The sequence below is a fragment of the Roseateles oligotrophus genome, from assembly GCF_025717515.1.
GTDB lineage: Bacteria > Pseudomonadota > Gammaproteobacteria > Burkholderiales > Burkholderiaceae_C > Paucibacter_A > Paucibacter_A oligotrophus.
Genome location: NZ_JAJIRN010000009.1, coordinates 346029 through 399627, shown reverse-complemented (window position 1 = coordinate 399627; position 53599 = coordinate 346029). Strand labels below are relative to the sequence as shown.

Sequence of the window (53599 nt, the reverse complement as noted above, 5' to 3'; positions counted from 1 at the left end):
TAGAAGTTAGGGGTAGCACCCCACAACTCGGTCGCGAAAGCGGAGAATCGCGGCTCTTCCTGAGAATCTACAGCCAAACAAACCGGGAACTCGACATGTCAAAGTCAAAAATCGCTCTTGCCCTTGCCCTCTCGATTGCTTGCGCCAGCGCCAGCGCCGGGCCGATGAACGCCACCGAACTAACCCTGTTTCGAGACGGCGACCGGGCAAGTTGGCTGGCCGGGCAAAATATCTTGCTAAACGACCGGTTTGACAATGGCGACGCGTTCCATGGGCCGGCCTTCCCGAATGGGGACATCTCCACCTATTCACTGCGCGACTTGGCCGATGGCGCCAACCCCGCTTTGGCGGCCCGCGAGGAAGGCGGCTCGCTGCTTTTGGACGCCAACTATGCGGTGGCCTCGGTCAATGCCTCGGGCGGTGGGCTGGCCAAATCATTGAAGCTGCGGCTCAGCACCAACACCACCGATGTCGGTAGCGGCCTAGATAAATCACGCAGCTTTGCGGCCGCACTTGATCTTTCCCTACAGAGCCTGCCGGAACTGGGCCAAACCTGGGGTCTGCGATTGAGCGATTCGTTCAGCAATACCAACGATGTGATCGAACTCTTTGTGCACACCAACACCCAGGGCACCTGGATACAGTTCCGCAAACAGGACTTCCTTGCCCAATCCATCACCGTCCTGGGTGCCACCGCGTTAAATATGCCCACCGGTGCGAATGGTTTGATTCTGGCCCTCAGCCACGACGAAGCAAACAGCGACAAGATCTTCGGCAACTACGGCTATTCCGATGACAACGGTTTGATGGCCAACACGCTGACGACCTTTGCCACCAGCACCACCGCCTTTCACGGCGAGAACCACACCCGCATCGAACTGAAAGCTACCCAGGCCGTGCCGGAGCCAAGCAGCTGGGCCTTGTGGGCGGCCGGAGCGGGCGTACTCTTGGCCCGCCGCCGGCGTAGCCGCCAGGACTGATCAACGGTTTTGCAGCAACTGCGCCACCACGGCGATCGCGATCACCTCGGGCTGCTTGCCGGCAATGCCGGGCAGGCCGATCGGGCAAGTGACATGGGCCAACTCGGCCGCGCTGAAGCCTCGCTCACGCAGGCGCGCGCTGAAGCTGGCCCATTTGCTCTTGCTGCCGATCAGCCCGATGAAAGGCAGGTCGCCCGCCAAGCGCTGACGCAACAGGCAAGCGGCGAGCACATCCAGATCTTCGGCGTGGCTGAAGCTCATGATCAAGACCCGGCTACCCGGGCTCAGGTCTTGCACGGCCGCCTGCACCGGCTCACTATGCTCGGCGCACACATGCGCGGGCAAGCCCGGCGGGAAGACCTCATCCCGGCTATCGAACCATTGCACCCTGCTCGGCAGGCGACTCAGCAAGTCGATGATGGCGCGGCCGACATGGCCACCGCCGAACAAGCCGACCGGCAATAGTTGCGCCTCGGGCAGGCTCAAGTCTCGGCGGAGTTCGGCCTGCCGCTCGGCGCCGGGCCGGGCCGGCAATAGCTCGAAACTCAAGTCAACCACGCCGCCGCAGCATTGCCCCAAGCTCGGTCCCAGCGCAAACCGTCTCTCCAAGGCCGAAGGCTCGGGCAAGACCTGCCCCCCCAGCAAGGCGCGCGCATGGGCCGTCGCCTCGAACTCCAAATGCCCGCCGCCTATGGTGGCGAGCAAGGCGCGGGGCGAGACCGCCATCCAGGCGCCGACCTCACGCGGACCGCTACCCTGCACCCGCATCACTTGCACCAGCACCGCCGGCCCGTCGAGCAGCGCCGTTAGCAAGTCGTCCAAAGCAGCCAAGCTGGGTCAGCTCCCGCGATAGGTGGAGTAGCTCCAAGGGCTGGCGAGCAGGGGCACGTGGTAATGCAGGCTCGCATCGGCGATGCCGAAGTCCAGCGGCACCTGATCCAAGAAGGCTGGGTCCGGCAGTTGCACGCCGAGCGACTTGAAATAGTCGGCAACCCCGAACAGCAGCCGGTAGCGCCCGGGCAGCAGCTGCGCACCCTCCAGCAGCGGGCCGTCGGCGCGGCCATCCTGGTTCAAGCTGCAACTCTTCAGCAACTGGGCCGACTCGCCGTCCAGCCGATACAGGCGCAGCGCCATGCCGGCGGCCGGCGCTCCGTGCATGGTGTCTAAAACATGGGTGCTGAGTTTGCCCACTGAACTTGCTCCGGCAACTTGGAATGAAGCCGCAAAGTGTATACACTTCGGCACACAATGCCAAGCAATCCAGACGCCGCGAGCACCGCCACAGCAAAAATTGCGGCCTCCATCACGCAGGCCATCGTCGAGCGTCGCCTGATGCCGGGCACCAAGCTGGCCGAACAGAAACTGGCCGACATCTACAAGGTCTCGCGCACGCTGGTGCGGCAAGCGCTCAACCAGCTCAGCCGCGACCGCCTGGTCACCTTGACGCCGGCGCGCGGCGCCTATGTGGCCGAGCCCAGCGTCGCCGAGGCGCGCGATGTGTTTGAAGTGCGGCAGTTGCTGGAGGCTAGGCTGCTCATGCAATTGGCCGCCGGCATCACGCCCGCACAGATCAAGCAGCTGCGTGCGCATCTGAAGGCCGAGCGCGCCGCCATCGTGTCTCCTGACATCGCCGGCCGCACCCGTTTGCTGGCCGACTTCCATTTGCTGCTGGCCGATATGTATGGCAACGCGGTGCTCAAACAATTGCTGGCGGACCTGCTCTCGCGCAGCTCGCTGATTGCGCTGATGTACCAAAGCACCCATTCGGCCGTCGAGTCGCAGGCCGAGCACAGCGCCATCGTGGAGGCGCTGGCCCGGCGCGATGCCGCGGGCGCCTTGCGGTTGATGACACAGCACCTCGGCAACGTCGAAGCCAATCTGCGCCTGAACCCACGCGCGGCCGACCTGGCCAGCGCCCTCCAGCCCTGAAGGTTGAATATGCCAAACCCTTATCCCCGCGACCTGATCGGCTATGGCGAGCATCCGCCACAGGCACAGTGGCCCGGCCAAGCCCGCATCGCCCTGCAGTTCGTGTTGAACTTCGAAGAAGGCGGCGAGAACTCGGTGCTGCATGGCGACGCCGGCTCCGAGCAGTTTCTGTCCGAGATGGCCAACCCACCCGCCTACCCGGCGCGCCATCTGTCGATGGATAGCATTTACGAATATGGTTCGCGCGTCGGCGTCTGGCGCCTGCTGCGCGAGTTCGAATCGCGCGGCCTGCCGCTGACGGTGTTCGGCGTCGCGATGGCGCTGGAGCGCCACCCCGATCTGTGTCAGGCCTTGGTCGGCATGAACCATGAAATCGCCTGCCATGGTTGGCGCTGGATCAACTACCAGGGCGTCGACGAGGCGACCGAGCGCGAACATATGGAACGCGGCATGGACATCTTGCAGCGCCTCACCGGCGAGCGCGCCTCCGGTTGGTACACCGGCCGCGACAGCCCCAACACCCGCCGCCTGGTGGCCGACTACGGCGGCTTCGAATACGACAGCGACTACTACGGCGACGACCTGCCGCTGTGGCTGCAGGTGCGCAAGAGCGACGGCACGCTAGCGCCGCATTTGGTCGTGCCCTACACGCTGGACTGCAACGATATGCGCTTCGCGCTGCCACAAGGTTTCTCGCATGGCGATGAGTTCTTCGAGTACCTGCGCGACAGCTTTGATGTCTTGTACGCCGAAGGCGCCGAGACAGCCAAGATGATGAGCGTGGGCATGCATTGCCGCCTGCTCGGGCGCCCGGGGCGCATGCGCGCGTTGCAGCGTTTTCTCGACCATGTGGAAAAACATGAGCGGGTCTGGATCTGCCGTCGCGTCGACATTGCGCGGCATTGGCGCAGCGTCCACCCCTTTGATGCCGGCAGCGCCTTTGTCTGGGAGCGTTAAGCGATGTTGTTGACAATGGAATTATTGAACGCCGCCGAGCCGGCCGAGTTTGTGCAATTGCTGGCCGGCACTTACGAGCATTCGCCTTGGGTGGCCGAAGCCGCCGCAGCCGCCCGCCCTTTTGCCAGCCTGGCCGGCTTGAAGCTGGCGCTGGCCCGAGCGGTGCGCAACGCCGGCCGCGAGCAGCAACTGGCCTTGATACGCGCTCACCCCGAGCTGGCCGGCAAGGCCATGGTCAGCCAGGCACTGACGGCCGAGTCCAGCGACGAGCAAGGCCGCGCCGGCCTGACCCATTGCTCGGCGGAAGAATTTGCGCAGATTCAAAAGCTGAACGCCGATTACGGCGCCAAGTTCGGCTGGCCCTTCATCCTGGCGGTGCGCGGCCCGAGAGGTTTGGGTCTGAGCCGGGCGGAGATCATCGCCACTTTTGAGCGCCGCTTGAACAGCCACCCCGAGCCTGAGCGGATGGAATGCCTGCGCAATATCCACCGCATCGCCGAGATCCGCTTGAATGACAAGTTTGGCCATCAGCCGAGCTTGGGCAATCAAGTTTGGGACTGGGCCGAGGCGCTGTCCGAACATTCCGACCCCGGCTTCAAGGAGACCGGTGAGCTGACCGTCACCTACCTGACCCCCGCGCACCAGGCCTGCGCGGCGCAGCTGCGGCAATGGATGCTTGAGGACTGCGGCTTTGACGAAGTCGGCATCGACGCCGTCGGCAATGTGGTCGGCGTCTATCTTGGGATGACGCCTAACAAGCCGCGCCTGCTGACCGGCTCGCATTACGACACCGTGCGCCGCGCCGGCAAATATGACGGCCGCCTCGGCGTCTTGGTGCCGATGCTGTGTGTGCGCGAACTGCATGCCAGCGGCCGCCGCCTGCCCTTTGACCTGGAAGTGATCGCCTTTGCCGAAGAAGAAGGCCAGCGCTACAAGGCGACCTTTCTCGGCTCCAGCGCCTTGGTCGGTGACTTCGACCCGAATTGGCTGGATGAGGTCGATGCCGACGGCCTATCGATGCGGGCCGCGATGCACGCGGCCGGCCTGCCCGCTGAAATGAGCAGCATTCAAGCGCTGCAGCGCGATCCGGCCAAGTATCTCGGCTTTGTCGAGCTGCATATCGAGCAGGGCCCGCTGCTGACCGAGCTGGACCTGCCGCTGGGCGTGGTCACATCGATCAACGGCAGCCGGCGCTATTTGGGCGAAGTGATGGGCGTGGCCGCACATGCCGGCACCACGCCGATGGACCGGCGCCGCGACGCTGCGGCCGCCGTGGCCGAGCTGATCCTCTATGTCGAGCAGCGCGCCTGCACGGATGAGCAGCAAGTCGTTGGCACCGTCGGCATGCTGGAGGTGCCGGCCGGCTCCATCAATGTGATCCCCGGTTGTTGCCGCTTCAGCCTCGACCTGCGCGCCAGCAGCGACGCCGCCCGCGACGCGCTCGACGCCGATGTGCGGGACGCGCTGGCCTTCATCTGCGAGCGCCGCGGCCTGCAATCGCGGTTGACGCCAACCATGGCCGCCGACGCCGCGCCCAGCGATGCCGGCTGGCAAGCGCGCTGGGAGGCCGCCGTCACCGCCTTGGGCTTGCCGCTGCTGCGCCTGACTTCGGGCGCCGGCCATGACGCGATGATGTTGCACCGCCTGCTGCCGCAGGCCATGCTATTTGTGCGCGGGGGCAACGGCGGCATCAGTCATAACCCGCTGGAACAAGTCAGCAATGACGATGCCGACTTGGCCGTGCGGGCCTTTCAACAATTACTGGACCAGCTCGCCAAGGAATGCCCATGAGCCCTAGCTTTTTTGACCAAATCGACCAATGGGTCGATGCGCATTTCGAAGAGGAAGTGCGCTTCTTGCAGGCCCTGGTACAGGTGCCGACCGACACCCCGCCGGGCAATAACGCGCCGCATGCCGAGCGCAGCGCCGAGCTATTGGCCGCGATGGGCCTGAACGTCGAGCGGCATATTGTGCCGGCCGAACTGGTGCGGGCACAGGGGATGGAGAGCATCACCAATCTGATTGTGCGCCGCCATTACGACCAAGATTACGGCCAAGACAAGGCCGACTGCGGCCCGGTCATCGCGCTGAATGCGCATGGCGACGTGGTGCCGCCGGGCGAGGGCTGGAGCCATGACCCCTATAGCGGCGACTTGGTCGGCGACCTGCTAACTGGCAAGATCTACGGCCGCGCGGCGGCGGTCAGCAAGAGCGATTTCGCCACCTATACCTTCGCCTTGCGGGCGCTGGAGTCACTGGGCCTGAAGTTGCAGGGCGGTGTCGAGCTGCACTTCACCTATGACGAAGAGTTTGGCGGCGAACTCGGCCCCGGCTGGTTGCTGAAAAAAGGTCTGAGCAAACCCGACCTGCTGCTGGCCGCCGGCTTCAGCCACCAGGTCGTGACCGCCCACAACGGCTGCCTGCAGATGGAGGTGACGGTGCATGGCAGGGCAGCCCATGCCGCCTACCCGAGCACCGGCGTCGACGCCTTGCAGGCCACTGTGGCGATCTTGAACGCGCTGTATGCGCAGAACGAGCAGTACAAAAAGCTCAGCTCCGCAGTCGAGGGCATCTCGCACCCTTACCTGAACGTCGGCCGCATCGAGGGTGGTAGCAATACCAATGTCGTGCCCGGCAAGATCACGTTCAAGCTCGACCGCCGCATGATCCCCGAGGAAGACCCGGTCGCGGTGGAGGCCAATATCCGCGCGGTGATTCGCCAGGCGGCGGAAAATTTCGAGTCCGACCCGCCCGTCACCGTCGACATCAAACGCCTGCTTCTGGCCCACTCGCTGAAACCGAACCCCGGCAACAAGGCCTTGGTGGCGGCGCTGCAAAAGCATGGCGAAGCGGTCTTCGGCGAGCCGATCCCGACCTCCGGCACGCCGCTTTATACCGACGTTAGGCTTTATGGAGAGCACGGCATCCCGGCGGCGATCTACGGCGCAGGCCCGCGCACCGTGCTGGAGAGCAATGCCAAACGCGCCGATGAACACCTGAATCTGGCCGATCTTCGCGGCGCGACCAAGGTGGTGGCGAGGACGCTGCTGGACTTGCTGCATAGAATCGAGCCATGAACAAAGCAATCAAGCATGCTGCGGCGGCCCTGCTGACCGCAATCCTCGCGACTCAGGCCTCGGCGCAAGTCCAAGTCAGCCAGCCCTGGGTGCGCGCCACCGTCGCGCAGCAAAAGGCGACCGGCGCGTTTTTTCAGCTGACCTCCAAAACCGACGCACGCCTGATCGAGGTGCGCTCCAGCGTGGCCGGCGTGGCCGAGGTGCATGAGATGGCGATGGACGGTTCGGTGATGAAGATGCGCGCCGTGCCCAGCCTAGCGCTGCCGGCCGGCAAGACCATTGAGCTCAAGCCGGGCGGCTATCACGTGATGCTGATGGACCTGAAGGCGCCGATCAAGGCCGGCGACAGCGTGCCGCTGACGCTGGTGTTCGAGGGCGCCGACAAGAAGCGCGAAAGCGTCGAGATCAAGGCCGAGGCGCGCCAGTTGGGCAGCCCCGCCGCCCCGACGATGGCTCACTGAGCAGCAGCGCCCTCGACCGGCAACTTTTCGGCCCGCCAGCGCAACATGCCGCCGGCCAGGTTGGCGACCTGGTTCAGGCCAGATTTCTGCAGCAGCACGGTCGCCTGCGCCGAGCGCGTGCCCGAGCGGCAGACCGCCACCACCGGGCGGCCGGCGGCGATCAGCTCGCCGGCATGGGCGGGCAATTCCGACAAGGGCAAGAGGCGGGCGCCGGCAATATGGCCGAGCGCGTCGCCGAACTCCTGCGGTTCGCGCACATCGAGCAACTGGATGTCCTTGCCCCGCCCACCGGCCAGACTTTCAAGCAAGGCGGCCGGCTGAATCTCCCAGATGCCGCTGAAGGTAAAGGTCAGCGGCGCCCAGGCTTGCTCGCCTGCGGCCTGCGCATCTGCTGCATCCGCATTCGGCCGCCCGCAGCGCAGATTGGCCGGCACGGCGATGTCCATCAGTTTCGGGTGCGGCAGGCCGAGGTTATTCATATAGCCGGTGAAATCGGCCTCGTTTGACAAACCGCCCAGGCGTGGGTTGAAGCGCCGCTCTTCCGCCACGCTGGTGACGGTCAGGCCGCGGTAATCATGGCCGGGGTAGAGCAGGCAGCTGTCGGGCAGCGACAGGATTTGGCTCTGCACCGATTGGTAGAGCAGATGCGGGCTGCCCTGCTGAAAGTCGGTGCGGCCGCAGCCACGGATCAACAAGCAATCGCCGGTGAAGGCCATGCTTTGGTCGTCCAGCACATAACTCAGACAACCATTGGTGTGGCCGGGCGTGGCGCGCACCTCCAGAAAGCGCCCGCCAAAGCCAACCCGCTCACCTTGGGTCAACAGCCGGTCAGCATAGTCTGCGCCGGCATTCGCCGCCAGCAGGATCTGGCTGCCGCAGCGCTGCTTCAAGGCCCAGGCGCCGGTGACATGGTCGGCGTGAACATGGGTGTCCAGCGTGGCCAGCAGGCGCAGGCCCAGTTCGCGCAACAAGGCCGCATCGCGCTGTTGATGCTCGAACACCGAGTCGATGATCAGCGCCTCGCCGGAGGCCGAGTCGCCGAGCAGATAGGTGTAGGTGGATGAGGCCGGGTCGAAAAGCTGGCGAAAAACAAGCGGCGAGTTGGACATGAGAATCGACTCCATGGGTGGCACGCTGAGTTTAGCGGCGCCATTACTACGATCAAGGTCGAGATCTTCCAAACTGGGCGTTTCTTGATCCGCTTCAAGGGCGGCTGAGCCTCGCTCGCTAGAATCCCACCCGTGCAAGCCCGTATTTTCTCCGTCCCTTCAAACGCAAGCCGCTGGCTGGTCGCGCTGAGCTTCTTGCTGGCCGCGCTGATGCCGGCGCTGTCGCAGGCCTTGGCCCATGCGCGCGGGGATGTGGTGGCCTGGAGCCAGGTTTGCCGCAGCAGCGTGGTGTCGCCGCGCGCCACTGCTTCGCTGTTGGCAGGGCAAGCCGATCAACAAAGCTCGCAGGACTCGCTGCACGGCTTGTTCGCCAACTGCCCTTATTGCGCGCTGCATACGCAAGACCTGGCCCCGCCGCCCGCCGCATTGACAGGCGCTTTGACCTTGCTGCCTTTGCGTTTCGCAATGCCCGAGCGCTTCTACAGCGCTCCGCACAGCGCCCATGCCTGGGCGCCGGCGCAGTCGCGTGCGCCGCCTCTCACGCTGGTCTGATTCACCAGCCCTGAATGAACGGCCGGCCTAGCCCGCGCCCGCTCCATTCTTCTCTACTGCCCGCGCCCACCCAATCGGTCAATCCGCTTGGGGCGGCGCTTGGCTAACGATCGAATCGATTACCAGACATGAACCGCTTGTTCAAACCAGCCCTGCTGAGGATGGCTTTGGCCGCCGTCTTGCTGCAGCATTCTGTTGCTTTCGCTTGCGAGGATTGCGAAGACTCAGCGCCCGAGCTGCCGCCCCCCGCGGCGGCCATCCCAGCGGCCCAGGTCAGCGCCTCCAACGCCGCGGCCGCGCCGGTCAAGCAACTCGGCATCGTGGTCATCGCGGGCTTGGCCTTGCGCTCCTTGCCGACCCATATCCCGACCACCACCGAGAGCGTCAGCGCCGAGGAGATCGCCCGCACCATCAACGCGACCGACGCACAGGATGCGCTGAAGTACCTGCCCAGCTTGCTGGTGCGCAAGCGCTATATCGGCGACTACAACCACGCGGTGCTGTCCACCCGCGCCTCGGGCACGGGCAATAGCGCGCGCTCGCTGGTGTTTGCCGACGGCATCCAGATTTCCAACCTGCTCGGCAACGGCGCCGGCTTCACGCCGCGCTGGGGCATGGTCACGCCCGAAGAGATCGAGCGCGTCGATGTGCTTTACGGCCCCTTCTCGGCCGCTTACTCGGGCAACTCGGTCGGCGCGGTGGTGGACTACCAGACCCGCATGCCCAAAGCTTTTGAGGCGCATGCCAAGGTCGGCATCTTTCACCAGCCCTTTGCGCTCTACAACAGCCGCGCCAATTACGACGGCCATCAAGCCAGCGCCTCGATCGGCGACCGCGCCGGCGCGCTGGCCTGGTGGGTCAATCTCAACCATCTGGACAGCGAGGGCCAGCCGCTGAGCTTTGTCACCAAGCCCACGTCGACCGGCAAGCCCGTCAACGCGCTGACCCTGCCGGTGACGGGCAATGTCCTGGACGCCGACAAGAGCAACACGCCCTGGCAGATTCTGGGCGCCGGCACCCGTTATCACAGCAAGCAGGACCATGCCAAGCTCAAGCTTGCGCTTGACTTCGGCCCCCAACTGCGCGCCAGCTACAGCCTGGGGTGGTGGAAGAACAAGGCGGTCGGCAGCAGCGAAAGCTACCTCCGCGACGCGGGCGGCAACACCGTCTACAGCGGCGCTAACGTCGGCATCGAGGGCAAGCAATACGCGATTGCCAACACCGACTTCGGCCAGAACCGCGACCGCCTCGAACATCTGATGCATGGTCTGGCCTTGAAGAGCCAGACGCGCGGCGAGTTCGACTTCGAGCTGAGCGCCAGCCGCTATGACTACCGTCGCGACGAGGCGCGCGCCCCGAACGCCCCCAAGAGCCTGAGCAAACCTGCGGCCGACGCCGGCGGCCCCGGCCGCATCACCGACCTCGGCGGCACCGGCTGGAGCAACTTGGCAGCCAAGGGCGTCTGGCGCCCCAGCGGCAGCACCCATGTGCTGGATTTTGGCCTGCAGCATGAGCGTTATGCCTGGCGGCAGAAAGTCTCCGACACGCCCGACTGGCTGAACGGCGCCGCAGGAGCGCTGTTCACCGACTTCGGCGGCAAGACCCAACTCGACAGCGCCTTTATCCAAGACGCCTGGGCGATCAATCCGCAGCTCAAAAGCGTGATCGGCCTGCGCGCCGAGCAATGGCAGGCGCTTGAGGGCCGCAAGACGGCCGCCAATGGCACGCCGGTCACTTTCGAGGCACGCAAGGAGAACTATCTGTCGCCCAAGGCGGCGTTGGGCTATGAGCTGAGCGAGGACTGGACCCTCAAGCTGTCTACCGGCCGCGCGGTGCGCATGCCCACCGCCGGTGAGCTGTATCAGGGCGGCGTCAACGCCAACGGCGCCTATGTGCCGAGCGACCCGAGCACCAACCCGAACCTCAAACCCGAGAAAGGCTGGACCAGCGAGCTGGGGGCCACCTGGAGCCGTGGCAAGCAACAGTTACGCAGCACTTTGTTCCATGAGGACACCCGCGACGCGCTGTACTCGCAGCTCAGCGCCAATCCGGCCGACCCCGCCAAGACCATCAGCAGCGTGCAGAACATCGGCCGCATCCGCACGGTCGGCGTCGAGCTGGCCTATAGCGCCGACGATTTCTTCATTCGCGGCCTCGAGCTGCAAAGCAGCCTGACCTATGCCGATTCCGAAATCCTGGAGAACGCCGGTTTCGTCAGCGTGCCCGGCGACACCCTCGGCAAGCAGCAGCCGCGCGTGCCCAAATGGCGCGCCACGCTGGTGGCCAGTTATGCCATCACGCCGGCCTTGAGCGCCAGCTACGGCCTGCGCTACTCGAGCCCGCAATATGGCACGCTCAATAACAGCGACCCCAACGGTTTTACCTATCAGGGCTTTTCCAAGTTCTTCACCACCGACTTGCGGATGCAATGGCGCGTGGCCAAGCAATGGACGCTGGCCGCCGGCATCGACAACCTGAACAACTACCAATACTGGGCCTTTCACCCCTACCCGCAGCGCAGCTACCACGCTGAACTGAAGTTTGACCTTTGATCGGAGCTGAAAACCATGTTGAAGAAGACCGCTATTCTCCTTGCCGCCACACTGGGCCTGAGTGCCCAGGCCCATGTCACGCTGGAGCAAGCCGAGGCCGTTGCCGGCAGCGCGTACAAAGCCGTACTGCGTGTCGGCCATGGCTGCGAGGGCTCGCCCACCACCCGCATCACGGTGACATTGCCGGCCGGCTTTCGCGGCGCCAAGCCGATGCCAAAGGCCGGCTGGGCCTTGGAGCTCAAACGCGAAAAATTGTCCAAGCCTTACGACAGCCATGGCCGCCAGATCGTTGAAGATGTTGTCGAAGTGAGCTGGACGGCCAAGAGCGAAGATGCCTATCTGCAAGACGCCTGGTATGACGAGTTCGTCCTGCGCGGCAGCCTGCCGGAGGCCACCGGACCGATCTGGTTCAAGCTGCGCCAGAGCTGTGTCAAGGGCGAGTGGAATTGGGCCGAACTGCCTGCCGAGGGCGAATCGACCAAAGGCCTGAAAGCCCCGGCGGTGCGGCTGATGTTGAGCAAACCGGCGGCCGAGGCCGGCACGCATCAACATTGATGCGGGCCGCTAAGTCAGGAAAAGCCGGCAAAAAGCAGCCAACAAGATAGCAAGGTTTGGACCCGGTTCTTGGCGGTTTTGCATGCGGCGGGCCGGTCAAAATACAGCCCATGACGACGCAACACCCACTCAGCCCATGCCGCCGCCGACTCGTTTGCGGCTCCATCCATCTGCCGGTGCTGCGGAGCAGGCCGCCCACCTGAGCCCTGCCAGACTGAGCTCTAACAGCGCCCAGGCTGCAAGCCCTCACCGGCCTGCCCGGCCCAGCGCTGCCAGCGCAACAACACACAACGCTGCGGCCCCACGGGCTAGCCCAGATCAAGCATCGAGCTAGCCACGTACTTGGGCAGCGTCACGCGCTCTTGACAGACCCCGACCGACTCAGCTTGGTCGGGGTCTTTTTTTGCCTGCCGATCGCGGCGACTTGGGGCCCCTTGGCGATCAGGCCTCTAGGGCAGACCTCAAGCCGCCAACAGACACTGCAGCTCCTGCTCGCGGATGCCATAAAAGCGCTTGATCTCGGCGATCTGCGCTTGCAGCTCGGCGCGCCGAGCCGCACTCAGCGCTTGCGCGCGCTTGACGGCCAGAATCATCTTGTTCTTGCTGGTGTGCTCCAGCGCCACGAACTCGAAGACCTGGGTGTCATAGCCTTCGGCCTCCAGCAAGAGCGCGCGCAGGCCGTCGGTCACCATCTCGGCCTCCTGGCCCAGATGAATGCCATGCTGCAAGAGCGGGCGCAGCAAAGTCGGCGTCTGCATCTGCGGGCGCACCTGCTTGTGGCAGCAGGGCGAGCACATGATGACCTTGGCGCCGGCGCGCAGGCCGAAATGAATCGCATAGTCGGTCGCGATGTCGCAGGCATGCAGCGCGATCATGACGTCCAGCCTCAGCGGCGTGTAGCTGCGCACATCACCCTGATCAAAACGCAGGCCAGCCATGCCATGCTTGGCCGCCGCGGCGCCGCAGAGCTTGACCATATCGTCGCGTAGCTCGACGCCGGTGACGCAGGCAGCCTTGCCTTGCGCACGCAGCCAGTCATGCATGGCGAAGGTCAGATAGCCCTTGCCGGAGCCGAAGTCGGCGACATGCACATCGGGGCTGTCGTTCAGGCCGGAGGACTTCAAGGCGGCCGAAAAAATCTCGATGAATTTGTTGATCTGCTTCCATTTGCGCGACATCGCCGGCACTAACGCTGCCTCGCCACGCACCAGATGCGTGACGCCCAGATCGAGCCAGAAGGGCCGACTCAGCTCCAGGTAACGCAGCTTTTCCTTGTCATGCCCTGCCTCGGCCGCCAGCGGCATGGTCGCCGCTGGCGCCTTGCCCAGGCGCAGGCTGGGCCGGCCCTTGCGGCTGAACACCAGCTGCACCTCCTCGCTCTGCGTTTGCAAATGCGCGCTGTGAAACTGCGCGCCGAGCAAATCAGCCAAGCGCAACAGAGCCTCGGGGATGGCGTAGTTCTTGGTGATGTCGCGGGTCTGGTAGCGCCACAAGAATGACAGCTGCCGCTCGCCGCGCAACTGCACCTCGCGCAGCATCAGCCGGTCCAGCTGAGCCTCGTCGCCGACATATTTGCTCAGCAGCAACTTGGCAAATGTGCCGTTGGCCAATGCTGTTTCCAGCAGGCGCAAGAAACGATCTTTGGCATCGGCCTTGGCTGCTGGTGGCTCGGGCGGAGCGCTGTCGGGAATCAGATCGGTGAACATCGGCAAGGGCCAAGTGGGTGAGCGAGCGGGTGATTTTCGCTCATCAGTTCAGAGGGTGAGAACTTTTGTAGCGAGCGGCAGTCAGGCTAGGCGGACGAAGCGCAGGAACCGGAACGTACTCAAGGTACGTGAGGATTCCGAGCATTCGGCCAACGACGTATGGCGGCCGCGCAGTAAAAAGTTTTCTCCCTCTCAATCTGGGCCCGAACGCCACACCGCCGCAAAGGCCCGCCATTTGTTCCAGGCCGACATGCGCTCATCCGACAACACATCCAAAAAGTCCGACAAGCGCTTGGACTTGACCATGGTGTAGACGGTCAGCGCGATCGTCACACCCAAGACCAGCGCAAAGTAGAGCAGGCGCTCGCTCAGCGGTGCCTCGGCCTCGGCGAGCAAATTCATGCCCAAAAATCCGGTCGTGATGGTGCCGACCAGCCCAACGATCGTCACCACCGTCAGGCGCACAACGGTGTTGGCCTGGCGGCGGATGCTGTCGGTTTCAAGGTAGGCGCTCATATCGGTGATGCGCTCCTTGACCTCGGCATACAAGACCGGCAGTTCCAGGTGATTGGCACACATGCGAAACAGCGCGCGCGACTGCGCCTGCTCGGCCACCTCGTGAAACCAGTAGCGGTGCGAGAAGCGCAAGAAACCCTCGAAGCTGGAACGGATCGCACGCTTGAAGCGGCGCACATTTTCGGCGTCCTGCACATTCAGCCGCCGCAGCGCCTCGACCAAGCGGTCGGAGAACATCAAGAGCGATGCTTTCTGAAAATGCGCAATCAAGAAAATCATGAAATGCTGATGGCGGAAATGCGCCAGGACGCCACGATCACGGCAACTGAAGAAGACCGAGTCGGCGCGCCCAATCACGACCAACGAATGCCCGCTGCACAAGTAACGCGTATTCGGCGCGGCACCGGCATCGCCCCAGAACCTGTCATAGCAATATTTGCTCTCGAAGTCATGCAGATGCTGTTCGGCAAAGGGCAGCTGCTGCGAGCCCGGCTTGCCCTGCGGTCCGGTCACCAGCCCCAGGCTGACCATATCGCTGCGCGACAGCGCGAGCGGTTCGTCCAGCGCCAGATAAGCCATCATCGGCATGCGGTAATACTCGATCTGCCGAAAGCGCAGCGCACCGGGCTCGTTTGAATGGTCAACCACCAGCGGGCGCAGCACAAAGGCCCAATGCTCGGCAATGCAGGGCGCACGGTGCTCCTGCACATGGGCGATGTAATGCTCGCGCTCGAGCGCATCCGAGGCCGACAAGACCCGACCCTGGGCGTCCAGCCATTCGGCGCTGGCGAGGCTGTGCAGGGGCAGGCCTTGCGCGTCCCAGCCGGATGGGTAGGCGCGACCCAAGCGGTACAGCAACTCCTGCGCCTGGCGCAACTCCAGGTCGGTGGCGCTGACCTCGACATTCAGCAGCACCACATCCACGTCGAAGAAGAAGTAGAGATCGACATGCACGACGTCCAGCGTCAGCGGCGCGGCGCCGGGCCTGGGGCAGACGCGCAACCGGGCCAGATCACGGCGCCGGAAGACCTTCATTCCGGCCTCGCTGCGGCCGTCAAGCGGCCGGCCGGGCGAACGCCCGTCGCCATAAAGAAAGCGCTGCACATAGGGCAAAAAGGTCACGAACTCCTGGTAATGGCGTTCGTGAAAGCTGGCGGGGTCGCCGGTGTATTCGTCGATCAACTCTCGCCAGGGCCCTGCCTCGGCGCCCTTTGGCAGCAACTCCCAGGGTCGCCGTGGCGCGCCCGGCGCATCGCCCAGAGGCATCAGCCGCAAGGGCCAGAGCAGAATCTGGTGCATGCGCTGCACATGGGGCGGCGACAACTGCGGTGAAGGCTCAATCGGCTGACTCGGCATGGCGAGAATCCGGCAAATTCGGTGCCGTCATCATGCCGCCGATTGCGCTGGAGTCAAACGCTTTGCAAGCATTGCTAAGTGGGCCTTTTGCTGCATCCTAGGGAGTGATGGCGCGGACCCATGGCGACACAATCCAGCCGGTCCAGTCCACCCCAGGAGTCCGCCATGTCATTTGCAAATTCATTGCCCTTTGTTTTGCGCTGGGAAGGTGGCTTCGTCGACCACCCGGCCGATCCCGGCGGCGCCACCAATCGTGGCGTGACGCAAAAGGTCTACGACACCTGGTGCGCCAAGAATGGGCGGCCGCAGCATTCGGTGCGCGAGTTGACAGAGGCCGAGATGAGCAGTATTTACGAGCACAACTACTGGCACGCGGCCCGTTGCTCGGAGGTGCAGGACAAGCTCGATCTGGCGCTCTTCGACACCGCCGTCAATATGGGCGTCGGGCGGGCGGTTGGATTTCTGCAGGAGTCGGTCGGCTGCCAGGTTGACGGCGGTTTTGGCGGCGCCACCTTGGCGGCCGTGCAATGCTGCGACCCGGCCCAAGCGCTGCAGAAATTCTGCACCGTGCGCGAGAGCTATTACCGGCGTTTGGTCGAAGTCAAGCCGGATATGAATGTGTTCCTGCGCGGCTGGTTGAACCGCCTGAACGCGCTACGCGGCACGGTCGGATTGGCCGGCTATAGCTCGAGCGTGACGCGCGGCGGGCCGTCCGGCGAAATCATTCAGCGCCTACCGGACCTCGGCGAGGATCCGGCCTTCGACGTTTGAGAGGCAGAGGCAGGCCCGCGCAGACTGCCCAGCGGTTGAATCTGAAGGCGATCAGCGCGCTTGACGGCGGCGCAGCGCCGCCAGTCCGGCCAGGCCGGCACCGAACAACAGATAGGTAGACGGCTCGGGCACCGCCACCGCCTGCAGCGTCAGCGGCTCCAACTTGAGCGTCAAATCGCCGAGGCTGGAATTCAGGAAGACGACATCGGAGAAGTTCATCACGCTAACGCCGACGTTGGCCACATTGAAGCTGATGTGCGCGAGGCTGCCGCTGCCGCTCACGCCGGGCACGGCACCCTGCAAGGTGTTGTAGACCAAGGAGATCGATCCCAGCGTGTTGTCTATCGTGCCGGTATCGCCAAAGGTCGCTCCGCCGCCGGACAGGAAACTGCCTTCCGTCACAGCGGTCGCTTGCAACACAGCCGCATTGAAGGACAGCGTGAATTGATAGGCGTACAAATCGCTGACGTCCGAAATCAACACATTCAGATCGATCACCGAACCCTGCTGGGCAGGATTGGCCGAGACCACGAATGACAGCGTGGGGTCGGCCGCCAGGGCTTGGGCCGACAAGGCGCCCAAGACCAGCGCGGTAAAGAAACTCTTTTTCCAAACTTGTTGCCGACTTGCCATGATTGTTTTCTCCTCTGCCCTGTAGGCGTCGATGTGGGCGTCGATGTGGGCATCGAGTCCGTGGCGGGAAATCCGCGCCGAACAGGGCCGCTCATATTGCTGCCCAAGCCTAACGCCGAATTACATGAATTAAATTCTGATTTTTTCAAAGACACGGGCGGCCGGCGTGATGCACTTGGCCCAGGTTTTGCAAGTCGCGAGTGTTCCACCCGGCAGCGCCGATCGGCAAGAGGGGAATCCCGCCCCTCGCGCGCAGCGATGCGTTTCGCCTACGGGTGCTTTCGCTCAAAGACGATCCGGCCTCGCAACTCTGCCATCGCCGACTCGATAACGTTCAGCGCCGTCGGCCCCTCGCGCTCCCTGCGAAACACCTGCTTGCTTGTGCCACCGCTGCACTCCACTTTGATCAGAGTCCAGGCGCCGTCACGAATCTGCGGGTCCTCATAACTGTCCTGCATGGCAAAGAAGCCCTGTGCCAAAGTGAGACGCGCCAAGGCTTCGAAATCGTCGCTGCCGATGGCGCCAAGGCTGGTTTCGTCCTGCGTGCGGTGGCGCGCCTTGCCGGTCAGCGCGAGGCTGGCGAGGCCGTCGCGGCGCAAGTGCAAACGCTCGCCGGTGCTGCAGCCAAAGCAATCTTTCTCCATGGAGATGGCAATGATTTCGCCGCCGGGCAAGGGCTCGACCGGCGCACTCAAGGCAAGCCCGCCGGCCAGCGATGCGGCACAAAAAGCAAGCGACAAAGCCACCCGTTGCCAGCGCCCGGCAAGCGGCAAAGCCATCGACTCGATTGATCGCTTCATCGGGATTGCCCCTCTATTGCTGATGTGAACTTGTCCACTATTCTTGCACCCTTGCTCAAACGGACGACGCGCAAGTGGTCTATAGAAATAGCAGGTTAGTGGTTTTGACTTGACCGCATGCGCCGCTCTTTCCATCCCTTGAGCCACAGTCAAAAAGCCCCATAAAGGAATAGCCATGAAATTGCACCAATCCCGCAGCCCGTCGTCGACGGGGGCAAACAAGCCTAGCCATGCACGCAGCCAAAGCGCTGGCGCCGTCATGGCCTTGTGCTTGGTCATGGCCGGCGCCGTAGCCGCGCCGCATGCCTATGCAGCGGTCGACAGGCAAGAAAGTAACGCCACTTCGCAAGTGCAGCAAGTGCAAACGGGCGGCGCCTTCTGGCAAGACAGCGTGGCGACTTCGGGCAAGGTTTCCGCCAAGGGTGCCGTGGCCTCGGTGCAACCGCGCCGCTTCCGGGCGCTAACACTGGACCGCAGCGGCTTGATGGCGCTGGCCAAGAACGCGCCGATGGAGCGCAGCGATGCCGCTGCCTTGAGCCCGCTGGTGGTCTCCTTGCCGCATCCGAATGGTGGATATCAGCGTTTTGCGATCAGCGAATCGCCGGTGATGGAATCCAAACTGGCCGAGAAGCACCCCGAAATCAAGACTTTTTCGGGCCGCGGCATAGACGACCCGCGCGCGACTCTGCGCATGGACATCACGCCAATCGGCTTCCATGCATCGATCCGCTCGCCCAAGGGTGCTTGGTATATCGACCCTAAATTCCATCTGGACGACAGCGTCTACGCCAGCTACTACGGCCGCGATCTGCCCAACACGCATGGCCGGCTGGCCGAGGCGATGCAGACCGAGGCTCATATCGCGCTGACCCGCGGTTTCTATCACGCGGCCGATGCCGTCGAGGTACGGGGTTTCGGCTTTACGCCCGGCGCTCAGGTGACCATCACCGTGCAAGACCCTGCCAATGATGTGGCCCCGCGCCAGACCGTCAATGCCGTGGCCGATCAAGACGGTACCGTTTCGGCCAGCGTCACCGCCGACCCATCGCGCAACCTCGGCGCTTACGAGATCACCGTGACCGACGGCCGCAGCAGCGCCAGTTCAGCCTACCATGTGGTTGGCGATGAAATGAGCCCGGCAGCAGCAACAGGTAACCAGTTACGCAACTACCGTCTGGCGCTGGTGACCGACCCCAACTATGCGACCTTCTTTGGCGGCGGCGCCAATGTGACGGCGGCCAAGGTCACCTTGGTCAACCGCATCACCCATGTCTATGAAGACGAGACCTCGATCCGCTTGACGCTGGTGAATGACAACGACAAGCTCAATTTCGACACCGTCGCGCAAACGACCGGTGCCAACGGCGCTTGCGGTGCCACCGCTTGTTACACCGCGGCCCAGGTATCGACCTGCGGCGGTGGCACGCTGACCCGCAACAAGACCGTCATCGGCCTGCTGATCGGTGCCAGCAATTACGACATTGGCCACATCGGCATGGGCAATTCCGGCGGCGGTCTGGCCAGCCTCGGCGTGGTCGGCGGCAGCAGCAAGGCGCAAGGCTGCACCGGCGTGACCACCCCGGTCGGCGATTTGTTTGCGGTGGACTATGTGGCGCATGAGATGGGCCACCAGTTCGCCGGCAACCACAGCTTCAACGGCATCAGCGGCAGCTGCACCGGCGGCAACCGCAATGCCGGCACCTCGGTGGAGCCGGGCAGCGGCTCGTCCATCATGGCCTATGCCGGCATCTGCGGCACCGACGACAGCCAACCACACAGCGATGCCTATTGGTCGCAGCGCAGCTTTGACGAGATCGTGGCTTACACCTCCGGCGCCGAAACCAATCTGAACGAGGTGCAGATGGCAGCGCTGACCGGCTATGCCGGCACGGCCAAGTTCACATTGAAGTTCAATGGCAACGCCTCGGCCGACATCGTGCGCGGCGCCAACTTCACCGTCGCCGGCATCAAGGCCGCGATCGAGGGCATCAGCGGCTGGCCGGCGGGCGGCACCGTGACCGCCAGCGCCTTGACCGACGCGGGCTTCACCGTCACCTTCGGCGGCACGCTGGCGGGCATCAATGTCAGCAAGCTCGAACTGGTCAACGACGGTAGCTTCCAAGGCTATGTCGGCGAAATCACCGCCGGTGGCCCGACCGCTCGCGGCGGCTCGAGCAACGCCACCGGCAATAGCGCCCCGGTCGTGACCGTGCCGGCCGGCTACACCATCCCCTTGCGCACACCGTTCGCCCTGACCGGCGCGGCCACCGATGTGGACGGCGATACCCTCACCTATATGTGGGAACAGAACGACCGTGGCGGCTCCAACGGCACCAGCCTGCCCAGCAACGCCAAGCGGGAAGGACCCTTGTTCCGCCAATTCGGTACCGCCGCCAATGTCAGCGAGGCCAATTCCCAGCTCTATAACTCTCCGGGCGAGAACCTCGTCACCAGCAACCCGACCCGCGTTTTCCCAGACATGGCGCAGATTCTGGTCAACAACACCAACGCGGTGACCGGCACCTGCCCGGCCGCCAATGTGGATTGCTTCTCGGAGTTCTTGCCGACCAAGGACTATGTCGGTGTTGCCGGTGTCAACGCCAGCCCGGCCGCACTGAACTTCAAGTTGACGGCACGTGACGGCCGCGGCGGCGTCGGCAGCGCCAGCACCAAGCTGATCTTGGCGCCTGGCGCAGGCCCCTTCCTGGTCACCTCGCATAACAGCGCCATGTCGGTCGGCAGCGGCACGACGCAAACCGTCACCTGGGACGTGGCCAACACCAGCGCTGCGCCGGTCAGCACGGCCAATGTGAAGATCAGCCTGTCGGTCGACGGCGGCAACACCTTCCCGCATGTCTTGGCCGCCAGCGTGCCGAACAACGGCAGCAGCTCGGTGATCCTGCCTGCGGTGGCCAGCTCCAAGGCCAGGTTCAAGGTCGAGGCCGTGGACAATGTGTTCTTTGATGTCTCGAACGTCGACTTTGCCATCGTGATGGTCGGTGACTTGAATGGTGACGGCAAGGTCAATTGCGATGACCTCGCCATCGTCAAGGCCTCCATGGGCAAGCGCGTCGGCGACCCGGGCTTCGATCCACGCGCCGATGTCAACGGCGACGGCGTCGTCAACGTCCGCGACCTGAGCATCGTGGCGCAACGCCTGGTGACCGGTTCCAAGTGCAAGTAAGGATGGACTGAACCGCCGCTTCACGCCGGCAGAAAAACCCCTTCGCTTCTGGCGAGGGGGTTTTTTTATGCCCGGCGGTTAAACTCGGACGGGTCGAAAAAGTCAGAGATTCCCAGCGAGCCAATGGCGAACCAAGTAACGAATTACCTGTACTTATTCTTTCAGCAATTCGGCCTGATCAGCCTGGTGGCTTTGCCGTTTCTGGCCAGCTTGATCGCGGCGCTGATGCCGGCCAACGCGCGCAATGCCGAGTCGAGCTTGGCCGGCGCGGTGGCGCTGTTCTGCTTTGTGCAGGCGGCGTCCTATTGCCCTGAGATGGCCGCCGGCGGCGTGATCCGGCAGGAGTTTGCCTGGCTGCCCTCTCTCGGCCTGAACTTCGTCCTGCGCATGGACGGCTTCGCCTGGATGTTCTCGCTGCTGGTCTTGGGCATAGGCGCGCTGGTGGTACTGTACGCGCGCTACTACATGTCGCCCAGCGACCCAGTGCCGCGTTTCTTCTCTTTCTTGCTGGCCTTTATGGGCGCGATGAGCGGCGTGGTCTTGTCCGGCAATCTGGTGCAACTGGTGCTGTTCTGGGAGCTGACCAGCCTGTTCTCCTTTCTGCTGATCGGCTACTGGCACCACCGCCGCGATGCCAGGCGCGGCGCGCGCATGGCGCTGACCGTCACCGGCGCCGGCGGCTTGTGCCTGCTGGCCGGCGTCCTGGTCTTGGGCCATATCGTCGGCAGCTACGACCTGGATGTGGTGCTGGCCTCCGGCACCTTGGTGCGCGCGCATCCGCTTTACCTGACAACCCTGGTCCTGGTGCTGCTGGGGGCGCTGACCAAGAGCGCGCAGTTTCCGTTTCACTTCTGGCTGCCCAATGCGATGGCCGCGCCCACGCCGGTGTCGGCCTATCTGCACTCGGCCACCATGGTCAAGGCGGGGGTGTTTTTGCTGGCGCGGCTGTGGCCGGTGCTGGCCGGCAGCGATCAGTGGTTCTGGATCGTCAGCGGTGCGGGGCTGATCACGCTGCTGCTGGGCGGCTTCGCGGCGATCTTTCAACAAGATTTAAAGGGCGTGTTGGCCTATTCGACGATTTCGCATCTGGGTCTGATCACCACACTCTTGGGCCTGAACAGCCCGCTGGCCGCCGTCGCCGCTGTCTTTCACATCATGAACCACGCCACCTTCAAGGCCTCGCTCTTCATGGCCGTGGGCATCATCGACCATGAAACCGGCACACGCGATATCCGCCGCCTCAGCGGCCTGCGGCGCAGCATGCCGATCACCGCGACCTTGGCCATGGTGGCAAGCGCGGCGATGGCGGGCGTGCCGCTGCTGAACGGCTTTATCTCCAAAGAGATGTTCTTCACCGAGGCAGTTTTTGTCACCTCGTTGCCCTGGTTCGATTTGCTGCTACCCACCGCCGCGGTGCTGGCCGGCATGTTCAGCGTCGCCTATTCGCTGCGCTTTTGCGTCGACGTCTTCTTCGGCCCGGACAGCAGCGCCGATCTGCCCCGAAAGCCGCATGAGCCGCCACACTGGATGCGTGTGCCGGTGGAGTTATTGGTGCTGGCCTGTCTGGTGGTGGGTACGCTGCCGCAATGGACGATGCAGCGGGTGCTGGAGACGGCCGCCGCGCCGGTGGTCGGCTCCGCCCTGCCGGCTTTCGATCTGGCGCTCTGGCATGGCTTCAACATGCCTTTGCTGATGAGTCTGATCGCACTGGCGGGCGGCATTGCCCTGTATTGGATCTTGCGTGGCCCGCTCGCGCGTGAACGGTTCCAGCGCACGCCGCTGCTGGGCCTGCTGAACGGCCAACAGCTGTTCCAGACCGGCTTGGCTCGCTTGACGGCGGTCAGCCGCACAGCGCTGAATCTGATCGGCACGCGCCGTCTGCAGACGCAGTTACTGCTCTTGCTCGGCCTGGTGGTAGTCGCCGCCGGCCTGGCCGGCCAAGGCGGATCCGACCCGGGTACGCGCGCGCCCCTGCCCTTCTCGCCGGCCTTCACCTTGCTGTGGCTGATCGGCGGCGCGGCGGCGCTGGCCTGCACCAAGGCGGCCAAGTATCAACGCCTGACGGCGCTGGCCTTGATGGGCGTGGCGGGGCTTTGCACGGTGATCACCTTCGCCTTGTTCTCGGCGCCCGATCTGGCGCTGACGCAGTTGTCGGTGGAGACCGTCACCACCGTGCTGATTCTCTTGGGCCTGCGCTGGTTGCCCAAACGCATCGAAGCGCGGCAGAAGGCCGAGGCCCTGGCCGAACGCTCGCTGGACAAGGTCAGGCGCCGCACGCGCCGCCTGCGCGACCTGCTGCTGGCGCTGAGCGTGGGCGCCGGCATGAGCTTGCTCTCCTACGCGATGATGACGCGCGAATTCCCGCAAAGCATTTCGACCTTTTTCTTGGAGCGGGCCTTGCCCGAAGGCTTCGGCACCAATGTGGTCAATGTGATGTTGGTGGACTTCCGTGGCCTCGATACCCTGGGCGAGATCACCGTGCTGGCGATCGTGGCGCTGACCGTCTACGCGCTGCTGCGGCGCTTCCGCCCGGCGCCCGAGAGCATCGCCCTGCCACCGCAGCAATTGCTGCTGGCGCCGGACCTCGCCACCGATCTGGTGCACGCCAACAGCGCCAGCAATGCCCCAAAAGATGGCGCGAGCGGCTACCTGCTGGTGCCCGCCGTGCTGCTGCGTTTGCTGTTGCCGGTGGCGCTGGTGATCGCCGTCCATCTCTTCATGCGCGGCCACAACCAACCGGGCGGCGGCTTCGTCGCCGGCCTGGTTTTATCGACGGCCTTCATCCTGCAATACATTGTCTCGGGTACGCAGTGGGTCGAGGCCAATATCCGCCTGCGGCCACAGCGCTGGATCGCCATGGGCTTGCTAACGGCCAGTTGCACCGGTCTTGGTTCGCTGTTCTTCGGCTATCCCTTCTTGACCACCCACACCAGCCATTTTCACCTGCCCTTGCTCGGGGAGATCCATATCGCCAGTGCCTTGTTCTACGACATTGGCGTCTTCACGCTGGTGGTCGGCGCCGTCCTGTTGATCTTGACAGCGCTAGGCCACCAGTCGGTGCGCGGCCATAAACGCATTGCAAGCGGGAGCAAGCGCTGATGGAAATTGTCCTCGCCCTGGCCATCGGCCTCTTGAGCGCTTGCGGCGTTTGGCTGCTGCTGCGCCCGCGCACTTATCAAGTCATCATGGGTCTGAGCCTATTGGGCTACGCGGTCAATCTCTTCATCTTCAGCATGGGCCGCCTGAGCCTGGACAAGGAGCCGGTCTTGGCCGCCGGGGTGGCAACCACACTGCAAAACTACAGCGACCCGATGCCGCAAGCCTTGGTGCTGACGGCCATCGTCATCGGCTTCGCGATGACGGCATTGTTTCTGGTGGTGATGCTGGCGCAGCGCGGCTTCGTCGGCAATGACCATGTGGACGGCACGCCCGATGATGATGTTGCCGCCCAGGGGTCGCAGCCATGATGGCCTGGCTGAGCGATTGGGCCTTGCTGGTCAACGCGGCCTTGATGCCTCATCTGACCATGGCGCCGATTCTGCTGCCCTTGATTGCGGCCTGCCTGCTTTTGATGTTGGGAGATCGGCGGCACCGGCGCAAGAGCATGCTGGCCCTGGTGGCGACAACGGCCAATCTGGCCATCGCCTTGTTTTTGATGCTGGGTGTGCATATGGAGGCCGCGCAACCGCAGGCTTTCGGCGTCTATCTACCCTCGAACTGGGATGTACCCTTCGGCATCGTGCTGGTGCTGGACCATTTATCCGCCTCGATGCTGGTGGTGGCGGCGATCGTGGCGCTGATGGTGCTGATGTTCTCGCTCGCTCGTTGGCACAAGGCCGGCGCGCATTTTCATGTGCTGCTGCAACTGCAGCTCATGGGCCTGAACGGGGCCTTTCTGACCGGCGATTTGTTCAATCTTTTTGTCTTTTTCGAGGTGCTGCTGGCCGCGTCTTACGGCCTGCTGCTGCATGGCAGTGGCCCGGCGCGGGTCAAGGCGGGCCTGCATTACCTGAGCATCAATCTGGTCGCGTCCTCGCTATTTCTGGTCGGGGCTGCGCTGATTTACGGCGTCACGGGCACGCTGAATATGGCCGACCTGGCGGCCCGCATTGCCGCCGTGGCAGCCGCCGACCGCGCGCTGCTGCACGCCGGCTGTGCAATTTTGGCCGTCGCCTTCCTGGCCAAGGCCGCGCTCTGGCCCTTGAATTTCTGGTTGGCACCGGCCTACACGGCCGCCAGCGCGCCGTCTGCCGCCATGTTCGCGCTGCTGACCAAGGTCGGCATCTATGTGCTCTTGCGCCTGTCCACGCTGCTGTTCTCGGCCGCCGCCGGTGCCTCGTCCGGCTTTGGCAACAGCTGGCTGCTATGGGGCGGCATGGCCACGCTGACGTTCGGTGCGATCGGCATGCTGGCTGCGCAGCGGCCCGCCCGCCTGGCCTCGTTCGCGGTCATCGCGTCCTCGGGCACCTTGATGGCGGCCTTGGGTTTTGCCAGGCCCGAGTTGACGGCCGGCGCGCTCTACTACCTGCCGGGCTCGACCTTTGCGGTGGCGGCCTTCTTCTTGCTGGCCGAGTTGATGGACCGTGCGCGCAGCCCGGACCCCCTGGCCCAACGCGCCCCCGAGGACGAAGAAGACCACCTGCCTTTCGCCTTGGTCGAGCAAGAGTTGGCCCGCGAGGCCAATCTGGACGAGGACGAAGAGGTCTTGGTCGGCCGCGCCATCCCTGCGTCCACCGCGCTGCTGGGCCTGGCCTTTGTCTGCTGCACGCTGCTGGTGGCCGGCCTGCCGCCCTTGTCGAGCTTCGTCGCCAAGTTCGCGATGTTGTCGGCACTGCTGAATACAGCCAGCGCGGCCGCCCCGATCAGGCCCGCAGCATGGCTGTTTTTGGGTCTGATGATAGGCGCCGGTCTGTTCGCGCTGATCGCCCTATCGCGCACCGGCATTCGCTTCTTCTGGACCCCGGTGAACCGCAGCCCGCCCAGGCTGCGGCTGCTTGAGTTCGTACCGATTGCAATGCTCGTCGCGCTGTGCGGGCTGATGACCATTCATGCCGATGGCCTTTTGCGTTACGCCAAAACCAGCGCGGATCTGCTTTATCGCCCGCAAGCCTATATCTCGGCGGTGTTGTCGGCCCGGCCGGTGCTGACGCCGACCAATGCCGAGCGCTTGCGCGCGCCTCAGGCGGAGCGCAAGCCATGAAGCCCGGCCTGTTCAAACGCTGCTTTCCCGCGCCCTGGCTGAGCCTCGCCCTGATGGCCTTGTGGCTGCTGTTGAACAATGCTTTCAGCCTCGGCCAATGGTTGCTGGCCTTGCTGGTCGGCGTGCTGGCGCCCTGGATGACGGCCTCGTTGCGGCCCACGCCGGTCGGCTTCAAGAAACCAGCACTTGCCTTTCGGCTGTTCTGGCAGGTCGGGCTAGATGTGCTGATCTGGAATTGGCGGGTGCTGCGAGCCACCCTGGCGCCTACGGGGAAGCTGCCGCAAGGTGGCTTTGTGGCGGTGCCGCTGGACATGCGTGACCCGAATGGTTTGGCCGCGCTGGCCGCCATCATGTGCGTGATCCCCGGCACCATTTGGTCGGAATTGGCGTTGGACCGCAGCGTCTTGCTGGTGCATATCTTCGAGCTCGATAACGCGCAGGCCGAGATCGATTTGATCAAGTCACGCTATGAGCGCCCCTTGATGGAGATCTTTGAATGAGCGGCTTTTTGTTCGGCGCCATCGCCGTCGCCTTGGCTTGTTATGTCGCGGCCATGGCGCTCTGCCTGGTGAGCATGATTCGCGGCCCGGCCTCGCAGGACCGAGTGCTTGCCTTGGACCTGATCTGCACCATCGCGATGTTGATCCTGATGGTGCTGGCGATTCGCTACCGCAGCGAAATGTATTTCGAGGCGGCGCTGCTGATCGCGCTGTTCGGCTTCGTCGGCTCCACCGCGATGGCCAAGTTCATGTTGCGTGGCGAGGTGATTGAATGAATGAAGCATTGTCCTTATGGGTCGAAATCCCGGTTGGCATCTTGCTGCTGATCAGCGCCGCGTTCACGCTGGCCGCCGCCATCGGCGTGCTGCGCTTCAAGACCTTTTTCATGCGTATGCATCCGCCTGCACTCGCCTTCACGCTCGCGAGTTGGTGCGTGTCGCTGGCCACGATGATCTATTTCTCGGCGCTGGAGCAGGGGCTGGCCCTGCATGCCTGGCTGATCATCATCTTGTTGGCGCTGACGGTGCCGGTCACCACCATCATGCTGGCGCGCACCGCCTTGTTTCGCATCCGCACCGACAAGGCGTCGACGGAAAAGGTGCCGCCGGCCTTTTCGGCCAGGCCTTGAAAACCGGGACCAATCGGCCTGCGGCTGGTTTAACATTTCGATCGCAAGATCAGCTCAACAACGTTAGAAACATGCAAACTTCTCGCTTCACGCTCTACCTGCGGCCTAGCCTAGCCGCCTTGCTCTGCTGGGTCGCCGCGCAGGCGCACGCTCAGATCACCTTGTATGAGAATGACGACTACAGCGGCCGATCACTCCAGATCCATGAGCAAGAAGCCGATCTCAGTCGAGAGGGTTTCAACGACAAGGTTTCTTCTGTGGTCGTGCGCAAGGGCAACTGGCAACTCTGCAGCGACGCCGGTTTTCGCGGCCAATGCGTCACCTTGAGTAAAGGCCGCTATGCCTCGATCAGTGCGATCGGCATCAACGACCGCATCAGTTCGGTCCGCCCAGTAGACACCGATTCTGGAGGTGGCGCCTGGGGTGGCGGCAGTAGCTCGGTGCTGCTGTATGAGCATGGCAACTATGGAGGCAAGGCCGTGAACTCGCGGGGCAGCGCCAACATTGAAAATCTGAACCTCAACGACAAGGTGTCGTCCATCATCATTCGCAGTGGGCGCTGGGAATTCTGTACGGACAAGGATTTTCGTGGCCGTTGCGTGATCTTGGGGCCTGGCCGTTACGGCAACCTGGATGATATGGGGCTCAACGACACCCTGTCTTCGTTTCGACCGAGTGGTGGCCAGCCCGCTTATCGCGACGGTCGGGAGTAAGCCATTGGGTGGCGCCCATGGCTTAGCGGCGGCTTGGTGGGGCCAGCTTCAGTTGGTTCGTCGGCTGCGAAAATGTCCCACCTTGTCCCCGGATCAATAGTTGATGCGAAAGCGCTGGCCTTTGAAGACCAGCACCGCGCTCTTCAACTCGATGCTCTGCAGTTGCAGCTCCGGGCCGATCTGATCGCCCTCGTGCAGCAACTGCCCGTTGACGATCAACATGCGGTTGGCGGGCGTATCGGAATACATCGCACCGCTGGTCGCGATCGTGGGCAAGGCCTTGCGGATCGAGTCTGGCAGTTCGGTGAACTTGAGTATCGGCAACTCGGCACCCTTTGCCACGGCTGGGGCAGCGAGAGGTTTGGCGACCGGCAAGGACTCAGGCGCCGCCGGTGGCGGAGCCAGCAAGGTTGGCGTTAGGGGCGGCGTGGTGGCAGTTGTCGCCAGCGCTACCGCTGCCGGTGCTGGCAGCGCTGGCGTTGGAACTTGAGTCGTTGCCGACTCGGGGGGCGGCTCGCCCTTCAACCACTGCGTGGCCAAGCCACCCAACAGCAGCAGCAAGATCACCAAGGCGGCGGCCAGCGCCATGCGGCCCCAGGCCGGCAGGCCTACCGCTTGGGCGCCGGCATTGCCGCCCTGCCGCCCTTGCTCCGGATGGCTGTGGAGGGTCGGCACGGCGCCGCGCTCGCGGTCGGAATCTGCTTTGCGCAAAGCGTCAAGAATATAGGACATAGCGTTTTCTTGTTACGGTGCCGCAGCAGCGGTTTGCAATGCCTTACCGGCTTGCAGGCGGGGCTCGGCCGATCCGGCCGGCTCATTTGCGCCGGCCACCCGGCTCAGCAGCATCAAGGTGATGGGGCCGAGTTGGCCATCACTGCGCAGCCCTTGCGAGCGTTGAAAAGCAGCCAGCTTGGCGCGCATCGCCGCGTCCAGGCGGAACGGCCCGGCGCCCGGCGCTGCGCCAAATGCCTTGGCCAAATTGGCATCGACCCAAGCCAGCAAGGGCCCGCCACTGGCCTTGGCCGGATAGCCGGGCGGCGCGCGCCAAAGCATGGCGAACTCGCCACGCCATTGCGTGCTCAAGCCCAGCAGGCTGATGCGCTGGGTTTGCTCACCCAGACGCACGGTGGCGTATTGCTCATCAAGCTTGACCAGGGTGACGTAGAAGAGCTTGCCTGCGTCATCGCGCAGACTCAGGATGCTGGGTCGGTCGAGCAGGCGCAGCAGACTCAGGCCACCATCGCCGGCGCCACCGGCATTGCTGCGAAAGCATTGCATCTGCTGCAGCGCCAAGGCCTGGCAGGGCTCGCTCTCTGTCACCTCTAGCTGCCAGCTGCGTGCCAACTCTTGCCAGGCCTGCGCCTCGCTGCGCAAACCCAGGCTGGCCGGCAGGCTGTTTTGCAGGCTACTATTCACTTCGACCCTGCTGATCAGCTTGGCGCCTGAAGCGGCCGTAGCGGCGCTGGCGGGTATTGCCGGCATTGTCGGCTTGGCCGACAACAGCAACGGCGCGGCGACCTCGCTCCGCTTGGGCCTGGCGTTAGCCAACAAGAAATCCTTGCTCGTCCAAGCCAACAAGGCGGCGGCGGCCAGCACGCCGGCGCCGCCGAGCGCCCAACGCCGCCCGCTGCGCCAGGCGCTTGGCCAGGCCGAGCCCAGGTCTTTTTGATCGAACACTTCGGCCGCAGCACGCTCAACCGTCGCGCGGTCAACGCTGCGGCTGTCCTGCGCGTAAGCCCCCAGCAAGGCGCGGTCACACAGCAGGTTGATGCGCCGGGGCACTCCGCGTGAGAGTTGATAGATGCGCCGCAGCGCCTTGGGTTCAAAGGGCAAGGCGGCGCTGAAGCCGGCCACCGAGAGGCGATGGCGCACATACTGATCGGTCTCGGCCTCCGACAGCGCCGGCAGATGAAAGCGCGCAATCACACGCTGCGACAACTGCTCAAGATCGGGCCGGGCCAGCATCTCGCGCAGCTCCGGCTGGCCGATCAAGATGATCTGCAAGAGCTTGCGCTCATTGGTCTCCAGATTGGTCAGCAGGCGCAATTGCTCCAGCACCTCGGCCGAGAGGTTTTGCGCCTCATCGATGATCAGCACATTGTTTTGGCCGACCGCATGGGTTCTGAGCAAAAACTCGTTGATGGCATCAACATAAGGCTTGACCGAGACTTCTTGGCCCGTCTCATCCGTCAAGGCCGGCGCCAGCTGAATACCGTATTCCTCGCAAACCGTGCGCAGCAATTCGGCCACGCTGAGCTTGGGGTTGAAGATATAGGCCACATTGCAGCGCTTGGGGATCTGGCCGAGAAAGCAGCGGCAGACGGTGGTCTTGCCGGCGCCGATCTCGCCCGTCAGCAGCACAAACCCCCCCCCGCCGCGCAGACCGTACAGCAGGTGCGCCAAGGCTTCGCGGTGGCGCTCGCTCATATAGAGATAGCGCGGATCGGGAGCAATCGAGAAGGGCTCTTGCTTCAGGCCAAAAAAGTTCGCGTACATGGTGCGGGCATGCGGCCCTAGCTTCCTAGTTGGGGGGAGATGGTAACGGCTGCCCGGCTATTTCGCTTTGCGCAAGGCCCAGACCACCCCGGCCAGCAAGAAACCGATGCCCAGCAGCGTCAGGCCGGGCGGCATTTGGCCGCGCAAGATGAAGGCATAGGCGAGCGCGGCCAGTGACTCGAACACGATCAACTGCCCGACCAGCGAGGTCGGCAGGCGCTGGCTGGCCTCGTTCCAGCAGAGCGTGCCCAGCCAGGACGAAAACAGGCCCACCGCCAGCATCAAGGCAAAATAGTCGAGTGGTCGTGGCCCCAGCGGCAGCTCGAAACCGGCCGGCAGCCAGGGCAAATGCAAGGCCTGCGCGCCATAGAGCACGGCCACGCCGAGCAAGGCCACCGGCAGCGTCATCAAACCTTGGGCGGTGGCCCAGACACGCGGGCTGGCTTGTGGGTGGGCCAAAAGCCAATCGGCATTGCGAATCGGGTACCAGGTCCAGCAGGCCACGGCCGCCACCGCCAGCAGAGCACCAAGCATGTAACGGTGCAGGTCACCGTCTTGACTCTGTATCAATGCATCAAGCTCGGACTGATTGACGCAGGCAATGCCGGCCGCAATCAAGACCAGCGAGGGTGCCAGCTTGCGCCATGGAGTGGCTTGCTGGCTGCGCAGATTGGCGATGATGGCGATCACCACCGGCAAGGTGCCGATGATGACCGTGGGCAGAGGCCCGCCGGCCATTTGAATCGCGGCGGACAGGCAGAGGTAATAGACAAAGTTGCCGATCAGACTGAGCTTTAGCGCTTGCAGCCAATCAAGGCCGCGCAGTTCGGACAGACGGCTGCGATCCAGCAGACCCAGTGGCAGCGCGATCAGCCCAAAGGCCAGATAGCGACCCACGGTCAGCATCAAGGGCGGGTAGTCACCCAACATCAAAGGGGCCACAAAGACCAGCCCCCACATCAGGCCGGCCGCGAGCGCAAAAACAATTCCTGTCCACATGCGGACAGTGTCTCAGGTTTGAATTACAAGCATGGCGGCGAGCGCCAGCATGGTGATGCCGATCAGGGCGTCAAGCAACTGCCAAGCGCGCGGTCGGGCGAACCAGGGGGCCAACCAGCGCCCGCCGTAACCGAGCAGTGCAAACCACAGCATGCTGCCGCTGGCCGCGCCGGCCATGAACGCCAGGCGCAAGGCCGTCGGCTGCTGGGCGCCGACCGAGCCGACCAGCATCACCGTGTCCAGATAGACATGCGGATTGAGCAGCGTGAAGCCGGCCAACTGCAGCAAGGCCTGAGCAAGGCTCAGGCTCGGGCCCTGTGCGGCATGCAGGTCGGCCCCGGGCCGCCGCGCACGCCACAGCGCCCGCAGCCCATAAGCGGTCAAAAACAGGGCGCCGGCCCAACTGATCAAACTCGTCAGCAAAGGCTGAGCGTTGATCAAGGCCGCCAAACCGAAAACGCCGGCCGCCATCAACACAGCATCGGTCAGGCCGCAGGCCAGCACAATGACCGTGACATGCTCGCGCCGCAGCGCTTGGCGCAGCACAAAAGCGTTTTGCGCGCCAATGGCGACGATCAAGGAGGCGCCCAGCAGCAGGCCCTGGGTGTAGGTGCTTAAATGTGTAGCGTTGAAGTTCATGCCGCGCAGCATCGCTCAATTTGCCGCCAGACGCCCTTAGACTTGCTGATGCCGCATCAGCGCGGCTTCATTGAATGCGTCCCTCTCGGCGCAACCAGCATGCTTGACTACTCTTTATTGGCCGCCATCGCGGCGGTGGTGCGCGAAGGCAGTTTTGAGCGCGCGGCGCGCTCCTTGCACCTGTCGCCCTCGGCGGTGTCGCAGCGCGTCAAGCTGCTGGAAGACCGTCTGGGCCAAATCCTGGTCGTGCGCGGCAGCCCCTGTGTGGCGACCGAGGCGGGCCGACACTTGTGCCGGCATGTCGAGCAAGTCGGCATGCTGGAGCAGGATCTGCTCGGCGCGATGCCAGCGCTGGCGCCCGACGGCCTGGGCCGCATAACGCTGCGTCTCGCCGTCAATGCCGACAGCCTGGCGACTTGGTTCTTGCCGGCTGCGGCGGCCTTTGCCGAGGCCGAATCGGCGTTGCTGGATCTGCGTTTGGAGGATCAAGCCCACACCGCCGAGAGCTTGCGCAGCGGCGAGGTGCTGGCGGCGGTGACGGATCTGGCCGAGCCGGTGCAAGGCTGCCGCAGCCTGCCGCTGGGTGCCATGCGTTATCTGGCGACGGCCAGCCCCGCTTTTGTGGCACGTTACTTCCCTGCCGGGGTGACGGCCTCAGCGCTGTGCCAAGCCCCCTGCCTGCGCTTCAGTCAACAAGACCGCTTGCAGCTCGGCTGGGTCAAGCAACAGTTCGGGCAAGAACTGACCCTGCCGCCCCACGGCCTGCCGTCAGCACAAGCCTTTGTTGACGCCACGATTGCCGGCTTGGGCTGGGGCATGAACCCGGCCTCGGCGGTACAGCAGGCGCTGGCCGAGGGGCGCTTGCTGACCTTGTTGCCAGGGGCGCCCTTGATGTTGCCGCTGTATTGGCAATACACACGTCAGCCCCTGCCCATGCTGGAGCGACTGACGCAGGCGGTATTGGCGGCGGCGAGTGCCGGCTTGGAGCCGGCAGAGTGACTAGAAGCGATGGCGAAGGCCGAGCGTCGTGCCATAACGACGAGTTGCCGCGTTAGCGAAGCTGACCTTGCCGGAGAAGTCGGTGAAGTCAAATTCGGCATAGAGGTCGGTGCGCGGAGAAAACGCATAGTCCGCCACGGCGGCGAAGAAATCACCCTTGCTTGTTGTGGCTGTCAGCTGATGAGTTTGAGTGGAGCGCCAGTAATGGCCACCCAAATTGAATTGCGGGGTGAACTGGTAGGTCAAGCCGCCCGAAACCATTGACCGCAGCTTCACATCGTTGGCACTCGGCGCGAGCACGTTTGGGCCACTCAAACCCCGCGTGAAAAGCTCCCCCAGCAAGCTGCCTTGATCGAATTCATTGCGCGCCCAAGCGGCCACCACATAGAGCGGCCCGGCCGTCCAAGAGCCCCCCATGGTCAAACCCTTGACTCGCTTGCCCGCCGTGTCGAATACCTCCAGATAGGCGCCGGCAACGGCGAGTTCAGCGGCGGCGTAGCGCAGATGCCCGCCCCTCGACTTATTCGGAGCATTGCCTTCGCCAGCGCTGAGCTGAATACTGCCACGCAGGCCGCCCATATCGGCCGTGTACTTGAGCATATTGTCTTGGCGGGTGCCCATTGACAAACCAAACTCGGGCGAAAAGCCAATATAGGGCGAGTAATTGAAAGAGGCATAGCTTGAGGTGGCCGCATCGAACATCAGGTTGTACTGCCGGCCTATGGTCAGCCGCCCATATTGGTTCGACTGCAGGCCGACCCAAGATTGCCGCCAGAATTCAGCGGCCGACTGGGCCCCGGTATCCGAATTAAAGCGGTGCTCAAGGTTCGCAATCACCTTCAAACCAGCATTGACATCTTCGTTGACATTGACCCCTAAACGGCTATTGGCCATACCGCCTTGAGCCAACTGCCACAGCGAGGAGTCATTGCTCGGCATCGGCCCCGAGTAACTGGCATAGCGAACCCCAGCGTCAACAATACCGTAAAGTACTACGCTCGATTGAGCCCAAACTGCCGAGCTAGCTGTCGCTGCAAGACCGAAAATCATTGCCGACTTCTTCATGAATAGTCCTCAGATGAAATATCCACCCGCCAATCTGATTTATTTATTCTGCCTTTCAAATCAAAAGCAAGCGCAAAACAATTGAATATTCAGATTCAATCATTGCGCGGCGACAAACGCGCCATCGTTTCCAGCCGATACTTCTCAAACAGGCCTTCTTTCTCCATCTGCTTCAAGGTCACAGCCAAGGCCATACCGAAGACCGCATGCTTTGCATGCAGGTAGCCGCCATTTGAGACCGGTGCGCTGATGTCAAACAGCTTTTGCAGCTTCGGAACACTCCGCCCCGCCGCCGAGTACTCATGATTCAATATCCCCATATTCACATCGCAGAAAAAATCCGCATGACCGGCCTGCAGCATACCGATACCCTGCTTGACCGTCGTTACGGCATCCAAGCGGCGCGTCGGCATCAAGGGGCTCAATGCATTCTGACAATATATAACGCCACGTCGGTAGGCGCCACGAAAATTGGCCGAGCGCAAGTCCTCCACCCTGGCCAGTCCGGCAACCGGATTCAATGCATAGAACCCATAAAGCACCGGCATCAAAGGTAGATCCACCAAGATCAATTCAGGATGAAGCGCCCCGTAAGCCGGCCCGCGCATCGTTTCACCGTCAATTTCCCCGCGTTCAAGCATCATTTCTATGCGTTTGAGCGGTGCCACGACCATTTCCAGCTGCACCCCCATTCGCTTGAATGCTTCGGCATAAACAAGCCGCTCCCAAAGGCCAGTAAATACATCCGCCGCCGAATTTGTTCCCAGCACGAATTTATCGGGCCATGCGGGATTGAGCGCGTTGCAATGAGCCTGCGGAAAAATAGCGGCGCAAGCAAGCGCAAACGCTAATCGCAGGCCGGTAGACATCCGCCATTTATGTACGATATTGCCGGGTGAGCGGCAACTTAGATTTGGAAATTTTTGGAACACCATTAAATCATTCACAATAAATATTGACGGCGTTTTGCTGAAAGCGATTCAGGGCCGAATGGAATGAAGTGGAAATTTGGTCAAATATATTTCATCCAGACACCCGTTGATTCGCACGCAATTCACTGCGCTTCCCATATCTTCCTTGCATCCATCCAAGCGGCCAGTTGCCATGATCCAGATTTTGATGATTGACAACAAGCAGGATAGCAATTTCGGGATGATATGGGGATTTTTGGCATACATCGCCCGCGCCGACAACTTTCGCAGCGCGCCGCTTGGGGCGTGGCCTCATACCGGCCTCTAGCCGGCAGCTAACCGGCGGTGCCGGTATCCAGAAGCGCCGGGCGGGCTTATGGCAGGGTGATAATTGACTCGCAAGGTCGATCCTCCATATACACAAAGGGTAGAGTGCGTGCACATAGTCAGAATTCACGTGATGGCGTCGCCACACGCGCGACTGCGCTGGGTGCTTGCTGGACGTTTGAGCCAAAGCCCGCGCGCCGACGACGGCCAATATAGTTCCGAGCACCCCCAGGCCGACGCCCTGCGCCGTCCGCCCCCGGGGGGGGCGAAGAACCAACTTGGGGCGGCCCGGCCTTTTGTTTTTTCGGAAAAATCACGATTCCCCCGAGGCCCTAGATGCAGTCCGATGCAGCCACGCTAGAAACCGCCATCGCGGCGCTGATGGCGCAACGCACAACACTCGACGAAGCCCTGGTCGATGCGGCGCTTGCCAAGTTGCGCGAACAACTCGCCAGTTGCTCGCTCGAAGCCAAGGAACAGCAACTCAGGCAGGTCACCGTGCTGTTCACCGATGTGGTCGGATCGACCGCGTTGAGCCAACAACTTGACCCCGAGGAGATCAATACCGTTCTGGACGGTGCGCTGGCCAGCTTCACCGCCGTCGTGCAGCGCCACCAGGGCCGGGTTTTGCAGTATGCGGGCGACAGCCTGCTGGCGGTATTCGGCACGCCGGTTGCCCACGAGGATGATGCCGTGTGGGCCGTGCGCGCGGGATTGGCCATCATCGAGGAGAGCCGCGCTCGTTCGGCCATGATCGAGCAGCGCTACGGCCACGCCGGCTTCGACGTTAGGGTAGGCATCAACACCGGTGCGGTGCTGCTCGGTGGTGGCGTAGACAGCGAGCACAGCATCCGCGGCATAACCGTCAACATCGCCGCACATATGGAGCAGAGCGCGCCGGCTGGCGCGCTGCGCATCAGCCAGGACACTTACCGCCAAGTGCGCGGGCGCTTCGAGTTGCTGGAACAAGCGCCACTTCTGGTCAAGGGCCTGGACGAGCCGCTTGTGACCTATCTGGTGCAGAGCGCCCTGCCCACAGCACAGCGCTTACTAACGCGAGGCGTTGACGGCATCAACACGCGAATGGTTGGGCGTCTGGATGAGCTCGCACTGTTGCAGCAGGCTTATACCGAGCTTTGCAGCGCATCGCCCGCGGGTTTGCGGCTCTGGACCGTGGTCGGCGAGGCGGGGCTGGGCAAGTCAAGGCTGCTCGGCGAATTCGAGCGCTGGGTTGAGCAGCACGCAGGGCAAGACCCGCGAAACCAGCCAAACGGGGCGCTTTGGTTGCGGGCCTTCGCTGGTGAGGCACTGATCAACCGGCCCTATTGGATGCTGCGCAGATTACTGACGAATCAGATCGACTTGCTTGACAGCGAAGACGCCACGCTGGCCCGAGAGAAGTGGCTTAGCGCGGTGTCACCGCTGCTGGCCGGGCGCAGTGACGCCGCTGTACTTGGCCATTTGCTGGGTTTCGATTTCTCGGCCGACTCGGAGGTGCGCGCCCTGCTGGGTGAGGCAAGGCAAATGCGCGATCGCGGCTTCTTCCACGCCGCCCAGCTACTGTGCGCGCTGGCGGAGCGCGACCGACCGCTGATCGTCGCACTCGACGATTTGCACTGGGTCGACGACGGCACTCTCGATTTCATTGACTACCTCAAGGCCACGCAGCCCGGCCTGCCCTTGTTACTGCTCGGGCTGACGCGGCCCGAGCTATTCGAGCGCCGGCCCAGTTGGCGCACGCCGTTGGCCGAGACCACGGCTCAAAGCATCAACTTGTCGGCCTTGAGTCGAGCCCAAGCCGACGAGTTGGTGGCCGAATTGCTCAAGCGGCTGAAGCCCTTGCCGGTCGGCTTGTGCGAACTGGTCACCACCCGCGCGGACGGCAACCCCTTCTATATGGAGGAGCTGGTCAATATGCTGATTGACCAGAAGGTGATCATCCCCGATGCCGAAGGGTGGCGCTATCAGGCCGAGCGCATGCACGCCCTGACCGTGCCCGGCAGCTTGGTCGGCGTGCTGCAGGCGCGCCTGGACGCGCTCCCCGCTGCCGAGCGTCACACCTCGCAACTGGCCGCCGTGGTGGGCTATCAATTCTGGGACGAATGCTTGCGCAAGCTGGGCGCGCTGCTGCCCGCCTCGCTGCAAGGTTTGCTTGAACGGGAACTGGTGCTCACCCAGCCCGACAGCAGCTTGGGCGGCATGCATGAGTACGCCTTCAAGCACCACACGCTCCAGCAAGTTGCCTACGCCGGCGTGCTCAAACGCACCCGGCGCGAAATCCATGCGCGGGTGGCCGACTGGCTGCTGTCTTTGCCGGGCGAGCCGCCGCTTGACTTGGTCGCCGAACACTATGAACGTGGCGGCGCTGCCGAACTGGCGCTCGACTATTGGCAGCATGCGGCCGAAGCCGCGGCAAGCCGCTACGCCAATCAACAGGCGCTGATGCATACCGATCGAGCATTAGCATTGGCGGACTTGGGCGACCTCCCGCGTCGCTATGCGCTGACGCTGTTGCGCTGTCGGGTGATGCAGTTGCAGAGCGACCGGGACCGACTCGCACTGGAACTCGACAGCCTGCAGCGTTTGGCCGAAGGGCTGGCCCACGCGGCCAAGCTGTCCGAGGCCTTGGTGCGCAGGGCACGTTATTGCTTTGACGGTGGGGATATCGAGTTGGCGCTCGCTTACGCACGGCAAGGCGTCGCGCAAGCGCCGCCAAGCGACCCGGCCTGCGAGGCGCCCGCGCGAGCACTTGTCGCTCAATGCCTGCTGCGGATAGGAGATCTCGCGCAGGCCAATCGCGAGTCAGCCGAGGCGCTGCGTTTGGCTCAACGCGCCGGAGACCACGCCACCGAGGGCATGATCCTCAATGACATGGGCATGCGAGCCGATATCGACGGCGACCCTGGTGCGGCCATCGACTGCTACGAACGCGCATTAGCCTGCCATCGCAAGGTTGGAAATCGCAACAACGAAGGCGGCACCTTGAGCAACTTGGCTTACGCCGCCTTGGTGCTGGGTGACTACGCCGCAGCCGTCAGCCAATTTGCCGAAGCGCGCGATCTATTCGCAAAAATCGGCAGCTCACAAAATGAGGGCATCACGCTGATCAATATGGGCATCGCGCGACTCAACCAAGGCCAGGCCGCCGAAGCCTTTAGTTATGCGAAGCAAGCTTTGCAGATGCTGCAAGCAACCGGTTTCCGCTGGGCCGCCGGCGCCGCGCTTCGGCTCAGTGGGCAAGCGGCGCTGGCAATGCAGGACGCCGAAACTGCCGCCACCAAGCTGCAAGCCTCGCTCGACCTATTCGAGGCCATCGGCATGCCCCACCTGGCGCTCGAAGCGACGGCCGGCCTCGCCGATGTGGCGCTGGCCCGCGGCGATATCCCCGCAGCGCTGACCTTGGCACAGGGAATTTTGTCCCAACAGGACTCGGGCCTCAGCCTGGATGGCAGCGAAGAGCCGATGCGTGTGCAGCTGATTTGCTACAACTGCCTGAGCGCAGCAGGGCACCCACGCGCGCAACAGCTGCTGGATGCGGCCTTCGGCTCCTTGATGGAGCGCGCCGAACGGATCAGCGACCCGCTGCGGCGCCAAAGCTATTTGCACGAAGTGCCCTACCACCGAGGCATCGCTGCGGCCTGGCAAGCCAGTCAACCATCGACTGGCGCCGACTGACACCGGAACCGCGTCAGAGGTTGGTGATGCGCGGATCTATCAGCCCGTAATCGCCAATGCTGCCGGCTGCGGTCGGCGTCTGAATCAACACAAAGAACTCGTAACTGACCGAGCCGGCACCTACCGGCACCGTGTCTTTGTCAAGCACTTGCAGGGTGTTGAAGGCAGCGCCCGTGCCCACCGTGTACGAACCCCAGGCATTGGAGACTTCCGCGCCAACGGTTGTTTGTTTGACGATCAAGCCGACGACGGGATAGTAGGCCGACGCAGGATCGGTGTTGGCGCTGAGCACGGTGACATTTAGCGTCAGGGTTTTGGAGCCCGTCGGGTCACCCCCTGTGACGCGCAGGCTGCCGTCGTTGTTCAGCGTGACCCGTGAGCTGCTGCCGGCATCCACCTGGACGCCGACATTGGGGTTCGTTCCACCGGTCTGCATCGCCCCCTCGGTGACGCTGATGAAGGTGTTGACAGTCAACGTTATGCCTGCGTAATCCATGAATGACTCCTGCTGTTTTTAAAATTAATTCCATTACTTTGCTGCTGGCGCGAATGCTAGCGCCGCGAGAGCCTCTTGGCTAGGGGGGTCACCTGAATACAGGGTTAGCTGCAGCCACCCGCAGCTCCACGCAAAAGCCGGCCTCGACCCCCAGCCGGTAGCCATGCTCAATCTCCAGCGCCTGGCCCAAGGGTGCACAACGCAAACGCTGCACGTGCAACAGGGCGGTGCCCGGCGCTATGCCCATTTGCACCGCGTGCGGGAGCGTGGCGGCGACGGCCTCGATGCGCTGCAGCAAATAGGTTCCACCCAAGCCCTGCAGCTGGAAATGCAGTTCAAGTTCGGCCAGCCCCAGCTTGGCGGGCTCGATATGCCGCGGCAAAAAATGCTGTGGAATGCAGCGAAATTTCAGCTGGTGCGCCCGGCCGCCCGCCTCCTCTCCGGGGCTGAGCGTGACGGCTCGCCACACCGATTGACCGGGCGCCAAGTCCAGAGTCCGCTGCTCTTCCAAGTTAGCTGTCTGCAACTCACTGGCCACCAAGCGCTCCCCTTGCTGCCCTGCTGCGGCGCTCATGGGGCCGGCCGGCATGGCGCGCAAGTAGGTACCCGAACCCCGCACCCGCACCAACATACCGCGCTTGCACAACAAGCCCAAGGCCTTGCGGGCGGTGTCGCGCGAAACGGCCAGCACCTCGGCCAAGACCCGCTCGGACGGCAACGCACCCTCGACCTGCCATTGGCCGCGCTGCAGGCCCTCGTTCAGGCGGCGCGCCAGGCCCATATAGAGCGGCATGCGCGCGACCTGCACCGGGTTGAGCGCGCCTTTTTGAAGCATGGCAGAGCGATTCATCATGATGCGGCCAACTATCGCAAACCCTGCATCAACAAGCACACAAGATTGGCTTAAGGCCGCCTCAATGTTTTTGCCACGCTTTTTGCGAAGCGAGGCACTTGGCGAACGGCGCCTAGCCTGTCAACATGACGGCATGATGACGCTTGATGTTTCAACATGGTGGTCGCTGCTGTGCGCGGTGGCCTTGTTCAATATCGCAGCTTGGCTGATGTCATCGGTGGCGCTATATCGACGCCAAGCCTTGCTGCCACCCAGGGCCTACTCAATGCGGCGCCTGCAACTTGTGCTTTCGGCCGCGTATGTGTTGGGCTGCGCGTTTCGCTCGGCCTTGCCGGTGTTTGATGTGCCGCGGCTATGCCTGATCGACAGCTGGCTGTCGAGCGTGGTGGTGGGGCGGTCGGTCGCCACCATCGCCGAGCTTTGCTTCGTCGCGCAATGGGCCTTGATGTTGCACGAGGTATCCGGCAGTACCGGCAGTCGGGTCGGCGGTTTCGCGGCACTGTTGATCGTGCCCCTGATCGCAGTGGCCGAGACCTTCTCCTGGTACTCGGTGCTGACCACCTCGAATATCGGCCATGTGGTGGAAGAGTCGCTCTGGGGTTTGAGCGCCGCGCTGCTGGCGGTCAGCCTGATGCTGATCTGGCCTCGCCTGAGCGCCAAGCAGCGCCCGCTGCTGAGCGCGTGGTGTCTGATTGGCCTGGCCTATGTCGCCTTCATGTTCATGGTCGATGTGCCGATGTACTGGTCGCGCTGGCTGGCCGACGAAGCCAGTGGCCGCAACTATCTGAGCGTCTACCAGGGCTTCGCCGATGTGTCGGGCCGCTGGACGGTCTCACACCGGCTGCAAGATTGGCAGAGCGAGATGGTCTGGATGACGGCCTACTTCAGCGTGGCCGTCTGGCTCAGCATTGCCCTCGTCCATGCGCCGGTGGCACAAGCCCGGCTCGAAACGAGCAGTGGTGTCTAGTCGGACCGGGGCCCGAAGGCCCACCTCAGGTCGGCCTTTGCACCAACCGCGCCAGTTGCAACATCCGCGCCGACAAACGCAAGCCGGCCAGATCCACATTCTGCAGATTGACGTCGAACCGCAGTCGGGCGTCGACCACGACCAGACGAATCGCACCGCCTGCTTGCAAAAACGATTCCGACTCGCCCACCACCAGCACCGCAGCGGCCCGCAAGAGGCGCATCACCTCGGCGTCAATCACGATGCCGGCCGGCACATACAGCAGATGGGCCGAGAGCGCGTCTGCGGCGCGTCCAAGCAGCCGCACATCAACCGCCCGCCCCTGAACGGTTCGGCCCCGCGCACCTTCTTGCAAGCTTTGCAAGACCCCGTCCTGCGCCAGAGTCGCCAGCACGATGGGCGCCCCCTCGGCCGGAAATCTGCCCTGCGGCCACTCCACATAGGCCAAGAAACTGAGCAAGTAGGCCGCCTTCAGCTGGTCTTCACCGATACCTGCCGAGAGCCTGGCGGAGGCCAGCATTGCTAGCGCTGCGCCTGCCATGCTCTGCAAACACCGTCGTCGCCGCTGCAATTGAATCACCGCCATCCTTGCCATCCTAGCCATGCTGGACTATGCACGAGGGCAATCGTATTGATCAAGTGTCGTGCCCGGCGTAGCATCGCCACGCAACACCTGTCCCTTCGTAAATGGGGGGCGAACTACCGAGGATGCGCAAATGAGCCAGCTCAACCACGCAAGATTTTTGTCCGCAAATTTAACGCTTTGTTTTATCGGCGCAACCATGGCCCAAAGCCCGGGCGTGTATGAGTTGTCACTGGAGGATCTGGGGCGCGAGACGATTTCCCAGGCCGGCACGCTGACCCAGGTGTCGCGCCGCAATGCCCCGATCAGCGTCAACTATATTGAGCGCTGGATGATTGAAAACAGCGGCGCGCGCCGGCTCGAGGACTTGCTGGTGATCTTTGTGCCGAGTTTCAACTGGACCCGCCACCCCTCGCTGCCGCCCCGTTTTGAGCTGCGCGGCATTCAGTCCGACATCAATGACAAGACGCTCTTGCTGGTCAATGGCAAGCAGATGAATAACCGCCTGTTGCTCGGCGTGGACACCGAGATCGGCCTACCCATGCTGGACGATATCGAACGCATTGAGGTCGTCAACGGGCCGGCCTCGGCCGTCTATGGGCCGGGCGCCATCAACGGCATCATCAACATCACCACGCTCAAATCAAGCCCCGGCGGCCAGCCCCGCCTGCATCTGCGCGCCGGCGCGATAGAAAACTTTACTTCGGCCGAGCTGCAACATTCATGGAAGCTGGGCGGCGGCGATCTCTATGCCTACTATGGCATCGACAAGTACCGAGGCTCCGATCAAGCTGACTCACCCTTGCAGTCCAGCGCCGCCTGGACTTCAATCAACAAGGCCCGCCAGTCAACCGCCGGCGAGCCGGTGGTCTTCGCGATCCCGAACGACAACGCGGCCTACGAGGGCAAGCCGCGCCACAAACTGCACCTGCAATACAGCAGCGATGACTGGGAGACCTGGCTGCGCTATAGCCGGGGCGGCACCGTCACCGATATGGCCTCGGATCGAACCTACATCAACAATCCTGCCCGCTACTTGGCCACCTCCAGGCAGTCGACTCAGCTCAGTCTGCAAAGCCGCTACCGCTGGAAGCCCACGCAGGAATGGACGGTGGATGCCACCGCTGCAGCCGACCAGACCGATGGCTATCGTCTGTTTGAACCCTACGATACAGGCGAACGCAAGTACAACGCCAAGCTGCTGGCCAGTTGGATTGGCGGACCACATCAGCTCGCCATGGGCGCCGAAGTGGAGCGCATGGAATACCGTTTCGCCATTGGCACCCCCTTGCCCGCAGCAACACATTGGAAGTCGCACAGTCACTCACTGATGTTCGAGCATCAATGGAATATCAACCCGGACTGGCTCAGCTTTGTCTCGCTGCGCCAAGACATCCAGCCCAATACCAAGGCCGCCGTCAGCCCGCGCGCGGCGTTGGTCCACCATCTCAATGACAGCAATACCTTGAAGGCTTCCTACACCCAATCGGTGCGCCGCCCTTCCGCCTTTGACACCCATACCAATGACCTGCGTGGCGGCCCGCCTGCGCATAACGAAGACATCAAGACCGCCGACCTGCGCTGGGACCTCGTCCATGCTCCGGGCTGGGACAGTGCCTTCAATCTGTATGCATCAACCCAGAATCTGATCGCCTATAACTTCGCCATCAACAGCTACGAGCCACTCGGGCGTATCCGCTTCTGGGGCGCAGAGGCCAGCAGCAGTTGGCAGCGGGCGGGCAGTGTATTCAGGGTCTCGCAAAGCTATGTCAAGCTGCGCGACATGCAGCTGGCGCGCCCCAACATTGCGCAGACCTTCACCGCGCAGCCCTACGGCTATGGCAATGACTTTGCCAACAGCCCTAACAGCATCACCAAGCTGAGTCTGCAGCACGAGCTGAGTGGCGGACTGACACTCACCGGCAGCGCGCAAAAGCTCTGGCACTTTCAAGGTGCCGAAGACTATGCCGCCTATAACCGGGCCGTACTAGGCAACAACCTCCGTTTCACCAATACCGACGGCAGCAAAGACGCGTTCTCCGGCGCCTTCTTCCTCAACGCCGGCCTGATCTACAAACACAGCGCGCAATTGCGCCTGGACCTGAATGCCTACAACATGCTGGGCTGGAAGGACCCCAAGTACAACAGCCGCAATGTGCAGTCCCGTATGGGCATGTGGCGGGCCGAGGCACCCGCCCTGGCGCTGGCGCTCAGCTACTCGATGTAGAGCCGAAGCAGATTGCCACCGGGCTGCCGACCGCAATGAATTGACCGGTGAAGTCGAGGCCGCCATCCGCCCTAACGGCGAAAACAGCCAGATGGTCACTGCGCTGATTGCACACATACATGAAGCGCCCGCTCGGGTCGAAGGCAAAGCTGCGCGGATAGGAGCCGCGCGTCCATTCATGACCCGATAAGGCCAGCGAGCCGTCCGACGCAACCGCGAATATCGCGACCGAATCATGCAGTCGATTCAAGCAATAGAGCCAACGACCATCGGGGCTGAAGCGCAAATCCGCCGCAAAGTTTGTGCCCTTGAAGCCCGCCGGCAAGCTGCTCAGCTCGGCGCGCGCCGTCAGCCGCCCAGTGGCCGCGTCAAAGTGCAACCAAGCCAGCGTGGACGCTTCTTCATTCAAGACATAGCAATGCTGAGCCTGCTGAGGATGGAAAACGAAATGGCGTGGGCCGGCACCGGGCGAGGCGGCAAAGGTCTGCGGCGTCGACAGCTGGCCGCTCTGCGCATCAAAGCGCCAGCTGATCATCAGATCCAGGCCCAGATCACTGACCAGCAAATAGCGCCCGCTGGGGTCAAGCCGCGCCATATGGGCATGCGGGCCATCGTGATCGCTGATCGCAAAGCTGCCCGGGCTGCTGAGTGCCGCCGGCTGCGGCCCGAGCGGCCGGTTGCCGAATACCTCGGCATGGCGCATCAAGGCCAAGGGCGCGCTCAAGCCACCGTCGGCCGCCAGCGCGAGAACCGCCACCGAGCCGCCGCCGTAATTGGCGACAAAAACGAAGCGCTCGGCGTCGTCGAGACTCAGATGCACGGGCCTGGCGCCACCGGCGCTAACGCTATTGATCAGCGTTAACGTGCCGCTCTGGGCATCGCGCGCATAGGCGGTGATCGTTCCAGCGCCGCCTTCTGCGTCTTCATGCTCATTGGCCACATACAGGCGCGAGCCGTCGGCGTTGCTGCACAGCCAGCTCGGGTTGCGCGGGCCCTCGGTGACTGCCAAGGGCCGCAGATCGCCGCTATTCGGGCCTTGTGCAAAGCTGTAGAGCCCCAGGCCATTGGGCCCATAGCTGCCGACATAGGCGTGGGCGCAAGGTGTTGCAGCTGGGAGACTGGGGTTCAAGGACATATTTTCTCGTGAATTGACGGCGGACTCAGATACGCAGGCGTACGCCTCGCGCAGCCAATTGTTTCACCAGCAATGCGACCGCAACCGCATAGGCCAAGCCGAAGCCGATGCCGACCAGACCGGTGCGCAAGAACAAGGGGAACTCCAGCCGAGCCAAACTCATCAGCCCCTCCACGATGAAGGGGATCAAGTAGGCGACCAAGGGGTTGGCTGCCACCGGCTCAAGCAGCCCCGGCAACAAGCTGCGCCCGCGCACATCGATCCATTGATACAAGGCAGCGAAGATCAGCACGCAGGCCGCAGCACTGTACAAAGCCCAACTTGGCGTCGCGTAAATCTTGGAGATCTTGAACTCCGGCCGCAACCAAGTTGCGGCCAGCGCCAGCAAGAGCGCGAAGGCAAAGGCAAATGCAAAACGCTTGGCCGGCCCGTCTTCGGACAGCTGATTGAAGAACAACATCGCCGTCACACAACCGCTGAGCACCAAAGATGCATGGCTGAAGTGCGCGTCCTGGCTGAACAAGAGACTCAGCAAGACTTGGCCCTCTACTGCAGGCGCCCGGTTCAGGGCGAAGTAGGCGGCGCAAAACGCGGTGCAGGCCAGCAAGCCAAGGACGCGTCCGCGGCATAGCTGAAAGCAGACGCAGCCGATCAGATAGGCCCAGCCGATCAAGCCCAGGATGCCCCACCACTGCGGCCTCATGCCGTCTAGCCCGGTCGGGCCGCCCCGGTACATCAGGGCCAGCCCGATGAACAAGCCAGCACCCGCCATGCGCCAAGGCAGAGCCAAGGCAGGGCCGCCGCGCAGCGAACCCCAGACAAGAAAGGCAGCGACAAAGCACAACAGGGCCCAGACTTGAATCGGCAACAGCATCGAAGCGGCATGGAAGCCCAATTCCGCATTGACCATGAAGAAGCCGATCACCACCAGCCCCAGCGCGCGCTGCAAGACATCACCCTGCACCTGCCGGCCGCTGTCGCCTTTGCCGAAGCGCTGCTGCAAGGCAAAGGGAATCGACATGCCGACGATGAACAAGAAGGCCGGGAAGACCGCATCGACAAAGGTCATCGCATCCGCATCGGCCGGCATATGGCGCATCCACTGCGGCAGGCCGATCACCGAGTGCCACTCGTTGACGGTGATCATCACCAGCACGGTGAGCGCGCGAAAGATGTCGATCGAGTTGATGCGGCCGCTGCGCACCTTCAGCCAGGGTGCGTTGCTTGTTGTCGTTATTGTCTTGCTCATGCCGAAGGTTCAAGGATTTGCAAAATGGCGGGCCACCCAGCGGCCCGCCGCGAACACCATCAATACTCGACGCCAATCCGTACCCCGAACATGCGCGGATCATTCCAAGTGCCCTTGACCCAGCCGTCGCCGCCGGCCAGTGAATTCTTGCTCATCTTGTTGCCCAGATTCAGCACATAGGCCTCGACATGCCAGTCTTTCGGTCCACGCAATTTGATTGACGCATCGACCTTGGCGTAGGCCGCCTGGGCATCCGAGATATGCGGGTTGTCCAAATTGCGCAGCGTGAAGTACATCTTGTCTTGCCACTTCAAATTGAACCAAGGAGTCAGCTTGTAGCCACCACCCAAGTTGAAGTCCTGCGAGAAGCTGACGCCAAAGCTGTACTTGGGCGCCAGCGGCAGCTGGTTGCCGGTGATGTCATAGACATTGCGGCCAGCCAGGGTCGGATCGCTGCCTTGGTAGGCAGGAGGGCAGGCGGTTGCCCCCATCTCACCACGGTAGTCACACAACCAGTTATCGCTGAAACTCGGGTAGTCCTTCATCTTGGTGCTCAGGTAGGAGAAGAAGCCTCCCAGACGCGCACCGGCCCAGGGCTTGTAATCGACCTCCAACTCCAAGCCGGCGATGTCAACCACGCCAACATTGATGGTCTGCCAAGTATTGTGAATGTCGCAACCGATCGAGTTGGCCGGGCATTGCTCGGTCGGTTTGAACTTGGTCATGAAGGCGTCGCCAGTGACCTGCATGTCCTTGTACTTGCTGTAGAAGGCGGTGGCCGACAAGCTCAGGCGGTTCTCCAGCATCAAGCCCTTGTAACCGAACTCGAAGTTGGTGACGGTTTCCGGCTTGTAGGGCAAGAAGGTCGCCTTGCCAGCGTATTGGCCCTCGCAAGCATGTTCCGTGCAAAACGGATCCTTGTCACCGAAACCGCCGGCCTTGTAGCCGGTCGCCAGTGAGCTATAGACCATGTCCTTGGGCGTGAGCTGCTTCATCAAACCAAGCCGGTAGGTGAACTTTTTCCAGGACTCCGCATGGTCGTTGTGCGCCGGCTCGCCATAGCCGGCATAAGCGCCGACACCGGCGAAGGCGCCCATATCCTTGGTCAAGTCCTTTGTGCTGTGCGGGCGGAAGCCCTCCGCACCCGGATGACCTGGGTCATAACGGCCGTTGTAATAAGTGCCGTCATAACTGTTGTACGTGCCGTAGTTGCGTCCACCGATGTCTTCCTTGGAATCCCAGCTGTAACGCCCACCCAGGGTCGCGGTCCAGGTCGGGGCAAATTTCCAGTCGGCCTGTGCAAACAAGGCCTTGGAGTCGACCGGCCGATTGGCCTGAGCAAAGTAGGCGCTGGCCGGCAAGCCGTAGGGTGCGGTCATCAACATGTCTTGCGCATAGTTGATCTGGTTCTTTTCATGCATCCAGAACGCACCCAGCACATATTGCAAGTTGTCGGTCTTTTGCTTGAACTGCAACTCATGCACGGTCGAGATGTACTTCGAATCTATCGTGTTCGACGAGTTGTCGGCGATAGGCCAAACGCCCCACTGCTCTTCGTCGGACGACACCGGCAAATGGACATTCACCTGGCTGGCCAGCGGGTGATAACCGGCATCATCATCGGTCTGCTGCGAGCGGCGCTGGTCCGCATAGGCAAAGTTGTATTCCAGCGTCGAGCTTTTGTTCAGATTCCAGATCAAGCCGCCGCGCACGGTGTCGATCGACATATCGATCTTGCCCGGCACGTTGACCTTGGCATCCCATTTGCCGCCCGGGCAAGCATAGGCAGTGCCGGCCGCTTGGTCGCAATCCTTCATGGCCAGTTCGCCGGCACCTGAATTCTGAAACTTCTCGTAGGACAAGGAGGCTTCAATCTCGTTGCTGAACTTGGCGCGCGCGCTGATGCGGCCCGCCCATTCGTCCTTGTTGTAGTAGTAGTCCTTCTTGCCGACCTTGCTGTTGCGGCGCTGATCGACGTCCGGAATGCCGTCCGGCTGCAGGCCATGCACCGGGTCATAGACATCGGTGAAATCCTGGCTTTGGTTGATCCAGCCATCACGCGTGACCTTGCTCAAGGTGGCGCGGATTGCGAACTTGTCGCTGATCCCGATGTTTTGCACCAGATTGAACTGGCGCTTGTTGTAGTTGCCAAAATCGACCTCGGTCGAACCATAGGTCTCACCGAACTCGGGTTTGGCCGGGATGATGTTGACGCTGCCGGCGGTCGAGTTGCGGCCGAACAAGGTGCCTTGCGGGCCACGCAAGACTTCGACTTGCTCGAGGTCGAACATCAAGGCCATCGCGCCTTGCGGGCGTGGCGAGTACAGGCCGCCGACATGGAGGCCCACGGCCGGGTCGCCGATCTCGGTGAAGTTGTTCGAGCTGACGCCTCGGATGCTGATCTGCACGCCCGAATCGGCGCCGGTTGAAATCTGCATATTCGGCACCGAACCCGACAGGCCGCGCACATCGGTGATGCCCTCGCGTGTCAGCTTCTCCTGGGTGACGGCGGTCACCGCCACCGGAGTTTGCAGCAGGCTGGAGCTGACGCGCGTGGCCGTCACCATCACGGTAGGCAATTCGTTAGTTGCGGCAGCGGCCTTTGCATCATTGCCGGCGGCCGGCGCTTGCTGGGCAAACGCGGGCATGGCCATGCCGAGCAAGGCGACCACCGCCAAACGGGTCGCCGTAGGCTTCAGCAATATGGCCGGGCTTCGGCCGGGGCGGAATGAAAGGATAGCTACGCGCATGTCTTGTCTCCTGCTGTCTTTTTGCAAATCTAAGCAAGGCCCGCGGCATCGCCTCGGCTACTTGACTTGCAACAAGTGTCTCTATTGCGTCCTCTCGGTTTCCTTACGAAACCATCAAGGTTTCCTTAAGGTGACGACCAGCAAGCAAGCCCAGATGCCCCGCCCCAGAGGCAAACTGGCGCAGCCAAGCCTGCGCCAGTGAAAACCCTGAGTTCACAGACAACCCCGATCGGCGCGCTTGCCGTCAGGGCTTCGCCCACCGCTTCAAGTCAGCGTCAGCAGCCCAGTTTCACGCCCGGAGTCACCTCGAACTTGGCGCTGGCGCGCTGGTAGAAGTCGATCCGCCGCGCCACCTGCTTGCCGGCATAGGAGTCGACCGGCTGGCCGCATTCCAGCGCGCCGTTGATGCTGCGAATGGTCTCGCCAAAGCCCGCGCCGTTCACCATCGCCTGATGCGGCGTCATGCTGCCGGGGCCGTTCTGGTTCATCCAGTACCAGAGTGCGGTTTGCCAGGCGACCTTGGAGTCGCGCGCGACGCGGTCGGGGTCGGCCCACAGATCCAGTCCGATCGCGCGGCCGGCGGCCAGGTATTGATAGTTCCAGGACAGCTGAATCGGCCCGCGGCCGTAATACTGCTGGCCCGGCGCACAGGTCTGGCCGGCCTCGAGGCTGCAGTACTTGTCGTAGTTGGCCTGGTTGTATTCGCGCACCGCCTTCAGCTCATCCGACTCATGCGCGATATTGGCGAGAAAGGCCGCCATCTCCTGACGCCGCTGGACATCGCTACCGCTGCCCGCGAATGCTGGAAAAGAGCGCACCGCTTGCACAAATCCCTCATACGAATAGAAGTCTATGCGCTGAGGAAAGAGCATTTCGAACTGGGCCTGCGAGGGCAAAAACTGCGCATCCTTGGGCGGGGCTGCGACACAGGCCGAAAGCAACAGCGCGGTGGCTGTCAACAAGGCGGCTTGCTTGGTTCTGGCGGCGTCAAACATCGGGATTCTCCATGCTGCGATATGGGCTGCACTATCTCGTGTTTTGCTTCGCCCTTGGCTCAAGAATTCCTTAAGTGTGCGTTAATGCGACGCTTGCTACAGTTGCCCGCATGAAAATTTGCCTCGTTGAAGACGACTTGGAACTCGGGCACTCGGTGCAATCGCTGATTCAAGATGGCGGCCATGAAGTAGTGTGGGTGCGCCGCATCACCGAAGCGCGCTACTGGCTGGAGCAGTCGGTGTTTGACGCGGTGGTCTTGGACCTGGGCCTGCCCGATGGCAACGGCCTGGACCTTTTGCGCAGCATTCGCCAACAGGACAAGCAGATGCCGCTGATCGTGATCACCGCCCGCGACGGCATTGAGGACCGCCTGCACGGCCTGGACAGCGGCGCCGATGACTATCTGGTCAAACCCTTTGCCGGCCCGGAACTGCTGGCGCGCCTGCGTGCGGTGGCGCGGCGCTCGGGTCTGGCGCAAGAGTCCGATATGCAGGCATGGGAGGTCAAAGACCTCAAACTTGATGAGCGCCGCATGGTGCTGACGCGCGGCGACACCGTCATCAACCTGTCCAAGACCGAGTTCACCATTCTGCTGACCCTGCTGAAGCTGCCCGACCGCGTCGTCACACGCCGCGAGCTGGAGGCGCGCGCGCTGCCTAACGCCGACAGCCATGCACTCGATGTCCATATGTTCAATCTGCGCAAGAAGATTGGCGAAGGCTATGTGCGCACCGTGCGCGGCGTCGGCTTTGTGGTGGAGCGCAAATGACGGGGCCATTGGCCAACGATTCTGCACCCGCAGCGGGGGCCACCAGCTCCTTGTTCGGCCGCACCTTTGGCGCGTTTTGCGCGGTGCTGTTGCTGATCTGGATCTTGCTGATGGTGCGCGAAATCCACGAGGTTCGCGTCGTCAACACGCGCAATGGCCAGGCCTCCAACCAGCTCTGGGCCGAGCATGCCCGCATGCAGGCCAGCCTGTGGGCCGATCAGCCCGAGCGCCTGCAGGCCGCCCTGGCCGAACTGGAACATCTACGCGAACAGGAGTGGATGGCGATCGGCTATGAAGCGCCCATCATTGCGCTGCAAGTCTGGCAAGGCGATCGGCTCTTGTATCGCCAAGGCCCGCCCGAAATGGGCGACCGCATGACGCCCGATGAGCAGCGCTTCGAGAGCGATGCGCGCTGGCTCTATGTGCAGGCACAAGCGCCCGAGCTGGGCTTGGTCGTGCGGCGCTGGCAGGAGGTGCCGGGCGACTGGCATTTCAGCGCCGACGGCCTGAGCTATTACGCCCGCCCCTTGTTCTACAGCCTGCCGGTGATGCTGCTGGTCGCCTGGCTGCTTTTGCGCGCCGGCTTTGCGCCGCTGCAGCGCATCGGCGCACAGATCGCACAGCGCTCGGCCAAGGACCTGTCCGCCTTGCCGGCGACGCCCTATCGCGAGTTGGCACCGGTGGTCAACTCGGTCAATGACCTGATGGCGCGCCTGCAAGAACGGCTGGAGCGCGAGCGCGAATTCTTGCTCGACGCCGCCCATGAATTGAAGACGCCGCTGGCGGTGATGCAACTGAATGCCGAATCGCTGCAGGACGCACCACCCGGCCCGCGCCGCAATGAGTCGGTGCTGCGTCTGAACGAGGGCGTCAAACGTGCCACTCACACGGTGCACCAATTGCTCGCCTTGGCTCGCTCGGGCTCGGACCAGGAAAGCACCGCGCTGCGCCCGCTCGATTTGGTGGCGCTGGTGCGTGACCGCATCGCCTTGAGCAGCCAGTTGGCGCTGCAGCGCGACATCGAGCTTGAGCTGGACGCGCCCGAGAGTTGCGAGCTGGCCATGAACCGCGAAAGCATCGGCGCCCTGGTCGACAATCTGGTCGGCAACGCGGTCAAATATTCGCCCAGCGGAAGCCTGGTGCGGGTGGCCATAACAGCGGATGTGGGCGGCATCGAACTCCGCGTCACCGATCAAGGGCCGGGCATCCCGGTCGAGATGCACCGCAAGGTATTCGAACGCTTCTTCCGCCTGCCCGATCAAACCCAGTCGGGCAGCGGCCTCGGCCTGGCCATTGTCGAGCGGGCTGCGGCGCAGCATGGGGCGTTGCTCAGCTTGAGCGAAGCCGCGGGAGGGCAAGGCTTGCGCGTGACGGTGAGGTTCAAGACCCCGGTTTGATGGGCCGGCCGAACGGCCCCTGATGCTTTCCTGATGCCCACAGTGCTAAGGTTGCGCGCATGCAAGAAAAGCGGATGGCGAGATATTTCAAAACCTTGTTTGAGCTGGCGCCCGCCGGCCTGATCTGGGGCGCGACTTGGTGGTTGATGTTCTGGCTGGACGGGCGCGTCAACCTGGCCAATATGGCGATGTTGCTGGTATTGGGGGCGGCGCTGGCCAGCCTGTGGCTACCGCTGGCCAGGGCGATTCTCGTCAGTCTGGGCTCGGTGCTGCTGTTCAACTGGTGTTTCGTCAGCCCGCGTGGCAGCCTGACGGTCGAAGGCAATCAGCACCTCTTGCTGCTGGCGGCCATGCTGGCCTTGAGTTGCGTTACCGCTCTATTGATCGCGAGCCTGCGTCGCCAGGCCGCGCTGGCCAGGCGGCAGGCCGGTCAAGCCGAGCGCTTGCGGGCCTTCAACGACAGCCTGCGCGAGGCGCGCGACTGGGCCAGCCTGGCGCCGCTGCTGCAGGCCGAAATGCAGACCCAACTGGACGCATCGGTGCAACTGATGCTGCTGCACCAGGACCAAACCCTACCGCAACAGAACTTGCCCGAGGCCGTGCAATGGCAGACCGATGGCGGCCAAGCCCCCAGCGCCGAGCAAAGCGCCGGCCTTTGGCAATGCCTGCGCCTGGCCCAAGCCTTTGGGCCCGGCACCGGCCGCTTTGAGGAGCAACCGGCCTGGTATTTGCCAATCCGCGGGCGCGGTGCCAGCTTGGGCGCGGCGCTGCTGCAGCCAAGCCGCAGCCAAGCGCTTGATGCCGGCCTGCTGACCCATATGCAATTGTTGTGCACGCAAATGGGCCTGGCGCTGGAGCGCTTGGCGACCGAACATCTGGCCCAATTG

45 protein-coding genes (1 of these 45 running past the window's edge) are annotated in these 53599 nt (G+C 63.0%); 25 read left to right on the top strand and 20 right to left on the bottom strand.

Annotated elements, in window-relative coordinates:
- The first annotated feature begins 95 nt into the window (after positions 1 to 95).
- Positions 96 to 980 (top strand): PEP-CTERM sorting domain-containing protein, encoded by an 885-nt coding sequence (locus LNV07_RS20890; protein ID WP_263573116.1) that lies wholly within the window; start codon positions 96 to 98, stop codon positions 978 to 980.
- On the opposite strand, the gene xdhC is transcribed toward LNV07_RS20890, so the two are convergent.
- Both xdhC and uraH read right to left on the bottom strand, forming a co-directional pair.
- On the bottom strand, positions 981 to 1811 hold the full coding sequence (xdhC, locus tag LNV07_RS20885; RefSeq protein ID WP_263573115.1) for a xanthine dehydrogenase accessory protein XdhC: 831 nt from the start codon (positions 1809 to 1811) through the stop codon (positions 981 to 983).
- A 6-nt stretch (positions 1812 to 1817) separates the two neighbouring features.
- Positions 1818 to 2171, bottom strand: a complete 354-nt coding sequence (gene uraH, locus LNV07_RS20880; protein WP_263573114.1) for a hydroxyisourate hydrolase — start codon at positions 2169 to 2171, stop codon at positions 1818 to 1820.
- Positions 2172 to 2228: 57 nt separating this feature from the next.
- On the opposite strand from uraH, the gene LNV07_RS20875 reads away from it, so the two are divergent.
- Genes LNV07_RS20875 through LNV07_RS20855 form a run of 5 tightly spaced genes read left to right on the top strand, consistent with a single transcriptional unit; the run spans position 2229 to position 7404 of the window.
- Entirely contained in the window at positions 2229 to 2909 is a 681-nt protein-coding gene (locus LNV07_RS20875; RefSeq protein ID WP_263573113.1) for a GntR family transcriptional regulator, read from the top strand.
- A 9-nt stretch (positions 2910 to 2918) separates the two neighbouring features.
- Positions 2919 to 3866, top strand: coding sequence for an allantoinase PuuE (gene puuE, locus LNV07_RS20870; protein WP_263573112.1), 948 nt, complete (start codon positions 2919 to 2921; stop codon positions 3864 to 3866).
- Between the two features lie 3 nt (positions 3867 to 3869).
- Positions 3870 to 5657: a 2-oxo-4-hydroxy-4-carboxy-5-ureidoimidazoline decarboxylase gene (gene uraD / locus LNV07_RS20865; RefSeq protein WP_263573111.1), complete on the top strand. Its 1788-nt coding sequence runs from the start codon at positions 3870 to 3872 to the stop codon at positions 5655 to 5657.
- Positions 5654 to 6943 (top strand): M20/M25/M40 family metallo-hydrolase, encoded by a 1290-nt coding sequence (locus LNV07_RS20860; protein WP_263573110.1) that lies wholly within the window; start codon positions 5654 to 5656, stop codon positions 6941 to 6943. The genes uraD and LNV07_RS20860 overlap by 4 nt, the downstream gene beginning before the upstream one ends.
- Positions 6940 to 7404: a copper chaperone PCu(A)C gene (locus LNV07_RS20855; RefSeq protein ID WP_263573109.1), complete on the top strand. Its 465-nt coding sequence runs from the start codon at positions 6940 to 6942 to the stop codon at positions 7402 to 7404. The genes LNV07_RS20860 and LNV07_RS20855 overlap by 4 nt, the downstream gene beginning before the upstream one ends.
- Here LNV07_RS20855 and LNV07_RS20850 read toward each other — a convergent pair.
- On the bottom strand, positions 7398 to 8513 hold the full coding sequence (locus tag LNV07_RS20850; RefSeq protein ID WP_263573108.1) for an MBL fold metallo-hydrolase: 1116 nt from the start codon (positions 8511 to 8513) through the stop codon (positions 7398 to 7400). The two genes, LNV07_RS20855 and LNV07_RS20850, sit on opposite strands and share 7 nt — an antisense overlap.
- Before the next feature lie 132 nt (positions 8514 to 8645).
- On the opposite strand from LNV07_RS20850, the gene LNV07_RS20845 reads away from it, so the two are divergent.
- The 3 genes from LNV07_RS20845 to LNV07_RS20835 all read left to right on the top strand — a co-directional run bounded on the left by LNV07_RS20845 (position 8646) and on the right by LNV07_RS20835 (position 12172).
- A complete protein-coding gene (locus LNV07_RS20845; RefSeq protein ID WP_263573107.1) occupies positions 8646 to 9065 on the top strand; it encodes a DUF2946 domain-containing protein in 420 nt (139 codons plus the stop codon).
- A gap of 128 nt (positions 9066 to 9193) precedes the next feature.
- A complete protein-coding gene (locus tag LNV07_RS20840; RefSeq protein WP_263573106.1) occupies positions 9194 to 11617 on the top strand; it encodes a TonB-dependent receptor in 2424 nt (807 codons plus the stop codon).
- 15 nt (positions 11618 to 11632) lie between these two features.
- Positions 11633 to 12172, top strand: a complete 540-nt coding sequence (locus LNV07_RS20835) for a YcnI family copper-binding membrane protein (RefSeq protein WP_263573105.1) — start codon at positions 11633 to 11635, stop codon at positions 12170 to 12172.
- A gap of 461 nt (positions 12173 to 12633) precedes the next feature.
- Here LNV07_RS20835 and LNV07_RS20830 read toward each other — a convergent pair whose 3' ends face one another.
- Both LNV07_RS20830 and LNV07_RS20825 read right to left on the bottom strand, forming a co-directional pair.
- A complete protein-coding gene (locus LNV07_RS20830; RefSeq protein WP_263573104.1) occupies positions 12634 to 13878 on the bottom strand; it encodes a class I SAM-dependent methyltransferase in 1245 nt (414 codons plus the stop codon).
- A gap of 192 nt (positions 13879 to 14070) precedes the next feature.
- Positions 14071 to 15750 (bottom strand): magnesium transporter CorA family protein, encoded by a 1680-nt coding sequence (locus LNV07_RS20825; protein WP_263573103.1) that lies wholly within the window; start codon positions 15748 to 15750, stop codon positions 14071 to 14073.
- A 165-nt stretch (positions 15751 to 15915) separates the two neighbouring features.
- Here LNV07_RS20825 and LNV07_RS20820 point away from each other — a divergent pair, with 165 nt between their 5' ends.
- Entirely contained in the window at positions 15916 to 16521 is a 606-nt protein-coding gene (locus tag LNV07_RS20820) for a glycoside hydrolase family 108 protein (RefSeq protein ID WP_263573102.1), read from the top strand.
- A gap of 51 nt (positions 16522 to 16572) precedes the next feature.
- On the opposite strand, the gene LNV07_RS20815 is transcribed toward LNV07_RS20820, so the two are convergent.
- A complete protein-coding gene (locus LNV07_RS20815) occupies positions 16573 to 17154 on the bottom strand; it encodes a cohesin domain-containing protein (protein ID WP_263573101.1) in 582 nt (193 codons plus the stop codon).
- A gap of 269 nt (positions 17155 to 17423) precedes the next feature.
- Positions 17424 to 17954: a hypothetical protein gene (locus tag LNV07_RS20810; protein WP_263573100.1), complete on the bottom strand. Its 531-nt coding sequence runs from the start codon at positions 17952 to 17954 to the stop codon at positions 17424 to 17426.
- A gap of 175 nt (positions 17955 to 18129) precedes the next feature.
- On the opposite strand from LNV07_RS20810, the gene LNV07_RS20805 reads away from it, so the two are divergent.
- From LNV07_RS20805 to LNV07_RS20770, 8 genes are all read left to right on the top strand, one after another.
- Entirely contained in the window at positions 18130 to 21138 is a 3009-nt protein-coding gene (locus tag LNV07_RS20805; protein ID WP_263573099.1) for a M12 family metallo-peptidase, read from the top strand.
- Positions 21139 to 21261: 123 nt separating this feature from the next.
- Complete coding sequence (locus LNV07_RS20800; protein WP_263573098.1) at positions 21262 to 24237, top strand: monovalent cation/H+ antiporter subunit A; 2976 nt, start codon at positions 21262 to 21264, stop codon at positions 24235 to 24237.
- Positions 24237 to 24605 (top strand): Na+/H+ antiporter subunit C, encoded by a 369-nt coding sequence (locus LNV07_RS20795; RefSeq protein WP_263573097.1) that lies wholly within the window; start codon positions 24237 to 24239, stop codon positions 24603 to 24605. Before LNV07_RS20800 ends, LNV07_RS20795 begins: the two co-directional genes overlap by 1 nt.
- On the top strand, positions 24602 to 26338 hold the full coding sequence (locus LNV07_RS20790; protein WP_318013774.1) for a monovalent cation/H+ antiporter subunit D: 1737 nt from the start codon (positions 24602 to 24604) through the stop codon (positions 26336 to 26338). The genes LNV07_RS20795 and LNV07_RS20790 overlap by 4 nt, the downstream gene beginning before the upstream one ends.
- A complete protein-coding gene (locus LNV07_RS20785) occupies positions 26335 to 26838 on the top strand; it encodes a Na+/H+ antiporter subunit E (RefSeq protein ID WP_263573096.1) in 504 nt (167 codons plus the stop codon). The genes LNV07_RS20790 and LNV07_RS20785 overlap by 4 nt, the downstream gene beginning before the upstream one ends.
- On the top strand, positions 26835 to 27113 hold the full coding sequence (locus LNV07_RS20780) for a K+/H+ antiporter subunit F (RefSeq protein ID WP_263573095.1): 279 nt from the start codon (positions 26835 to 26837) through the stop codon (positions 27111 to 27113). The genes LNV07_RS20785 and LNV07_RS20780 overlap by 4 nt, the downstream gene beginning before the upstream one ends.
- Positions 27110 to 27466 (top strand): Na+/H+ antiporter subunit G, encoded by a 357-nt coding sequence (locus LNV07_RS20775; protein ID WP_263573094.1) that lies wholly within the window; start codon positions 27110 to 27112, stop codon positions 27464 to 27466. The genes LNV07_RS20780 and LNV07_RS20775 overlap by 4 nt, the downstream gene beginning before the upstream one ends.
- A gap of 71 nt (positions 27467 to 27537) precedes the next feature.
- The gene (locus tag LNV07_RS20770; RefSeq protein WP_263573093.1) at positions 27538 to 28179 is read left to right on the top strand and encodes a beta/gamma crystallin family protein; all 642 of its coding nucleotides are present in this window, start codon (positions 27538 to 27540) and stop codon (positions 28177 to 28179) included.
- A 93-nt stretch (positions 28180 to 28272) separates the two neighbouring features.
- On the opposite strand, the gene LNV07_RS20765 is transcribed toward LNV07_RS20770, so the two are convergent.
- Genes LNV07_RS20765 through LNV07_RS20750 form a run of 4 tightly spaced genes read right to left on the bottom strand, consistent with a single transcriptional unit; the run spans position 28273 to position 32313 of the window.
- Positions 28273 to 28911 (bottom strand): general secretion pathway protein GspB, encoded by a 639-nt coding sequence (locus LNV07_RS20765; protein ID WP_263573092.1) that lies wholly within the window; start codon positions 28909 to 28911, stop codon positions 28273 to 28275.
- A gap of 12 nt (positions 28912 to 28923) precedes the next feature.
- Positions 28924 to 30675, bottom strand: coding sequence for an ExeA family protein (locus LNV07_RS20760; RefSeq protein WP_263573091.1), 1752 nt, complete (start codon positions 30673 to 30675; stop codon positions 28924 to 28926).
- 57 nt (positions 30676 to 30732) lie between these two features.
- Entirely contained in the window at positions 30733 to 31674 is a 942-nt protein-coding gene (locus LNV07_RS20755; RefSeq protein ID WP_263573090.1) for a DMT family transporter, read from the bottom strand.
- Between the two features lie 12 nt (positions 31675 to 31686).
- Positions 31687 to 32313, bottom strand: coding sequence for a LysE/ArgO family amino acid transporter (locus LNV07_RS20750; RefSeq protein ID WP_263573089.1), 627 nt, complete (start codon positions 32311 to 32313; stop codon positions 31687 to 31689).
- 99 nt (positions 32314 to 32412) lie between these two features.
- Here LNV07_RS20750 and LNV07_RS20745 point away from each other — a divergent pair, with 99 nt between their 5' ends.
- Positions 32413 to 33312, top strand: a complete 900-nt coding sequence (locus LNV07_RS20745; protein ID WP_263573088.1) for a LysR family transcriptional regulator ArgP — start codon at positions 32413 to 32415, stop codon at positions 33310 to 33312.
- On the opposite strand, the gene LNV07_RS20740 is transcribed toward LNV07_RS20745, so the two are convergent.
- The gene (locus LNV07_RS20740) at positions 33313 to 34362 is read right to left on the bottom strand and encodes a porin (protein WP_263573127.1); all 1050 of its coding nucleotides are present in this window, start codon (positions 34360 to 34362) and stop codon (positions 33313 to 33315) included.
- A 110-nt stretch (positions 34363 to 34472) separates the two neighbouring features.
- Positions 34473 to 35246 carry a hypothetical protein gene (locus LNV07_RS20735; protein WP_263573087.1) on the bottom strand — a complete coding sequence of 258 codons (774 nt, stop codon included), beginning with the start codon at positions 35244 to 35246 and terminating at the stop codon, positions 34473 to 34475.
- Positions 35247 to 35951: 705 nt separating this feature from the next.
- Here LNV07_RS20735 and LNV07_RS20730 point away from each other — a divergent pair.
- Complete coding sequence (locus tag LNV07_RS20730) at positions 35952 to 39290, top strand: ATP-binding protein (protein ID WP_263573086.1); 3339 nt, start codon at positions 35952 to 35954, stop codon at positions 39288 to 39290.
- A 13-nt stretch (positions 39291 to 39303) separates the two neighbouring features.
- Here the strand turns inward: LNV07_RS20730 and LNV07_RS20725 are convergent, their stop codons facing one another.
- Both LNV07_RS20725 and LNV07_RS20720 read right to left on the bottom strand, forming a co-directional pair.
- Entirely contained in the window at positions 39304 to 39786 is a 483-nt protein-coding gene (locus LNV07_RS20725; RefSeq protein WP_263573085.1) for a hypothetical protein, read from the bottom strand.
- Between the two features lie 88 nt (positions 39787 to 39874).
- Positions 39875 to 40621 carry a GntR family transcriptional regulator gene (locus LNV07_RS20720; RefSeq protein WP_263573084.1) on the bottom strand — a complete coding sequence of 249 codons (747 nt, stop codon included), beginning with the start codon at positions 40619 to 40621 and terminating at the stop codon, positions 39875 to 39877.
- A gap of 151 nt (positions 40622 to 40772) precedes the next feature.
- On the opposite strand from LNV07_RS20720, the gene LNV07_RS20715 reads away from it, so the two are divergent.
- Entirely contained in the window at positions 40773 to 41606 is an 834-nt protein-coding gene (locus LNV07_RS20715) for a hypothetical protein (protein ID WP_263573083.1), read from the top strand.
- A gap of 25 nt (positions 41607 to 41631) precedes the next feature.
- Here the strand turns inward: LNV07_RS20715 and LNV07_RS20710 are convergent, their stop codons facing one another.
- Entirely contained in the window at positions 41632 to 42126 is a 495-nt protein-coding gene (locus tag LNV07_RS20710; protein WP_263573082.1) for a YfiR family protein, read from the bottom strand.
- Between the two features lie 262 nt (positions 42127 to 42388).
- Between LNV07_RS20710 and LNV07_RS20705 the strand changes: the two genes are divergently transcribed.
- Complete coding sequence (locus LNV07_RS20705; RefSeq protein ID WP_263573081.1) at positions 42389 to 44416, top strand: TonB-dependent receptor plug domain-containing protein; 2028 nt, start codon at positions 42389 to 42391, stop codon at positions 44414 to 44416.
- Here LNV07_RS20705 and LNV07_RS20700 read toward each other — a convergent pair.
- From LNV07_RS20700 to LNV07_RS20685, 4 genes are all read right to left on the bottom strand, one after another.
- The gene (locus tag LNV07_RS20700; RefSeq protein WP_263573080.1) at positions 44400 to 45545 is read right to left on the bottom strand and encodes a lactonase family protein; all 1146 of its coding nucleotides are present in this window, start codon (positions 45543 to 45545) and stop codon (positions 44400 to 44402) included. The two genes, LNV07_RS20705 and LNV07_RS20700, sit on opposite strands and share 17 nt — an antisense overlap.
- Positions 45546 to 45576: 31 nt before the next feature.
- Positions 45577 to 46800, bottom strand: coding sequence for a DUF5009 domain-containing protein (locus LNV07_RS20695; RefSeq protein WP_263573079.1), 1224 nt, complete (start codon positions 46798 to 46800; stop codon positions 45577 to 45579).
- A gap of 59 nt (positions 46801 to 46859) precedes the next feature.
- On the bottom strand, positions 46860 to 49550 hold the full coding sequence (locus LNV07_RS20690) for a TonB-dependent receptor (protein WP_263573078.1): 2691 nt from the start codon (positions 49548 to 49550) through the stop codon (positions 46860 to 46862).
- A gap of 275 nt (positions 49551 to 49825) precedes the next feature.
- Positions 49826 to 50545, bottom strand: a complete 720-nt coding sequence (locus LNV07_RS20685; protein ID WP_263573077.1) for a chitinase — start codon at positions 50543 to 50545, stop codon at positions 49826 to 49828.
- A gap of 110 nt (positions 50546 to 50655) precedes the next feature.
- Here LNV07_RS20685 and LNV07_RS20680 point away from each other — a divergent pair, with 110 nt between their 5' ends.
- The 3 genes from LNV07_RS20680 to LNV07_RS20670 all read left to right on the top strand — a co-directional run.
- Positions 50656 to 51315, top strand: a complete 660-nt coding sequence (locus LNV07_RS20680; RefSeq protein WP_263573076.1) for a response regulator transcription factor — start codon at positions 50656 to 50658, stop codon at positions 51313 to 51315.
- Positions 51312 to 52712: an ATP-binding protein gene (locus LNV07_RS20675; RefSeq protein WP_263573075.1), complete on the top strand. Its 1401-nt coding sequence runs from the start codon at positions 51312 to 51314 to the stop codon at positions 52710 to 52712. The genes LNV07_RS20680 and LNV07_RS20675 overlap by 4 nt, the downstream gene beginning before the upstream one ends.
- Before the next feature lie 74 nt (positions 52713 to 52786).
- On the top strand, positions 52787 to 53599 hold the 5' portion of the coding sequence (locus LNV07_RS20670; RefSeq protein WP_263573074.1) for an ATP-binding protein. It continues 789 nt past the right edge of the window; only the first 813 of its 1602 coding nucleotides appear in the window; the start codon lies at positions 52787 to 52789; the stop codon falls past the right edge of the window.

Bases quoted from the DNA above. Each gene is read 5' to 3' on its own strand.
- LNV07_RS20735 (WP_263573087.1), bottom strand. From the start codon at position 35,246: ATGTCTACCGGCCTGCGATTAGCGTTTGCGCTTGCTTGCGCCGCTATT.
- LNV07_RS20815 (WP_263573101.1), bottom strand. From the start codon at position 17,154: ATGGCAAGTCGGCAACAAGTTTGGAAAAAGAGTTTCTTTACCGCGCTG.
- LNV07_RS20875 (WP_263573113.1), top strand. From the start codon at position 2,229: ATGCCAAGCAATCCAGACGCCGCGAGCACCGCCACAGCAAAAATTGCG.
- LNV07_RS20830 (WP_263573104.1), bottom strand. From the start codon at position 13,878: ATGTTCACCGATCTGATTCCCGACAGCGCTCCGCCCGAGCCACCAGCA.
- LNV07_RS20785 (WP_263573096.1), top strand. From the start codon at position 26,335: ATGAAGCCCGGCCTGTTCAAACGCTGCTTTCCCGCGCCCTGGCTGAGC.
- LNV07_RS20795 (WP_263573097.1), top strand. From the start codon at position 24,237: ATGGAAATTGTCCTCGCCCTGGCCATCGGCCTCTTGAGCGCTTGCGGC.
- LNV07_RS20840 (WP_263573106.1), top strand. From the start codon at position 9,194: ATGAACCGCTTGTTCAAACCAGCCCTGCTGAGGATGGCTTTGGCCGCC.
- LNV07_RS20790 (WP_318013774.1), top strand. From the start codon at position 24,602: ATGATGGCCTGGCTGAGCGATTGGGCCTTGCTGGTCAACGCGGCCTTG.
- LNV07_RS20825 (WP_263573103.1), bottom strand. From the start codon at position 15,750: ATGCCGAGTCAGCCGATTGAGCCTTCACCGCAGTTGTCGCCGCCCCAT.
- LNV07_RS20685 (WP_263573077.1), bottom strand. From the start codon at position 50,545: ATGTTTGACGCCGCCAGAACCAAGCAAGCCGCCTTGTTGACAGCCACC.
- LNV07_RS20820 (WP_263573102.1), top strand. From the start codon at position 15,916: ATGTCATTTGCAAATTCATTGCCCTTTGTTTTGCGCTGGGAAGGTGGC.
- LNV07_RS20755 (WP_263573090.1), bottom strand. From the start codon at position 31,674: ATGTGGACAGGAATTGTTTTTGCGCTCGCGGCCGGCCTGATGTGGGGG.
- LNV07_RS20675 (WP_263573075.1), top strand. From the start codon at position 51,312: ATGACGGGGCCATTGGCCAACGATTCTGCACCCGCAGCGGGGGCCACC.
- LNV07_RS20715 (WP_263573083.1), top strand. From the start codon at position 40,773: ATGATGACGCTTGATGTTTCAACATGGTGGTCGCTGCTGTGCGCGGTG.
- LNV07_RS20890 (WP_263573116.1), top strand. From the start codon at position 96: ATGTCAAAGTCAAAAATCGCTCTTGCCCTTGCCCTCTCGATTGCTTGC.
- LNV07_RS20680 (WP_263573076.1), top strand. From the start codon at position 50,656: ATGAAAATTTGCCTCGTTGAAGACGACTTGGAACTCGGGCACTCGGTG.
- LNV07_RS20705 (WP_263573081.1), top strand. From the start codon at position 42,389: ATGGCCCAAAGCCCGGGCGTGTATGAGTTGTCACTGGAGGATCTGGGG.
- LNV07_RS20850 (WP_263573108.1), bottom strand. From the start codon at position 8,513: ATGTCCAACTCGCCGCTTGTTTTTCGCCAGCTTTTCGACCCGGCCTCA.
- LNV07_RS20805 (WP_263573099.1), top strand. From the start codon at position 18,130: ATGAAATTGCACCAATCCCGCAGCCCGTCGTCGACGGGGGCAAACAAG.
- LNV07_RS20810 (WP_263573100.1), bottom strand. From the start codon at position 17,954: ATGAAGCGATCAATCGAGTCGATGGCTTTGCCGCTTGCCGGGCGCTGG.
- LNV07_RS20800 (WP_263573098.1), top strand. From the start codon at position 21,262: ATGGCGAACCAAGTAACGAATTACCTGTACTTATTCTTTCAGCAATTC.
- LNV07_RS20725 (WP_263573085.1), bottom strand. From the start codon at position 39,786: ATGGATTACGCAGGCATAACGTTGACTGTCAACACCTTCATCAGCGTC.
- uraD (WP_263573111.1), top strand. From the start codon at position 3,870: ATGTTGTTGACAATGGAATTATTGAACGCCGCCGAGCCGGCCGAGTTT.
- LNV07_RS20745 (WP_263573088.1), top strand. From the start codon at position 32,413: ATGCTTGACTACTCTTTATTGGCCGCCATCGCGGCGGTGGTGCGCGAA.
- LNV07_RS20775 (WP_263573094.1), top strand. From the start codon at position 27,110: ATGAATGAAGCATTGTCCTTATGGGTCGAAATCCCGGTTGGCATCTTG.
- LNV07_RS20760 (WP_263573091.1), bottom strand. From the start codon at position 30,675: ATGTACGCGAACTTTTTTGGCCTGAAGCAAGAGCCCTTCTCGATTGCT.
- LNV07_RS20750 (WP_263573089.1), bottom strand. From the start codon at position 32,313: ATGAACTTCAACGCTACACATTTAAGCACCTACACCCAGGGCCTGCTG.
- LNV07_RS20740 (WP_263573127.1), bottom strand. From the start codon at position 34,362: ATGATTTTCGGTCTTGCAGCGACAGCTAGCTCGGCAGTTTGGGCTCAA.
- LNV07_RS20780 (WP_263573095.1), top strand. From the start codon at position 26,835: ATGAGCGGCTTTTTGTTCGGCGCCATCGCCGTCGCCTTGGCTTGTTAT.
- LNV07_RS20835 (WP_263573105.1), top strand. From the start codon at position 11,633: ATGTTGAAGAAGACCGCTATTCTCCTTGCCGCCACACTGGGCCTGAGT.
- puuE (WP_263573112.1), top strand. From the start codon at position 2,919: ATGCCAAACCCTTATCCCCGCGACCTGATCGGCTATGGCGAGCATCCG.
- LNV07_RS20765 (WP_263573092.1), bottom strand. From the start codon at position 28,911: ATGTCCTATATTCTTGACGCTTTGCGCAAAGCAGATTCCGACCGCGAG.
- LNV07_RS20710 (WP_263573082.1), bottom strand. From the start codon at position 42,126: ATGCTGGCCTCCGCCAGGCTCTCGGCAGGTATCGGTGAAGACCAGCTG.
- LNV07_RS20770 (WP_263573093.1), top strand. From the start codon at position 27,538: ATGCAAACTTCTCGCTTCACGCTCTACCTGCGGCCTAGCCTAGCCGCC.
- LNV07_RS20695 (WP_263573079.1), bottom strand. From the start codon at position 46,800: ATGAGCAAGACAATAACGACAACAAGCAACGCACCCTGGCTGAAGGTG.
- LNV07_RS20720 (WP_263573084.1), bottom strand. From the start codon at position 40,621: ATGCTTCAAAAAGGCGCGCTCAACCCGGTGCAGGTCGCGCGCATGCCG.
- LNV07_RS20860 (WP_263573110.1), top strand. From the start codon at position 5,654: ATGAGCCCTAGCTTTTTTGACCAAATCGACCAATGGGTCGATGCGCAT.
- LNV07_RS20730 (WP_263573086.1), top strand. From the start codon at position 35,952: ATGCAGTCCGATGCAGCCACGCTAGAAACCGCCATCGCGGCGCTGATG.
- LNV07_RS20690 (WP_263573078.1), bottom strand. From the start codon at position 49,550: ATGCGCGTAGCTATCCTTTCATTCCGCCCCGGCCGAAGCCCGGCCATA.
- LNV07_RS20855 (WP_263573109.1), top strand. From the start codon at position 6,940: ATGAACAAAGCAATCAAGCATGCTGCGGCGGCCCTGCTGACCGCAATC.